This is a genomic window from Demequina sp. (assembly GCF_049841215.1).
Lineage (GTDB): Bacteria > Actinomycetota > Actinomycetes > Actinomycetales > Demequinaceae > Demequina.
This window is the reverse complement of sequence record NZ_JASGEO010000008.1, coordinates 1-53789: the sequence shown is the minus strand read 5'-3', so window position 1 is coordinate 53789 and position 53789 is coordinate 1. Positions and strand designations below refer to the sequence as shown.

At 66.6% G+C, this 53789-nt stretch carries 62 protein-coding genes; 18 read left to right on the top strand and 44 right to left on the bottom strand.

Annotated features, from left to right (window positions below; translation table 11 throughout):
- Positions 1-58: 58 nt before the first annotated feature.
- The 6 genes from QM618_RS03440 to QM618_RS03415 all read right to left on the bottom strand — a co-directional run bounded on the left by QM618_RS03440 (position 59) and on the right by QM618_RS03415 (position 4060).
- On the bottom strand, positions 59-1039 hold the full coding sequence (locus QM618_RS03440; RefSeq protein WP_428094966.1) for a hypothetical protein: 981 nt from the start codon (positions 1037-1039) through the stop codon (positions 59-61).
- 96 nt (positions 1040-1135) lie between these two features.
- Positions 1136-1513 (bottom strand): hypothetical protein, encoded by a 378-nt coding sequence (locus QM618_RS03435; protein WP_428094964.1) that lies wholly within the window; start codon positions 1511-1513, stop codon positions 1136-1138.
- A gap of 249 nt (positions 1514-1762) precedes the next feature.
- The gene (locus QM618_RS03430) at positions 1763-2377 is read right to left on the bottom strand and encodes a DUF2958 domain-containing protein (protein WP_428094962.1); all 615 of its coding nucleotides are present in this window, start codon (positions 2375-2377) and stop codon (positions 1763-1765) included.
- 65 nt (positions 2378-2442) lie between these two features.
- Positions 2443-2865, bottom strand: coding sequence for a single-stranded DNA-binding protein (locus QM618_RS03425; RefSeq protein WP_428094960.1), 423 nt, complete (start codon positions 2863-2865; stop codon positions 2443-2445).
- Positions 2866-2965: 100 nt separating this feature from the next.
- Complete coding sequence (locus QM618_RS03420; RefSeq protein WP_428094957.1) at positions 2966-3343, bottom strand: hypothetical protein; 378 nt, start codon at positions 3341-3343, stop codon at positions 2966-2968.
- 57 nt (positions 3344-3400) lie between these two features.
- Positions 3401-4060 (bottom strand): DNA-processing protein DprA, encoded by a 660-nt coding sequence (locus QM618_RS03415; protein ID WP_428094955.1) that lies wholly within the window; start codon positions 4058-4060, stop codon positions 3401-3403.
- Positions 4061-4717: 657 nt separating this feature from the next.
- Between QM618_RS03415 and QM618_RS03410 the strand changes: the two genes are divergently transcribed.
- Positions 4718-4894 carry a hypothetical protein gene (locus tag QM618_RS03410; protein ID WP_428094953.1) on the top strand — a complete coding sequence of 59 codons (177 nt, stop codon included), beginning with the start codon at positions 4718-4720 and terminating at the stop codon, positions 4892-4894.
- An 83-nt stretch (positions 4895-4977) separates the two neighbouring features.
- Here QM618_RS03410 and QM618_RS03405 read toward each other — a convergent pair whose 3' ends face one another.
- From QM618_RS03405 to QM618_RS03380, 6 genes are all read right to left on the bottom strand, one after another.
- The gene (locus QM618_RS03405; RefSeq protein WP_428094951.1) at positions 4978-5817 is read right to left on the bottom strand and encodes a hypothetical protein; all 840 of its coding nucleotides are present in this window, start codon (positions 5815-5817) and stop codon (positions 4978-4980) included.
- Positions 5818-5890: 73 nt separating this feature from the next.
- Entirely contained in the window at positions 5891-7228 is a 1338-nt protein-coding gene (locus QM618_RS03400; RefSeq protein WP_428094949.1) for a ParB/RepB/Spo0J family partition protein, read from the bottom strand.
- A gap of 63 nt (positions 7229-7291) precedes the next feature.
- Positions 7292-7564, bottom strand: a complete 273-nt coding sequence (locus QM618_RS03395) for a hypothetical protein (RefSeq protein ID WP_428094947.1) — start codon at positions 7562-7564, stop codon at positions 7292-7294.
- 242 nt (positions 7565-7806) lie between these two features.
- The gene (locus tag QM618_RS03390; protein WP_428094945.1) at positions 7807-7995 is read right to left on the bottom strand and encodes a hypothetical protein; all 189 of its coding nucleotides are present in this window, start codon (positions 7993-7995) and stop codon (positions 7807-7809) included.
- A gap of 735 nt (positions 7996-8730) precedes the next feature.
- Positions 8731-9219, bottom strand: a complete 489-nt coding sequence (locus QM618_RS03385; protein ID WP_428094943.1) for a hypothetical protein — start codon at positions 9217-9219, stop codon at positions 8731-8733.
- Positions 9216-9749 (bottom strand): hypothetical protein, encoded by a 534-nt coding sequence (locus tag QM618_RS03380; RefSeq protein ID WP_428094941.1) that lies wholly within the window; start codon positions 9747-9749, stop codon positions 9216-9218. Before QM618_RS03380 ends, QM618_RS03385 begins: the two co-directional genes overlap by 4 nt.
- Before the next feature lie 451 nt (positions 9750-10200).
- Here QM618_RS03380 and QM618_RS03375 point away from each other — a divergent pair, with 451 nt between their 5' ends.
- Positions 10201-10437, top strand: a complete 237-nt coding sequence (locus QM618_RS03375) for a hypothetical protein (protein ID WP_428094939.1) — start codon at positions 10201-10203, stop codon at positions 10435-10437.
- Positions 10438-10680: 243 nt separating this feature from the next.
- Here the strand turns inward: QM618_RS03375 and QM618_RS03370 are convergent, their stop codons facing one another.
- Positions 10681-10932, bottom strand: a complete 252-nt coding sequence (locus QM618_RS03370; protein ID WP_428094937.1) for a hypothetical protein — start codon at positions 10930-10932, stop codon at positions 10681-10683.
- A 150-nt stretch (positions 10933-11082) separates the two neighbouring features.
- Between QM618_RS03370 and QM618_RS03365 the strand changes: the two genes are divergently transcribed.
- The 3 genes from QM618_RS03365 to QM618_RS03355 all read left to right on the top strand — a co-directional run bounded on the left by QM618_RS03365 (position 11083) and on the right by QM618_RS03355 (position 12838).
- Positions 11083-11358 carry a hypothetical protein gene (locus QM618_RS03365; protein ID WP_428094935.1) on the top strand — a complete coding sequence of 92 codons (276 nt, stop codon included), beginning with the start codon at positions 11083-11085 and terminating at the stop codon, positions 11356-11358.
- Positions 11359-11445: 87 nt separating this feature from the next.
- Positions 11446-12201, top strand: coding sequence for an HNH endonuclease family protein (locus tag QM618_RS03360; protein WP_428094933.1), 756 nt, complete (start codon positions 11446-11448; stop codon positions 12199-12201).
- Positions 12202-12412: 211 nt separating this feature from the next.
- Complete coding sequence (locus tag QM618_RS03355; protein ID WP_428094931.1) at positions 12413-12838, top strand: hypothetical protein; 426 nt, start codon at positions 12413-12415, stop codon at positions 12836-12838.
- A gap of 182 nt (positions 12839-13020) precedes the next feature.
- Here the strand turns inward: QM618_RS03355 and QM618_RS03350 are convergent, their stop codons facing one another.
- The 15 genes from QM618_RS03350 to QM618_RS03280 all read right to left on the bottom strand — a co-directional run bounded on the left by QM618_RS03350 (position 13021) and on the right by QM618_RS03280 (position 24452).
- Entirely contained in the window at positions 13021-13785 is a 765-nt protein-coding gene (locus QM618_RS03350) for a Fic/DOC family protein (protein WP_428094929.1), read from the bottom strand.
- 3 nt (positions 13786-13788) lie between these two features.
- Positions 13789-14484 (bottom strand): hypothetical protein, encoded by a 696-nt coding sequence (locus QM618_RS03345; RefSeq protein WP_428094927.1) that lies wholly within the window; start codon positions 14482-14484, stop codon positions 13789-13791.
- Positions 14485-14627: 143 nt separating this feature from the next.
- Positions 14628-15197 carry a hypothetical protein gene (locus tag QM618_RS03340; RefSeq protein ID WP_428094925.1) on the bottom strand — a complete coding sequence of 190 codons (570 nt, stop codon included), beginning with the start codon at positions 15195-15197 and terminating at the stop codon, positions 14628-14630.
- On the bottom strand, positions 15194-15403 hold the full coding sequence (locus QM618_RS03335; RefSeq protein ID WP_428094923.1) for a hypothetical protein: 210 nt from the start codon (positions 15401-15403) through the stop codon (positions 15194-15196). Before QM618_RS03335 ends, QM618_RS03340 begins: the two co-directional genes overlap by 4 nt.
- A 245-nt stretch (positions 15404-15648) precedes the next feature.
- On the bottom strand, positions 15649-16863 hold the full coding sequence (locus QM618_RS03330) for a glycosyltransferase (RefSeq protein ID WP_428094921.1): 1215 nt from the start codon (positions 16861-16863) through the stop codon (positions 15649-15651).
- On the bottom strand, positions 16860-18287 hold the full coding sequence (locus QM618_RS03325) for an Ig-like domain-containing protein (protein ID WP_428094918.1): 1428 nt from the start codon (positions 18285-18287) through the stop codon (positions 16860-16862). Before QM618_RS03325 ends, QM618_RS03330 begins: the two co-directional genes overlap by 4 nt.
- A gap of 286 nt (positions 18288-18573) precedes the next feature.
- Complete coding sequence (locus QM618_RS03320) at positions 18574-19002, bottom strand: hypothetical protein (protein WP_428094916.1); 429 nt, start codon at positions 19000-19002, stop codon at positions 18574-18576.
- The gene (locus tag QM618_RS03315) at positions 18999-19367 is read right to left on the bottom strand and encodes a hypothetical protein (protein ID WP_428094914.1); all 369 of its coding nucleotides are present in this window, start codon (positions 19365-19367) and stop codon (positions 18999-19001) included. Before QM618_RS03315 ends, QM618_RS03320 begins: the two co-directional genes overlap by 4 nt.
- The gene (locus tag QM618_RS03310; RefSeq protein WP_428094912.1) at positions 19364-19912 is read right to left on the bottom strand and encodes a hypothetical protein; all 549 of its coding nucleotides are present in this window, start codon (positions 19910-19912) and stop codon (positions 19364-19366) included. Before QM618_RS03310 ends, QM618_RS03315 begins: the two co-directional genes overlap by 4 nt.
- Entirely contained in the window at positions 19909-20781 is an 873-nt protein-coding gene (locus QM618_RS03305; RefSeq protein ID WP_428094910.1) for a ParA family protein, read from the bottom strand. Before QM618_RS03305 ends, QM618_RS03310 begins: the two co-directional genes overlap by 4 nt.
- Before the next feature lie 122 nt (positions 20782-20903).
- A complete protein-coding gene (locus tag QM618_RS03300) occupies positions 20904-21098 on the bottom strand; it encodes a hypothetical protein (protein WP_428094908.1) in 195 nt (64 codons plus the stop codon).
- Positions 21095-23020 (bottom strand): hypothetical protein, encoded by a 1926-nt coding sequence (locus QM618_RS03295; RefSeq protein ID WP_428094906.1) that lies wholly within the window; start codon positions 23018-23020, stop codon positions 21095-21097. Before QM618_RS03295 ends, QM618_RS03300 begins: the two co-directional genes overlap by 4 nt.
- A 167-nt stretch (positions 23021-23187) precedes the next feature.
- Positions 23188-23418 (bottom strand): hypothetical protein, encoded by a 231-nt coding sequence (locus QM618_RS03290; RefSeq protein ID WP_428094904.1) that lies wholly within the window; start codon positions 23416-23418, stop codon positions 23188-23190.
- A gap of 64 nt (positions 23419-23482) precedes the next feature.
- Complete coding sequence (locus QM618_RS03285) at positions 23483-24079, bottom strand: GmrSD restriction endonuclease domain-containing protein (protein ID WP_428094902.1); 597 nt, start codon at positions 24077-24079, stop codon at positions 23483-23485.
- Positions 24080-24176: 97 nt separating this feature from the next.
- A complete protein-coding gene (locus tag QM618_RS03280) occupies positions 24177-24452 on the bottom strand; it encodes a helix-turn-helix domain-containing protein (RefSeq protein ID WP_428094900.1) in 276 nt (91 codons plus the stop codon).
- 300 nt (positions 24453-24752) lie between these two features.
- Between QM618_RS03280 and QM618_RS03275 the strand changes: the two genes are divergently transcribed.
- A complete protein-coding gene (locus tag QM618_RS03275; RefSeq protein ID WP_428094898.1) occupies positions 24753-27800 on the top strand; it encodes a hypothetical protein in 3048 nt (1015 codons plus the stop codon).
- A 199-nt stretch (positions 27801-27999) separates the two neighbouring features.
- On the top strand, positions 28000-28707 hold the full coding sequence (locus QM618_RS03270) for a CAP domain-containing protein (RefSeq protein WP_428094896.1): 708 nt from the start codon (positions 28000-28002) through the stop codon (positions 28705-28707).
- 255 nt (positions 28708-28962) lie between these two features.
- Here the strand turns inward: QM618_RS03270 and QM618_RS03265 are convergent, their stop codons facing one another.
- From QM618_RS03265 to QM618_RS03255, 3 genes are read right to left on the bottom strand one after another with little or no spacing between them, the layout of a single operon-like run.
- On the bottom strand, positions 28963-29175 hold the full coding sequence (locus tag QM618_RS03265; RefSeq protein ID WP_428094894.1) for a helix-turn-helix domain-containing protein: 213 nt from the start codon (positions 29173-29175) through the stop codon (positions 28963-28965).
- A gap of 8 nt (positions 29176-29183) precedes the next feature.
- Positions 29184-30008 (bottom strand): hypothetical protein, encoded by an 825-nt coding sequence (locus QM618_RS03260; protein ID WP_428094892.1) that lies wholly within the window; start codon positions 30006-30008, stop codon positions 29184-29186.
- A gap of 2 nt (positions 30009-30010) precedes the next feature.
- The gene (locus tag QM618_RS03255) at positions 30011-30271 is read right to left on the bottom strand and encodes a helix-turn-helix domain-containing protein (protein WP_428094890.1); all 261 of its coding nucleotides are present in this window, start codon (positions 30269-30271) and stop codon (positions 30011-30013) included.
- 113 nt (positions 30272-30384) lie between these two features.
- Here QM618_RS03255 and QM618_RS03250 point away from each other — a divergent pair, with 113 nt between their 5' ends.
- The 9 genes from QM618_RS03250 (at position 30385) to QM618_RS03210 (ending at position 39923) form a co-directional block, all read left to right on the top strand.
- Positions 30385-31500: a hypothetical protein gene (locus tag QM618_RS03250; RefSeq protein ID WP_428094888.1), complete on the top strand. Its 1116-nt coding sequence runs from the start codon at positions 30385-30387 to the stop codon at positions 31498-31500.
- Positions 31501-31549: 49 nt separating this feature from the next.
- Positions 31550-31852 carry a hypothetical protein gene (locus tag QM618_RS03245; RefSeq protein ID WP_428094886.1) on the top strand — a complete coding sequence of 101 codons (303 nt, stop codon included), beginning with the start codon at positions 31550-31552 and terminating at the stop codon, positions 31850-31852.
- A gap of 14 nt (positions 31853-31866) precedes the next feature.
- Positions 31867-33204, top strand: a complete 1338-nt coding sequence (locus QM618_RS03240) for a hypothetical protein (RefSeq protein ID WP_428094884.1) — start codon at positions 31867-31869, stop codon at positions 33202-33204.
- The gene (locus tag QM618_RS03235; RefSeq protein ID WP_428094882.1) at positions 33204-34835 is read left to right on the top strand and encodes an SCO6880 family protein; all 1632 of its coding nucleotides are present in this window, start codon (positions 33204-33206) and stop codon (positions 34833-34835) included. The genes QM618_RS03240 and QM618_RS03235 overlap by 1 nt, the downstream gene beginning before the upstream one ends.
- A 332-nt stretch (positions 34836-35167) precedes the next feature.
- Positions 35168-36169 carry a hypothetical protein gene (locus QM618_RS03230; protein WP_428094880.1) on the top strand — a complete coding sequence of 334 codons (1002 nt, stop codon included), beginning with the start codon at positions 35168-35170 and terminating at the stop codon, positions 36167-36169.
- A complete protein-coding gene (locus QM618_RS03225) occupies positions 36166-37824 on the top strand; it encodes a type IV secretory system conjugative DNA transfer family protein (protein WP_428094878.1) in 1659 nt (552 codons plus the stop codon). The genes QM618_RS03230 and QM618_RS03225 overlap by 4 nt, the downstream gene beginning before the upstream one ends.
- Positions 37821-38564 (top strand): DUF4913 domain-containing protein, encoded by a 744-nt coding sequence (locus QM618_RS03220; RefSeq protein WP_428094876.1) that lies wholly within the window; start codon positions 37821-37823, stop codon positions 38562-38564. The genes QM618_RS03225 and QM618_RS03220 overlap by 4 nt, the downstream gene beginning before the upstream one ends.
- Positions 38533-38943, top strand: coding sequence for a hypothetical protein (locus QM618_RS03215; protein WP_428094874.1), 411 nt, complete (start codon positions 38533-38535; stop codon positions 38941-38943). The genes QM618_RS03220 and QM618_RS03215 overlap by 32 nt, the downstream gene beginning before the upstream one ends.
- Positions 38940-39923, top strand: a complete 984-nt coding sequence (locus QM618_RS03210; protein WP_428094872.1) for a M23 family metallopeptidase — start codon at positions 38940-38942, stop codon at positions 39921-39923. The genes QM618_RS03215 and QM618_RS03210 overlap by 4 nt, the downstream gene beginning before the upstream one ends.
- Here QM618_RS03210 and QM618_RS03205 read toward each other — a convergent pair.
- Positions 39920-40684 (bottom strand): helix-turn-helix domain-containing protein, encoded by a 765-nt coding sequence (locus tag QM618_RS03205; RefSeq protein WP_428094870.1) that lies wholly within the window; start codon positions 40682-40684, stop codon positions 39920-39922. The two genes, QM618_RS03210 and QM618_RS03205, sit on opposite strands and share 4 nt — an antisense overlap.
- 86 nt (positions 40685-40770) lie before the next feature.
- Here QM618_RS03205 and QM618_RS03200 point away from each other — a divergent pair, with 86 nt between their 5' ends.
- On the top strand, positions 40771-41061 hold the full coding sequence (locus QM618_RS03200; RefSeq protein ID WP_428094868.1) for a hypothetical protein: 291 nt from the start codon (positions 40771-40773) through the stop codon (positions 41059-41061).
- On the opposite strand, the gene QM618_RS03195 is transcribed toward QM618_RS03200, so the two are convergent.
- The gene (locus QM618_RS03195) at positions 41058-41813 is read right to left on the bottom strand and encodes a hypothetical protein (RefSeq protein ID WP_428094866.1); all 756 of its coding nucleotides are present in this window, start codon (positions 41811-41813) and stop codon (positions 41058-41060) included. The two genes, QM618_RS03200 and QM618_RS03195, sit on opposite strands and share 4 nt — an antisense overlap.
- A 9-nt stretch (positions 41814-41822) precedes the next feature.
- The gene (mobF, locus tag QM618_RS03190) at positions 41823-45644 is read right to left on the bottom strand and encodes a MobF family relaxase (RefSeq protein ID WP_428094864.1); all 3822 of its coding nucleotides are present in this window, start codon (positions 45642-45644) and stop codon (positions 41823-41825) included.
- A gap of 200 nt (positions 45645-45844) precedes the next feature.
- Between mobF and QM618_RS03185 the strand changes: the two genes are divergently transcribed.
- Positions 45845-46243, top strand: coding sequence for a hypothetical protein (locus tag QM618_RS03185; RefSeq protein WP_428094862.1), 399 nt, complete (start codon positions 45845-45847; stop codon positions 46241-46243).
- Between the two features lie 150 nt (positions 46244-46393).
- On the opposite strand, the gene QM618_RS03180 is transcribed toward QM618_RS03185, so the two are convergent.
- From QM618_RS03180 to QM618_RS03135, 10 genes are all read right to left on the bottom strand, one after another.
- Positions 46394-46708, bottom strand: a complete 315-nt coding sequence (locus QM618_RS03180) for a hypothetical protein (protein WP_428094860.1) — start codon at positions 46706-46708, stop codon at positions 46394-46396.
- A gap of 352 nt (positions 46709-47060) precedes the next feature.
- Positions 47061-47537 carry a hypothetical protein gene (locus tag QM618_RS03175; protein WP_428094857.1) on the bottom strand — a complete coding sequence of 159 codons (477 nt, stop codon included), beginning with the start codon at positions 47535-47537 and terminating at the stop codon, positions 47061-47063.
- Between the two features lie 415 nt (positions 47538-47952).
- Entirely contained in the window at positions 47953-48597 is a 645-nt protein-coding gene (locus QM618_RS03170) for a recombinase family protein (RefSeq protein WP_428094855.1), read from the bottom strand.
- An 80-nt stretch (positions 48598-48677) separates the two neighbouring features.
- The gene (locus QM618_RS03165) at positions 48678-49433 is read right to left on the bottom strand and encodes a hypothetical protein (protein WP_428094854.1); all 756 of its coding nucleotides are present in this window, start codon (positions 49431-49433) and stop codon (positions 48678-48680) included.
- Positions 49430-49996: a hypothetical protein gene (locus tag QM618_RS03160; protein WP_428094853.1), complete on the bottom strand. Its 567-nt coding sequence runs from the start codon at positions 49994-49996 to the stop codon at positions 49430-49432. Before QM618_RS03160 ends, QM618_RS03165 begins: the two co-directional genes overlap by 4 nt.
- Positions 49997-50048: 52 nt before the next feature.
- Positions 50049-50600: a hypothetical protein gene (locus tag QM618_RS03155; RefSeq protein WP_428094851.1), complete on the bottom strand. Its 552-nt coding sequence runs from the start codon at positions 50598-50600 to the stop codon at positions 50049-50051.
- Positions 50601-50609: 9 nt separating this feature from the next.
- Positions 50610-51074: a hypothetical protein gene (locus QM618_RS03150; RefSeq protein ID WP_428094849.1), complete on the bottom strand. Its 465-nt coding sequence runs from the start codon at positions 51072-51074 to the stop codon at positions 50610-50612.
- Between the two features lie 51 nt (positions 51075-51125).
- A complete protein-coding gene (locus QM618_RS03145; RefSeq protein ID WP_428094847.1) occupies positions 51126-51743 on the bottom strand; it encodes a hypothetical protein in 618 nt (205 codons plus the stop codon).
- A 90-nt stretch (positions 51744-51833) separates the two neighbouring features.
- Positions 51834-52202, bottom strand: a complete 369-nt coding sequence (locus QM618_RS03140; RefSeq protein WP_428094845.1) for a single-stranded DNA-binding protein — start codon at positions 52200-52202, stop codon at positions 51834-51836.
- 466 nt (positions 52203-52668) lie between these two features.
- Positions 52669-53145, bottom strand: coding sequence for a hypothetical protein (locus QM618_RS03135; RefSeq protein ID WP_428094843.1), 477 nt, complete (start codon positions 53143-53145; stop codon positions 52669-52671).
- Between the last annotated feature and the right edge of the window lie 644 nt (positions 53146-53789).

Sequence of the window (53789 nt, the reverse complement as noted above, 5' to 3'; positions counted from 1 at the left end):
GGCGCGGGTCGCGGCGCCGGCGCCTGGCCCGCCGGCGGGGGCGGGCCAGGCCGGGTGGCTATCGGTCGGCCCAGCCGGGGCGCATGCCTCGGTCGACGGCGAACGCGAGGATGCCGAGCAGGTTGATGGCTCGTGCGTGTTCGCCTTCGTAGTCGAGGCGGTACTCGATGGCGATGCGTTCGGTGGTCGTGACTTCGTCCACCGTGAATGCGAGGTGTGCCAGGGCGGTCGCCAGGCCGATGCGGGCGGGCACGTCGGTTGTGAGGGCGAGTGCCTGCCACAGCATGGCCGCGTGTCGGCGTGCGCGCTCGGTGTCGGGGCGTGGGGCGTTGGGATCGAGAATCGCCTCGAGGATTCGGGCCGCAGCCTGTGTGGCGGTGGGGTGGTTGGTCGCGACCGCGCGGATGGCTGGGTCGTTGCTGTTGTCCGTGGTGAGAGACAGCAGGAGGGCGTCGCGGCCGTGGAGGGTGCTGGCGAGTCGGGCTAGGTTGGCGGCTGTCTGCGCGGTGACCGTCACGTCGTCGCCGTTGAGGACGGCGGCGGTGACGTCGGCGAGGGTGGCCAGTCCGTCGTCTTGGGTGGCGGTGGTGTAGAGGCGAGTCGCGCGAGTCACGGTGTGGGCCGCCGGTGCACTGTGGGGTTGGGTTGCGTCGATGATGGCGCCGGGTAGCGCGCGGACGTTGAGGCCGTCGAGGTCGGTGGCGATGCCTCCTGCAACGATGAGGCGGGCGTCGATGGGGACTGCGCGCGCGATGCTCGCGAGGGCGTCCTCGACGATGGGGGCGAACACGGCGTGTGGCAGTCCGGTGTACGTGATGGCGATGGTGCTCGTGGTGTCGCTGGGCAGGTCGCGGATGACGCGCTCGATGTAGCGGTCGCGCTGCGTGGGGTCTGCGAGGGCGTCGAGTGCCACGATGCTGGCTCCGGCGACGTGTGCGGTGTCGGTGACGTGGACAATAGCGAGTTGGTGGCGGGGGCGGTGCTTGATGAGGGTGGGCAGGAGTGTTGCGAGTTCTTCGATGCTGACGGTGGTAGCCATCTGTGTTCCCTTCGGGTTCGAGCCTGGGGCTCTGCTCGGCGTTGTGCCGATGGGTCAATTCTACTGCGGGGGTGTGACATGACCCCTGGTAGGTCGCTAAAGGTCGAGGTCGGCGCGGAGGTCTGCGAGCACGTCGGGGGGTAGGTCGTCGCCGCTGGCGGTACTCGTGGGATGGTCGCCTGGCGTGGGGCGGTCTGCGGTCCATGTGAAGGTCTCAGCGAGCACATGGGTGGCGTCGATGATGGCGTAGCGGTAGCAGGCGAGGATGCCCTCGCGCGCATCGGCGAGGGTCTCTGGATCGGTGATGTCGTCGGCGGGGTTGGCGTTGGTGAGCGCGTCGATGTGGAGCGTCCAGCCGTTGGTGACCAGTTGCTCGTCGAGGCGCCGCGTAGCGGCTTCGTGGGCGGCCACTTGGTCACGGATCCATTGAGCTGCGCGGGCGACGCGCTGCTCTTCGGTGAGGTCCTCGCTCATGGGGCAAGTGTGGCAGGTGGCGGTGACGTCGCAGCTGGGAGCGGGTTGCGGGGGGCCGACGCGTGCGGCATGGCCGCGCGCTCGAGGGGCAGGTCGTACGCTCGTCGACGGCCTGCCCCTCGAGTGGGTGGACGGGCCGCAGTGGTTGTGCGCCTTGCGCGCCGTGTCCGGTTGGGTTGGGTGCGCCGGCTAGGCGCACGCCGCATTCGTGGTGCCCGGCCCGCCTTCCGCGGCGGGCCGGGCGCGTGCTCAGTGCAGGTCGGCGAAGCGGGTTGCGGTGAATTCGACGTCCCGTTCGATCGGCAGGCCGTGGGTGGTGAGCAGGGCTTCCAATTCGGTGAGGTCGAGGTGGCCCCATTCCCCGCCGCCGGGGATGAGTTCGGCCCAGCCGAACGCGGCGCCGGTGGCGGGGTCTACTTCGGCGATGAGCCATTCGGCGGTGCCCAGGGTGTAGCGCAGGTAGATGATCTTGTCCTCGACGGGGGTGTCCTCGGTGCTGCGCAGCTGCGGGACGTAGACGCCTTCGGGGTAGAAGGGGGCTTCGCGTTCCCAGTCGTTGACGCTGTGCGGCCACGTGGTCGTGAAGTCGTGGTCGTAGGTGAGGCCTTGCTCGTCGGCCACGGCACGCCAGTAGGCGAGGGCGGCGTCTGCGCGCAGGCCTTCGCCTGCCTCGACGGGTGGGGCGCCGGCCTCGGTGACGATGCCGGTGACCATGTTGGCGATCTCCTCGAGGTAGTCGGCTGCGCTGCGCCACCGGGAGTTGGAGCCGAGAAGCGCGGCCATGTGAACGATGGTGGGGATCGCGTTGGCCACGTCGGCCTCGATGGTGTTGATGAGGTGGTCGGAGAGCGGTTGGTCGTTCATGGGGTTCCGTTTCGAGTCGGGAGGTAGGCAGGCCCCGGACCTGTGGAGGTCCGGGGCCGTGCGGGTTAGTGGGTGTCGGCGGGGACGTCCGGGATGTCGGCGGCGGTGATGGGGGCCTCGTCTGGGTCGCTGATGGCGCGCAGGAAGGTGGCGGTGCCGCGGGTGAGGTCGTGGCCGATGGTTGCCGCGTCGATCACGAGGTCGGTGCGCTGCCCGCTGTCGGTGTGCCACTCGTTGCTGTGGAGGCGACCCACGACGATGACGGGCTGGCCCTTCGCGATCGATTCGGCGATGTGTTGGGCGGCGCGGCGGAACGTGCGGACGGTGAACCATTCGGTGTCGCGGTCGATCCACCGGCCTTGTGCGCGGTCGTAGTAGCGGGAGGTGCTGGCGAGTCGGAACGTGGTCTGGATCTCGCCGGAGGTGCCGGTGTGCTGCTTGGGGTCGGTAGCGACCCATCCGGTGACGGTGACGTTGAGGTCGTTCATGGTGGTGCCTTTCGGGTTCGAGCCTGGGGCTCTGGTCGGCGGTTTGCCGATGGGTCAATTCTACTGCGGGGGTGTGACATGGCCCCTGGTAGGGGGCGGGTTACTGCCAGTTGGTGAGGCGGGCGGTGAGGGCGGGCAGGTCGGCGTAGTCGCTGCTCCAGCGTGCGGTGTGGACGTGGGCTTGGACGCCGAGTGTGGCGATGGCCCATGCGAGGTGGTTGAGGTCCATGTGGTCGGTGAACTCGTCGAACTCGAACCGTTGCAGGGGGCAGTCGTCGTTGTCGTTGTGGTTGCATGCGGCGCCTGCGTACGCGAGGTGCTCGCCTTGGTCCGATGGTTCAAGGTAGAGGCGCGTGAGGGTGGGGCACGCTTTGTGCGCTTCGGCCAGGGTGAGGGCTAGCGCCACGGTCCACTCTTTGCGGATCGCGTCGATGGTGGCCTCTGTGGCCTGGTCGAGTTGTTGGGGGAGGTCGTTCATGGTGCTGCCTTTCTGGGCTGGGTGCCCGGACCCCTGGCGGGGTCCGGGCGGGGCGGGCTAGGCGGTGAGTGCGACCAGGTCGTCTCGGTTGGTGATGATGCGGGCGCCGTGGCGGATGAGGTTGTGTGTGCCGACGGATGAGGTGGAGGTGACGGGGCCTGGCACGGCGCCGATGGGTCGGCCTAGGCGTCCTGCGGTGGTGGCGACGGTGAGCGCGCCTGAGCGGGAGGCTGCTTCGATGACGATGGTCGCGCGGGCGGTGGCGAGGTAGTCGTGGCGGGCGAGGAAGCGGTCGCGGCTCGGGGCGGCGCCGTCGGCGTGCGCGGAGACGAGCGCTCCGCCGGTGGTGAGGACCTGGTGCAGGAGGTCGGTGTTCCCTGCGGGGTACAGGCGGTCGAGGCCGCTGGCGAGCATCACGATCTGTGGGGTGGGCAGGTGGCCGCGGATCGCGGCCGCGTCGGTGCCGTAGGCGCCTCCGGTGATGAGGGGGATGTCTAGGTCGGCGAGGTCTGCGGCCAGTTCGCTGGCGACGTGTTGGCCGTATGCGGTGCAGGCGCGGGCGCCGGTGAGGCAGTAGGCGTCTGCCCAGCGGGCGAGGGTGTCGGGGTTGCCGCGCACGTAGAGCGCTTTGGGGGTGTCGGCGCCGAGGTCGTTGAGGGGCGCGGGCCAGGCGGGGTGCTCGGGGGTGATGCAGGTGGTGGTTGTGGCGAGCGTCATGGTGGTGCCTTTCGGTAGCGGTGGCAGTGCGGGTTGTTCCATGCCGTTCCCCCCTCGGCCCGGACGGAACGCAGTTCCTTGGCGGGTTCTGGCTGGGTCAAGTCGCGCGGCGTGAGACGCGCGAGGCCCGTAGCGGTCTCGGAGCCGTAGGCGTAGGGACCGCGTGGATCGGGCCGCATTTGACCTGGGCAGGTTCCGCCGACAATCACAGGTCCGGGCCGAGGGGGGAGTTGGGGGTGCCGCGTAGCGGCGGCCGACGTCGAGTGCAGCTCGACGCCACCGGCGGTGTGCCGGCGGTGTCACCGCGCGGTAGGCGCGGGGTTCGCGTGAGGGATCGTTACCCGGAGGGCCGAGACACCTGGAGGGTGGCTCGGGGAGGCCGCGGCGCGGCCGAGTAGAGCCCGGTCCCACCGTGAGGTGGGGCACGCCCAGCTTGTCGTCTTTGCGCTGCGCGTGAGCATGACCACCCTGCGCGGCCCACTCCCGCATAGACCAAGTAACCAAATCGTGACCATTCGTGACCCTGTAGGCAGGCGGAGATCTCGCCCTAGCAGTTAGCCCCAAAGCACATGCAGGGGTGAATGGCCGATGGTGAAAGAGAAGGCGTTTGAGGCGCCGTGGATACCGATGGTGTCAAAGACATGGAAGGAGCTGCACGTGAGCAGGCTCGAATACTACGTAGGAATGGTTCTGAGGCCACTGGCTGGACGCGCGAAGTTCGCGACGGTTCTCGAGGTGCGCAAGGGCAAGGCGGTCGTCCAGTTCGACGACGGTCGAACCGTGTGGCTGTCATGGAACGCTCTCGACGAGCGCTTTGTGCCGGCCGACGCGTGAGCATTGGCCGGCGGCGCTGGTCGAGGCAGTGCGCGCCGGCTAGGCGCGGTCCTTTGGCGCGCCAGCTCGTGGAGCTGGTGGCGTCAGTGGTTGGGCTTTGGGTAGGGGTCGCTCGCGTGTGTGAGCAAGAGTCGGCGGTCGTGTGTGGTGGTGGCCATGAGGTACCTGTAGCAGCCGGGGTGGTGGATGCGGCTGGCGCCAATGCCGGTGAGTGCGTCGCGGATCCATGTGGCGCCGGCGTCGCTGGTGTGTCGCGGCCGTGCGCCGAGCGCGACGAGCCGGCGGGCGACGTAGTCGGCGCCGGCCTCGTCAGCGCGGACCTTCTGGATCGCACGGTCGGACAGGGTGGTGCCGTCGGGCAGCACGGTGACGCTGCGTGCGGTCGACCGGCCTGCGAGTACTGCGTTCGATGCCTGGTAGATGATGCCGACGTGACCGGGCAGTAGGGCGTGGCCGTCGACGATGCGGGGGACTGGGTCGGAGAACGCCACGATGCCGTGGACGTCGTGTGCGGCGAGGTCAGCAAACGTGCGGGCGAGGAACCACGACTCGGCGTTGGCTGGTGCGAGGTTGGAGCCTCCGGCTGGGCCGTGCAGCACGAAGCGCGACAGTTCGAGGGACTCGCGGTAGGGCTCGAGGTGGGGGAAGGGTCCGGTCAGTACTCGTGCTTGTGCGGGGATGCCGAACACGGCGACGCCGACGAGCGTTCGGGTGTCGTCGGGGTCGTGGAACAGCCCGTAGCGTCGCGCAGCTGCTGGGTACGTGCGGGAGTAGTGGTGGGTGGTGACGTAGGTCTTGGCTGTGAGCTCGTCGATGGGTTCGACTCGGTAGCGGCTGGGGTTGAAGCCGCCGTCCGAGGTGCGGACGAACGAGTGGCGGCCGCGGTCCCAGCGTTGGCAGCTGTCGGGTGCGAGGCGGGTCATGTGGGTGCCCTTCGGTGTCGGGTGGGGGTGCGTGGCGAGGGTGCCCCGCGCTGGGCGGGGCACCCTCGTTCGGTCACGCGTCGGGCGTGGTGGTGGGGTAGTCGACGTCGCTGGTGCTCTTGTTGGCGGTGACTCGTTCGACGTACAGCGCCTCCGGTGGGGTCAGGACGTAGCCCCACTGCGACAGGAGCGTGAGGTACGCCGCGAACGTTTCGGACGACCGGCGCCAGACCTCGCGCAGGCCGTTGACGTGCTCGACGTTGTGAACCAGCGTGAGGACGAGTGCCTTGGTTGCGGTCTGGTCGTTGGGCATGGCCTCGCTGATTGAGGCGAGGTCGTGACCGGCGCCGAGGGCACTGCGCGCGGCGGCGTAGTCGGAGTGCTCTGGCACCCGTGCCGTGAGCAACGCGACGGTGGGTGCGAGGGCACCCTTGGGCATGGTCTTGCGGGTGAGGAACTGTTCGAGCCACTCGTTGCGTGCGGCGTTGGCGACGTCGAACGCCTTGTTGTTGGCGATCACGCGGCGTCGCGCCTTCCGCTCTGCTTCCTTGGCGGTCTCGACTGCCTCGTTGCTGGTCACGTCCTTGCCGTCGGCGTCCTTGCGGTGGGCGCGGGCGTTGATGCATAGGTGCTTGACCGGATTGGTGCCGTACGGGTCGTACTTGACGGCGTGGCAGTCCAGGCCGATGTGCGCCGCGATCGCGTCCTCGTCATAGAACACGTCGACGTTGCGGCCGTAGGAGTCCACGTCGGTGATGGGCACCTGGTGTGCGTCGACGTAGGCGGTGAACTCGGCCTGACGGGCCTTTGCGGTTGCGGCGTTGACGAGGCGGTCACGAACCCAGGAGGCGTTCTGGCCTTTGAGCAGTTCTGCGAGGCCAGCGTCGTACAGGTCGGGGTCGTTCTCGAACTCGGCCAGCATGAGTGCCGCGTCCAGGGTGATGGTGCCTGCGTGTACGGCGTCCTTGGTGGGTGCGGCGAGGTCGTTGGCCTTGACGAAGTCCTTGACCTTGGCCTGGCTGACGCCGAGGCCCTTGGCCACGTGGGTGACCTTGCTTCCGAGTGCGAACATCTGCTGGACGCCGCGTCCCATCTCGGCGGGGGTCAGGCCGTCGCGGTGGTGGTTCTCGTGCACCATGCCGGTGACTTGTGCGAGGGGGTCGATGCCTTCGCGGACGACGCAGTCGACGTCGGTCAGACCGGCGTCGATGGCGCTGGCGTGGCGGCGGTGACCGGCGAGGATGGTGTAGCCGCCTTCGGGGTCGGGGGTGACGATGAGGGGTTCGAGGATTCCGAGCTGCTTGATGGAGGCAGTCAGTCCGTCGCGGTCGTCGAGGTCGAGGCGGGGGTTGTCGGGGTGGGGGTGCAGTTGGTCGACGGGGATGGTGACCAGTGCGTCGGTGATAGCCATGTGGCTTCCTTTCGGGTTCGAGCCTGGGGCTCTGGTCGGCGGTTTGCCGATACCCTCATTCTACTACGGCCCACTGACATTGGGCCTGGTATCCACAGGGTTTCCGTTGGTTCGGTTGACCCATTCGGCCCATGCGTCGACGGCACCTTGGGCGCTGTTCGCGTGGATGGTCGGGGCGCTTGTGCGTTGCCAGGGCACGAGGGTGCTGACGCTCCATCGCCGGTGGCCGTCGTAGGTGGTCACCATTGCCCAGCCGATGAGGTGACCGTCAAGGAGCACTCGTGCTCTGCCCACTCGTATGGGCTCTATGCTCAGCTGGGACAGGTCGATAGGCACCGCTCGACACTAAGCCCAACCCCTGTCATGGCCATGCCCCAGCCCGTTCCTCGGGGCGCCATCCGCGTACGGGACGAAGCGCGAGCGTGCCCAGTCGAGTCAAGCCCCTTAGGGGCGGTACCTCGGCGTAGCCGGGGTTGACGCGGCGCCAGGCCGGTCGCGACGCTGGCCCGCGCGGATGCGACCGACGGTGGAGGGGGCGAGCGCCGCGCTGTGTGGCGCTCGCCCCCGATTGGTGCCCACTAGGCGAGGCCGTGGCGGGCTGCGAGATAGGCGAGCAGCAGGGTCAAGACGCCCAGGATGATCTTCCTGAGCTGCTTGGAGAGCTTGCCAAGTTGCTTGAGCAACTTGGCAAGGGCGCGGAGTTGCTCCGGCGTGAGCCGGCTCCGGAACGTGCCGCGGCCGTAACGACCGGGCATGAGGGAGGTCATATGACCCTCCGTTCCCGCGCGAGCTGCGCGATCTAGGGAAGGGACCTCAGACCACATTGGGGCGCAGGCGCAAAAAAAGCGCCTATGGCCCTCGCCAGAAAGCCTCTGGTAGACTCTTACCCGCAATCAAGCAGACAAGATCGTCGAGGACCGCAATGCCGGTCGTTGATCCCTTCTTGTCGCGGGGCCGGCACCGTGTCAGCGGTGTCGGCCCTTTGACGTCTGTACTGCAACCGCGTTTTGGCGGTTCTGCCAGGGTAACGCGCAGCGCAGGGTCGACGCAATCAAGAGGGCATGAAAAAACCCGCCCGCACGAGCTTTGGGCTCCAGTACGTTCGAGTCACGAGTGCTGGGAGGGCCTCTGGCCCCATCAAGCCACCAACGTTACGCCCGGCGACGAGATATCGCTAGTGGGAAATTACGCACGTCACACGGACGATGCCGTGCACGGGCGACGAGGGCGCGATCGTGCGCGCAGCATGCACGATCGCGCTGTGGAGCCGGTGTGCGGGAGGTCACTGTGGGTCCCGCCGTCCACGGTGGTCAGCACCGACACCCTCTCGAGGTGTCGGGCTGTCCATGGGGGGTCGGGGGGTTACGTGGTGCGTGCAGCATTGAGGAGCTGTGGGGTCGGCTACGCCGGCCCCTCGTTGCCGGTCGGCGCCGCCTTCTGGTGGTGTCGGCCGGCCGCTTCAACTGATCGGCCGATGCTCCGCGCGGGGAGCATGAGGGCGGCTACGGGCCGACCGGTTGGTCGGGCAAGGGCGCCGTGGCGTCGTCGGATTCTGCGGGCATCTTCGCGACGTGGAATCGCCTGTCTATCCGCCCGCGGCGCCATCGGAACTCGAGCGCGCCGAACGTCGCGGTCGTGGCGTCGGCGACCTGGTCTTCGGACACGTACGTCTGTGCGATCTCGCCCGGCTGCACGATGAGAGGGAAGGCTGCCGCGGTGCCTTGTGTTGCGAGCTCCGGCGGCAGCGCGGCGCGGTGCGTGTGCCCGTCGCCAGAGCGCAGGCCGGCCGAGATGATCGTTGCCGGCGCACGGCCGGTATTGGTCACGTAGATGATGTAGCCGTGCTTGTGCCACACGCCATCGCGCTTGTGAAAAGGCTTTACGCCGAAGCACCGAATCTTCGGACGCACTGAGATGAGGTGCAGGTACACGAGCGCGGCGATGAGGAACGCGCCCACCGAGCCGATCGCTTCCCACGCAGCTGCGGTCATGATCTAGACCAGAGCTCCACTGGATGGACCTCTCGGACTGTGTCGCGTGGAGGAGCGCCAAACGCGTGCTCCTCGATCGCGTCCCCACCAAGCGCGTCGTGCTCTTCGGCAGACACGACAGTGGCGCCATCGAGACGGTTTTGAGCGCGCGCGGAGACCTGGCGCCACCACCGAGCGGTGAACCCGCGGTGCGCGTGAAGTGGAAGCGCGCCGCTGAAAGCGCCGTCGTCCCTGTAGACGACGAGCAGCCTCTCGCCGCGGTGCTCGCACATATCGACGAGGTCGTCGACAGTGCGGTCCGTATATGCGCGTGCGCGACCAACAGCTGCGCGGATCCGCTCGGGGATTGGCTCACGTCCGCCTTCCCATGAGCGCACCGTGCGCTCGTTGACCTCGAGGACCTTTGCGAACGCAGCGTGAGTGAGACCTAGGTACTCGCGGGTTGAGAGCAGTTCGAGCCGCGACATGCGCGCGGGCGGGGCTTCCACCCACATGTGTGCGCCATCGTCTGACGAGACTGTCGCTGGCATCGTTCGCTCCTCTATGGAGCGTTCATTCTCGCGCTCCAGTACGCAGGGTACACCCGGAAAACGGGTGTACGCCTGGAGTCGTGTGGCCCGCCGGCGAATGACAGCGCGTCATCAATGGCGGTGTCCGCTGCGAGCGGTAGAGTTGGTGCCCTGGGGAAATATTTCCCAGTACCCGATGTTTGGGACGCCACCGGCGGCGCATTGCCGGACGGTCCGCCAGGCGCGGACTGAACGTCTCATGCGAAGTGTCGCCCGGGCGGCGACACGTTCGCTCGAGGGCCCGGGAGGTCCCGAGGCGTTGCCCAGTCCAACTCCAGCCCGTGCGTCTGCGAACCCCGCGGTTCGCGCAATGACAGCCCTGGTTGGAGAACACACCGCCTCACCCTCAACTCGATTGACCCGGGTTACCTATTCAGATCGCGCGCGGGAGCGGTCATGAATCAGGTGCATCATGGGCTTCCTTGAGGCCGCATTTGAAGCGATCTTGGAGTCGCACAGCTGGGCGACGATCGGAGCTGCGCTCATCACTCTGACGCTCGCACGCGTACGCGTACTTGTTGGCTGCGCATTGGCAGTGATCGCGCTGAGCGCCACCGTGGAGCACGACGAGCGAGCCGAGCGAGCCGAACGGTTGGCGCGCGTCCTGCTCGATGTGCCGCAGCGCCACGGGCGCCGCCCTGAGCCATGATACGAAACGCCGATAACGCATCACGCCTGGTAAATGCCGTTAATACACCTTATGTCAGGTGGGTGTTCCCCGGTCGGCCGGCGCGCCTGCGGTCGCGCCGCAACCGTGCATGCGGGCGAGGAGGATTACGGGAGATCGTCTGCGGTGACGAGTGCGACGCGGCCCTCGACGATCGCGCGGACCGCGCGCTGGACGTCGGGATCCGCTAGTGCGAGGACCTCGGCGCTGGCATGTGTCGCCACGCTAGTCTGTAAGGCCCTCGCGGCGAGGTCGGCGCCGGCCTTCCCACTTGACCCCGGGGCCGTTCTCGGCGCGTGCGCGAGCAATGCTCGCCTGGAAGTCGGGATCCGCGAGCATCGCTGCCTGACCTTCAGTCATCACGACGGCCGGCTCAAGCAGGATTGCGCCGCCGGGCCGAGGGGTGACGACGTAGGCCGGAGCGGTTGCCACCTTGCCCAAGCTCAGTCGCTTTCGGGAATCGAGTTCTGCATACATGTGTCTCACCTAGCCAGGGATACGCCTCCCCCTTGTCGAGTCCGTTCTTGCCTTTCGCGGACCGGGAGGTTGGTACTAGCCTAACGCCTATACCCACAAATGGGAAGTGCACCCCGGGGGCAAGTGGGAAAATGGGTGTACAATGGAGGTATGGCAGACGTCCGGTTGCGCGATGAAGCACTCGAGCTCATGAACGAGCTCGACGCGCGCGACCCTGACTGCGCAGACGCGATCGATGACATCCTCGAGGACCTCGCTGAAGACCCATTGAGCGTGCCACACGCCTTCTTTGCGGGGGGCGGGCGAATCACCACGCGTGCACTGCGCGGTCGCGACATCGAAGTGGGCGTCGCATGGGTGCTCGAGGGCACAACGGTGTGGATCGAGAGCGTCACTACGCGCAACCTGCCGCCGCGCCGTCGCTAAGGTCACGCGCTACCCCGATGGCCGTCAGTGGCGCCCGCTAACCTCCTGCCCAGCGCGGAACGTGCACGGAGCAAGGAGGACATGGTCGTGAGTCCAGTAACTCGAGCAGGGCGCGCGAAGCGCAGCGCAGTGGCGCTGGTGTTCGTCGCGGTCCTGGCTGGCTGCACGCCTCTCACCCAATCCCCCGCTCCCCAGGCACATGAGACGGCCACGGACCCCACGCCAGCGCTGTCCACGTGGCCCCTGTCCGACACCGTCGCGGCGGACGCGATCAGTAGCCTCGAGGTGAAGGGGCGCGCACCGAAGACTGGGTACGCCCGCGATGAGTTCGGCGACGGCTGGGTCGACGTCGACAACAACGGTTGCTTCACGCGCAGCGACGTCCTGCGCGCCCAGCTGCGCGAGATCCGCACCGAGGGTCCCTGCAAGGTGATCGCCGGCGTGCTCGACGATCCCTACACAGGCGCGGAGATCGTCTTCACGCCCGGAGACGACACCACCGTGCAGATCGACCACGTGGTCGCATTGTCAGACGCGTGGCAGAAGGGCGCCCAGCAATGGTCCTACGCGAAGCGAGTCGCGTTCGCGAACGATCCCCTGAACCTGCTCGCGGTCGATGCCGCCGCTAACCAGGCGAAGGGCGATGGGGATGCAGCGACGTGGCTGCCGCCCTACAAAGCGTTCCGTTGCGCCTATGTCGCACGCCAGGTCGCGGTGAAGCTCAAGTATGGCGCGTGGGTCACCACAGCGGAGTTTGACGCGATGCGCGACGTGCTCGGCGACTGCCCCGATGAGTTGCTCCCCTCCCCCGGCGTGCAGCCCACGCAGGCACCCAGCCCGTAGGCGGCGGCGCTGCGAGTAGATGTGCTGGTCGGCATGGTGCGGCCGTGGAATGATTGCACTACGCCCCCGTCGCGCCTCATCACCCCCCGAGAGGCCGGCGGGGGCTCCCTTGTGCCGCGAGCGTGCACGTGGTGGCACGCGAGGTAGCGTTGGGGGCGCAGATCCCGAGCACGGATCCGCGCCCATCCAACCCGAGCACGGAAGGAACGCCATGAACGACCCCACCCCCGCGGACGGCCGCGGCCGCGACGCCTTTGAGAGCCTCGTAACCCACCTTGGCGTGCCGCAGCGCCAGATCCTCAAATCCGGCGCGGCTGGCCGCGATGACCTCGAGTACGCGAACCCGTTCGACCTCGAAGAGCTCGCCACCGGAGAGATCCACCCAGTGTTCGCGTTCGTGCATCATTTCCGCGCCCACGACCTCGGAAACGGCGGCTACACCTTCAACCCGTATCGCGGAGACCACCTGTCGATCCCCTGCAACGTCGACTGGTCAGAGCTCGCCGTGATCGACGTGTCGTTTCACAAGGGCCAAACCTTCATCGAATGGGTAACCTTCGCGGTGCCGAGCGATGAGCCGACAAAGGCGCTCTACGGCGCCGCCGTGGAGCTGCTGCGCCGCTACGAGACGCGGTAGCGAGGGCGACCCCTCGCCCCCCGTGGACAGCCCGACACTTCTAGGGGTGTCGGTGCTGACCACCGTGGACGACGGGACCCCGGGTGACCACTCCCCCACCGCCGACACAGCGAGACCGCAGGCGCAGTTGCGCGCGGCTCGCCCACGTCGCCCGTGGAGGACCTGGTGAATTGGTGGTCGAGTTAGTTGATGCTCGGGCCGTAGTAGCCGGCAGCGCGCCGCAGCGTTGGCGCAATCTGTGGCGCCGCTTCCACTCGTAGCCTCGCTACGCGTTCGGCCAGCAGCGGTGGCGCCGGCCTTTCGAGCTGTGACGGCAGCGGGGCGATCCGCGATCGCCAAATTGCCTCGAGGGCGCTGGGCTGGTTGTCGTCGGCGAGGATCACCGCCCGGATGTAGGACTTCTTGTCTGGCAAGGGACCGCGAATGTCGTAGCCGGCATGGTCAGCGACGGCCTCCACGAACAGCCGGGTGACGCGGCCGTTGCCCTCGCGGAACGGGTGCGCCATGTTGACGTGGGAGTGGACGTCGGCCAGTTTGCTCGCCATCTGGTCGGCGTCGAGGTGGTGCCAGTCCGTGGCATCGATCATGTCCGTGAGGAAGTTCAGGGCTTGCGGCATGTTCTGGTGGTGAACGAAGTGCCCGACTTCCTTCACGTTGGGATCGGCCCACATGTCGCGTGGCTTCTCGTTGACTATGTTGACCGTGCGGAACTCGCCCGCCCACTCGTAGACGTCTTGCAGGAGGTAGCGGTGCAGCGCCTGGAGGTGCTCACCGTCGAGGGTGGCGGGGATCTTCGCGATGCCGAGCTCGATCTGCTGTTGGCGCAGCAGGCTCTTCGCGTACTCGTAGTCGTAAAGCTGATCGGAGTCGGTAAGGCCGGGCAGGTTCTTGAGCACTCCCGTGCCAGGGATGAAGTAGTCGTCCCATTCGTAAACCCGCCCGGCCACCGCTCACTCCCCTGCTGCTCGAGCGGCGGCCGCGCGGCGCGCCAAGTCGCTCATGCCGAGCCGCTCGAGGTACTCCGCCTCGGAGATCTCGCCGAGGGTGTAGTCCACGAGGGCAGCAGTGTGCTCTCGGGTTGGCTCCATGTCCTCGATCGCGTGCGACGTGAGGGTGTACTCGAGGCCACGGCGCAGGTCCGCCGGCAGCTTGTCCAGCAGGTCGGCGTCTCGCTCGAGGAAGTGCTGCTCGGTCATGGTGGTGCCTCCTTCTTGGAGTGTAGGGATGAGCTCTGACGGGACGGAAGACGATGTGAGGTCCTCGACGCGGATCGTGCTGCCGATCGCAGCGGCGACAACCAGTCCGCCAAGGAACGCCCACCGGTAGGTGAGCAAGGCGTCCAGCAGATCACCTCGAGCGGTGGCGATCGCCACAGCGGCTACCAAGGCCAGTGCGATCCCCGCCGGCACAGCTGCAGCACGAGGTCGCGCGTGCCGCACGAGCACCACGGCGCGCGTCGCGGCCGAGATCCACGCCGCTTGGGCGACGAGCACCAACAGCGGCTCGTCGACGCTGGTTGACGCGTAGTTGCTGACGAGCATGCACCACGGTGCGATCGCGCCAGCGAAAGCCGTCCACACGGCTGCCTCGAGCAGCTGCTCAACGACGCTGGGGGAAGCGAGAGGTCTCGCGGGAATGACAGTCATGATGGTCCCTTCGGGTTCGAGCCTGAGGCTCTGGTCGGCGCTGTGCCGATGGGACCATTTTACCAGGTAGGTCTGACAATCTGCGGTTGAAGGGTGCCTCGTTGCGCCCAGTTCTGTGCCGGGCGCAACGAGGCAAGGTGGAACTACGAGTGGACTGTCTCGCAGGGCTTGCCGGCGATGCTGACCCAGGAGTTGCACAGAATGGTGCCGTTGAGGAAGTCCATCGGCATGTTCGCCTTGGTCGCCAGGTAGGTCGTATGTTCTGGACCACAGATCTCTGGGGTGGTGGCCAAGATGGTGGTGTTACGCCAGAACGTCGCGAAGGTGCAAACGGGAGGAGACGAGGCGCCCGTCGACTGCCACTTCGTAATGTGGAGCCCGCTCCCGGTGACCATAATGCACACCTGCTTGTTGCAACCGGTCGCACTCTGAGGCTGCACCACAGGAGTGGGCTGCGCGATGACGCTTGCACCGCCCGCATTGTTCATGTTGGGTACGACGCCAAGTTTGGCGAGCTCGGCAACCGTGAGCTTGTCGAAGTCTTTGGGTAGGACGACGGCTTTGCCCGAAGGCAGGTAGATAGTGCTGCCGGACGTGAGGCTCGGCGCCGCGGCTGCGGACGGGTTCGGGGATGCCGCAGCGACGGTAAGGGCCGCGCCGAGTGCGACGACGGCCACTGTGGCGAGGACGCGTAGATGTCGAGTGGTGTTCATGGAGTCTCTTTTCGTGGTGACCCGTCCTGCGGGTCTCGCGAGATCATCGCGATGAGGTCTTCACCACCAAGCCCCGGCTTGATGCCGAGCGCGGCCAACTCTTCGATGGTGTATTCAGAGAACGGACGGTCGAGCGTCACGCTGGTGCCGTCGGGTAGATGCACGACGGAATCTTTGGCGTGGGCTGGCTTCCGATGGTTGCGCATACTGCCCCCTTCGAGGTTCGAGAGTTCGGCTCGGCCGGGCTGGGTGCCCGGGAGAGAACTCACCGCACATCAGGGCATCACCGCGTAGATCTCATGCACTGGGATTGCGCTGGCGGCGGCCGCGTCGGCGAGCGTCGTGGTGGTACCCCTCGATATTCAGATACGGCCCAAGGGTCGCGCTTCGAGAGTAGCCCTCGACCTGTGATTGCGCACGGGGAACGCCGAGACGTGTCCCGAGTTGCTAACTACGCCGGCTGCAGGAGAGCGCTCAGTCCTTCGCTGCGGGTCTGCCAGATGGCAGCAAGCGGGGCGTCGAGGTGCCTTGGGTTGACCAAGCGCATCGCCGCCGTGGCTGTGATGGCGTCACCCACCGTTAGCGCGGCGCCGGCTACCTCGAGGGCGAGAGCGGGATAGGCGTTGGGGTAGACCTCGAACGTGTCGTAGAGGCGGTGTGGGCGGTGCAGGAAGCGGTCGCCAACTACTGCTGCACGGACCTCTTGGCCATCGCGGCGCAACAGCCGCACAGCCTCGAAAGCGGCCTCGTAACGGCCAAGGCGACGCTTCGCGGCGGTGAGATAGGCGTCGGTGGCCGTGGCCGTGTCGCCTTGCTGCAGGTGGGTCCAAGCGGTCAGCGTCAACGCGACGTAGGCGAGCTCGTCGCTAACGGTTTGCTCAGCGACGATGGCGAGGTGCTCGCGCGCCTCGGCGAACCGGGCAGCGACAGTATCGCCGGGATTTTGCTGCGCGAGGGATGCGAGTGTGGCGCCGAGGTAGTAGCGGGTGCGGATCTCGTCTGGGCGCGCGTCGACGGCTCCCGTGACCGGGTCAATGCCCGACTCTGGCGCCGGACTGGCAGTTGACAGGGCGTCGTCGAGGTCTGCGCGTAGGAACGCTTCGTCGCGCTCGAGCCTGCCGGTGCGCGCTCCGCCGTCGCTGTGGTGGGTGATGGTGGCCAGGGAGCGGGGTTGCGCGGCGACCGTGTGGGATCCGCCGATGGTGGGCAGGCACAGCACCTCGTGGGTCCGGCCACGCCAACGGCCGACGCCGGTTCGCACTAGACGTGGCGTCCAGTAGCTCGGTTGTCCGATGGTGTGTACGAGCAAACCGGGGACGTTGGGTTCGGCTGCGGAGATCTCGTCGTAGAGGCACTGGGCGGCGACGACTTCCTGGTCGGCGTCCATGTACAGCACCCAGTCGGTCCTCTCCCCCGCCGGCAGCGAGTCGGCGAGCTCGAGCAATTCGTTGCGGTTGTGCCCGAAGTCTCGCCAGGTGCGCTCGACGAGAAGGCCGGGCCAGTCGTGCTCGGCCGCGAACGACTTGATGACGTCTTGGGTGCCGTCAGTCGACCCGGTGTCGATGATGAGCCACCGGTCGCACACGTCGACCACGGAGGCAAGTGCTCGTTCGATCACCTTGGCCTCGTCCTTGACGATGAGGCACGCGGTGAGGGTGGCTCTCATGCGAGAGCCTTTGCACGCCTGCGACGTCGCCAGGCAGGAACCCCAACGAGAGCCAGGCCGGCGCTCAGCAGGCCGGCAGCGGCCCACACAGAGCCTGCGACGCCCGTTGCACCGGTGCTGGACAAAGCCTCGGGCAGCGGATCGTCAACGACCACCGGAGGGTCGACGACGGGATCAGGTTCGCTGGGTGGCGCCACGGCGGCCGCGGCGACTGTGACGTCGAGGCGTGCGGTGCCCGTTTGGCCGAACGTGTCATGCACCGTGTAGGTGCAGGCGTCGACGCCGGCGAAGTTGGAGCCGGCCGTATAGGTCACCACTCCCCCGCTGCTGATGGTCGCGGTACCCGTAGGGCAGGTGACGCCCGTGGCGGTCACAGCGGTTCCGGGCAGGTAGGTGTCGTTGGCGAGGACGTCGATCTCGACACCGCTGGCGCCATGCGCGACGGATGCAGCATCGTCAGCTGGTGCCGGCGCCGACGGGGCGAGGGTGCGTAACGTTGCTGTGGCCGAGAACGTACGGGTTTCTCCCAGGTTCGCTCCCAGGGGCAGCCCCGGCAGCGCGTCGTCCCACTCGCCCTCGACGATCTCTGTGAGCTCGACGGTGTAGTCGATCGTCTCGGTCCCCACCCATCCCTCGTCGGGCAGGTAGGTGACTACCCCGTCCTGGTCGATGCTGAGCGTTCCGTGCGCGGCGCTGTCGGCGGCTATCGATCCGCGGATCATCGACGGGTCGATCGTGTCGTTGTCGAGAACGTTGAGGGTTCGCTCGGTCATGTAGTCGGTGGTGAGGGTGTCGTCGACGAGACCGGGGTCGATGAAGGTGGGACGGGTCACGTCGACGAACGCGCTGGCGGCTGAGCGATCGCCTTCGGCGTCTTCGACCACGTAGTTGAACCACACGCCGGCTTTGAAGTGGTCGGTGGGGATCGGGGGCAGCAGCAGCTGGATCTGACCGTCCTCGAGGCGGGCGTCGAGAGGCATGTATTCGGTGAAGTTGTAGTCGTCGGCTGGCACGTAGCTCAGGCCGCCTCCGATGTTGCCGAACCCCACCACGGTGAGAGGTCGGTCACCGCCGGCCATCTGCTCGACCGGGGAGGGCTGGTCGACGTCGTTGGCCAGGACGTCGATGGTGACCCACTGGTTGTCTGGGCTGGCGACGTAGTCGTAATTCGCGATCGGGTGGTCGACGCATGCCACGCCGGAGGTGACGCAGGCGTTGTAGATGCTGATGTCGCCGACGGGTTCCTGCGCCATCGCGGCAGCCGGGACGAGGACGACGCTGGCGGCGGCGAGACCGAATGCGGTCAGTCCCGCTCGAGCTTTCGGGCCGCTGAGGTGTCTGCGGATTAGGGGGGTGTGGGTTGGTGCGGTCATGCGGGTGAATCCTGGGCAAGCGCGCTGCGCCTGCTCCCTCAGCTTGCTCATGTAGTTGTCCTCTAGTCCTTGCGGGCTCCCCCGCTAGTGAGACACCCCCGGGAGGCATCTATGACGCGGCTTACTGTATGCGTGACGTATACAGGATTGCCAGCCAATGTGACACATCACACCCACTCCCCTGGCGGCCGCCCGATAGGGGACCGAAGGGCGGGTCGACCAGGCGTGTCACACCCGCAGGGTGGGCACCCCGGCGTGCCGGGGTTGACGCGCCGCCAGGCGGCCCGTGACGCTGGACCCCCGGGCTGCTGGCAGGGTCCGGCAGCGCAGCTGCCGTCTACTCCCCCGCTGCCTTTGCGTACTCCACGCGGGCTCCAGTGGCCTTGGACACGCGGAGCATGAGCGCCCAGTGGTACTGCACGGGCAACTGGCCGAATGTCTCGGGAACCGCGTCGTATAGCGCGTTGGTGCTTCGGTAGGTGACGAGTGGTGGGGCGTCGGCGCCGGCGGCGCGTCGCGCTTCAATGAGCCGCTGAGCGTTCGCCTCGAACAATGCGTGAGCCTCGGCCACGATGGTCCACACCGGGACGGGCACAGCGTGGAGTCCTTCGCGCCATCGCGAGACGGTGCGCTCGGCGTCCTTCTGAGGGCCGGGCACTCCGATCAGTCGTGCGGCTTGTTGATTGTGCAGGCCCATGTCAAACAGCATGAGGTGGAACGTCGCCGCGTCGGCGATGTCCCGCTTGGGCATGTCGACGTACTTCACGAGTCGCTCGTCTTGTAGCCCTGTTCGGCTATCGCCGACTGCGCCTGGTCGAGCAACTGCCCGATCTGGCTTGCGAGATCCGCGGCACGGTTGATGAAGTCCGCGGCCGCCACAGCGTTCGCCTGGGGGTCCCCCGCGGCGTCGGTGACGTCGTAGGCGTCGAGGGAGCGCACAAGCCCGGTCGCGATGTGAGTCAGTAGCTCCTTCGCGGTGTAGCCGACAGAGTTCTTCAAGTCGGCCACCAGTTCGTACACGATGGGCGCCGGCAGGACTGGCGCCGCACCGTGGGCGAGCTCCCGGGCGACCTCGCGGGTCAGCTCGTAGTGCTCGTTCGCTCGAGCTAGCAGCTCGGTCTTGGTGGTCATGCTGTCTCCTGAGCTGCGTGATGGTTGATGTACGTCATGAGCGCATCGCCGGCGAACTTCCGCAGCGACTTGTAGCCGGCCGCAGCGCGCTGGTCGTTGATGTACTCGTACTGCGCGGGTGTGACACGGACCTGGTAGTCGTGAATGTGACTCACTGCCCGCGGCGTGCTCAGTGGAAGCGCCTGGTCGACGTCGGCCCGCGGCGTGCCGGTCGGTTCGTCGCCCCCTGCGAAGTGGTGAATGGCCAGAACAACGAGGTCACCGACGGTTCGCCGTTCGGAGGCCGCGAGGATGGGTGCGGCGTCGCGTGTGGGCTGGTCGATGCCGATGAAGACGTAGCGCGTGGTCGGTGCAGGCCGAGAGCGCTGCTTGTCGACAACTGGTGCTGTTGTTCGCGGCTTCTGTGCGGCCGGCTTCGAGGGCTTGCGCTTCTCGGCGGGCCGGGTTGCTGCCGGCGTGAGCGGTATCGCGTCGGTGAATGGGAGGTCTGCGTCGGCGTCCCAATTGATGGCGTTGAATCGCGGGGTCACGGGCTCGGTCATCATGCGACCTTCGTGGGCAGTGTCATGGTTCGCCCGACTTCGTCGGCCAACGCCTGGAAGTCGGCAGCCAGGCCAGGCGCGTTGCTGGGAAGGGATTCTGCAGTACGGCCTTCGCGCAGCGCCACGAACCGCTCCCGGGTGGCTTCGGCTGCGTCGTCGACGATCTCCGTGGCCAGTCGGCCGTTGGTGCGGGCGTAGACGGCGGCGCCGTTCGCTTCGCGGATCCGAGTCGTCAGCACCGGCGCTCCCCCGGCTAGTGTCGCCTCGAGCTGTTCACGAATACGGCGCTCGATCCGGCGGGACCCGGCGCCGATGCCGAAGAGGACGACGCCGGCGAACTGAACGTCAGGGTTCATGCGGCGAACCGACATGTACCGCTGGGCCAACTGGATCGTGCCGAGCAAGGATGCGTCGTCCGCTCGAGCTGGTGCGACCACGTGGCTGCCGATGACCATTGCCGCTTGGCCGGCTTGCACGTCCCCTGGTGGGGTGTCGATCACGACGACGTCGTACTCCCCTGCCTGCTCGATCGCGTCGACGAGCTGGCTTGCCATCGCCTCGATGACATTGGGCTCGCCCATGAGTGAGGCCGCGAAGCGGGCCAACGCCGGGCCGGAGGGAATCACGTCGAGGTTGGGGCGCACGGCGCGAAGGACAGGCGGCGGTCCGCCTGACGCGAGGGCCTGGAACAAGGCCTTGCCATCTTGGGGTTCGTAACCAAGGTCGAGAGCGCAATTGCCTTGAGGATCGAAGTCAAACAGCAGGACGCGCAAGCCCTGCGCCGCCCAAATGCCGGCCAAGTTCGTGGCGATCGTGGTCTTGCCCACGCCCCCCTTTGCTTGTGCCACTACAACGCAGTTCCGAAGTGCCATAGCCGATCCTTTCGCGAATCCTTACCCGTGAGGTAGGGCTGTAACCATGTGCGTAACCTTACACGGACGCCTTACAGCAGCACCATACAACACACTAGTGACACGTAAGGACGCGCGTAAGGTTACCCGTAAGGATACGCCGGGTAGGGCACATAGCGGCGACCGCGGGGATCGACGTCGAGACCAATCGTGGCCACGAGCGCCTCTACACGGCCCGTGAGGCCCTCAAGACGCCCTCGACCGCACCGGAAGGTCACTCGGGCCGTCTCAGGCCCGGAGAAGCCGATTTTCTGAGCCAACGCCGTCCCACGAGTCATGCGCTGCGGCACTCCTCGACACGTGCGATCGCCAGACGCCAAGACGGCCGGCCCGTCGCGTCGCGGGGGTATGGCGCCAGCTGCAGCGCCGTCGTGCTCGGTGTCGACGCCACTCGAGGTCTCTGCGCGCGTACAAGCCAGTTCTCGGTAAGTTGCGCGCGTTCCGCGAGCCAGTAGCTCCAGGTGAGTTGCTCGAGTCTGTACCGGTGCCGGCGTGCATCGAGGGTGCCGGCGACGCCATGCAGCGCCGCCGCTCGGTCTAGGGCATGCACTCCGCGAACCTCCCAACGCTTCTCACGCCGGCGGACCACGCCGGCGGCCTGCAAAGCCTCCAGGGCGGCAAGGGCGTCAGTAGGGCTCATCCCCGCGCATTCCAATGCCGATGAGGTGGGGGAGACGGCCATGTGTGCGTAAAGCCGACCTGCTTGAGCTCCAAGGCCGTGGGCAGTGAACAGATCGTGGGTGGCCGCAGACCGCTTGGAATCCAGGGAAGCAAGCAGCGCGGCGCGGTTGGCCCGGATGTGCTCACTCGAAAGGGGGGCTTTGCCCCCTCGTGACCACGCATCGAACGCTCTGCTGTGGAAAACGCCTCGCGGGTCGATCGACCAGGTGGAGGCCTGCGCGTCATGGGCGCTCTCGACGAGGGCTATCCATCCGTCGGTGGCGAGCCGGTGGAGCGCCTGGCGCACGCTTTCGCGCCCCACAGTGAGCTGGAGGGCGAGGGTGCGGACGGAGGACGAGATCTCGGCGCTGAGGCCGTCCAGGGCACGGCGGTGGAGCTCGTCGAGCACCAGGCGGTCGGTGACGCGCTTGGAGTCCCGGCGTGCGTTCGGATCGAGGGGGTTAATCGACCAGCGTCCGGGGCTTGCGTCGGCGTGTGCGATCGCGGACGCGACGATCGTCGTCGTGATGGCCACGCGCTCGTCGAGGTCGCTGGTGTCGCTGCGCGCCTTCTCGAGAGTGGTCGACGCTGCGTAGGACACGGCGCGGTCCCAGTGCCGAGCCAGGACCGTGCGGGCCTCGTCTGTGCTGCGTGGTCGGCGGCCGCCGGCAACACGTTGGGTGCGCGCGTGTTCGAGCCCGGGCGCGGTGGGCAGAAGGGCGAGAACGTCGTCGTAACGCCAGCGGGCGCGGGCGGCGCCGAGAAGGACCTGCCACAGGGCATGTGAGGCGTCCGTTGAGGGCGTGTGAGGTGTGCTCAGAGCGCCTTGTGCGGTGGCTCCGAGTTTGACGCGGCCGCCGGTGAGGTAGCGGCGGCCGTCGTCGTCCAGGGGAGTGATGGCGGTGGAGTGTTCTGCCGGTACGTCGGCGGCGCCACCCGGTGCGAGCTCCTGCAGAGCGCGCAGGAGCTCATAGATCGAAGCGAGCTCGGCGGACGGCTGCTGGAGGTCCGCGAGGTCGCCCAGTAGCACCGTGGACACGGATCCGTTGCGGTGCGGGCTGCCTGGAGGCCTTAGGGCGCCAGTGCGGGGGTTCGACAGCGGGGCTTTGTCGAGCGTGGGGTAGACGCGCTTGGCGAGATCCGCGATCTCCTTGACTGTCGCTGCCGGCAGGGGAGCAGAGGGTCGCAGCCACACGTGCCGGCCGCCGCTCGAGGATGATTCGCACAGCACAAAGGGCAGGTGGCCGGTCCGCTCGAGGAGCGCCACGAACGCCCATGCGTCGGCGGCGGCCGCCGCGGCGTCTCCGCGCGCGTCGAAGTCGAATCCGAGCAGCGCGTACTCGAGGTCAGCGTTTGCCAGGAAGACTGTCCAGGGCACGTCCGGCGCCGGCGAGGCCAGCCGGCGGGCGCGCGGGTACGCGTTGTCGGGCGCGACTGCGCCCGACTCGTCACGCTCCGCGATGCGTACGCTGGGCCGCGGTGAGAGCAACCGTGTGTACATCCAGGCGCCGTCGAACGACGCACTCGACAAACCGGACACGCCGGTATCAGGGTGCACTTGACCGAGACCCCTGAGGGGCTCTACCATTTTGTTAACAGTTTTGGAACCCCGCTCAGGATTGCAGTCCTTATGAGCGGGGTTCTTGCTTTCTCCGACTGGTTCAGCGTCGGCCTGTGCAAGCCCGCGTGGCTTAGGTAGTTCTCAAATCAGCTGGCCTTTAGCCTCAGTTCCTCTTGAAACTCGAGAGCCGAACGAGGCTGGGCGACAGGGGGAAGGCCGTACTTCTCTGCGAAGGCGTTGAGGATCACCTCGCCGAGGTCCAGACCCTCTTCTTCCGCAACCGCGGTGAGCACCGCGTCGTACTCAGCAGGGAAGCGGGCCGCACGAAAAATGCGTGCGCCCTTGGACTTGCGCCCCCCGTTGGTGCTGTGCCTCATGGGCTCAACGTAGAACCTGAAACAGTTTCATCGCGGGAAGGCGCGCGGCGTGTCGCTGTAATTTTCACGTATGCAGGACTGATGCCAGGTATGAGCGGTCGGTTTCGTGGATCTCGAGCTGGTACTTGCTCTTGACCGCGATGACGCGCTGCACGAATGCCCGCTCGAGGTGAGTGGGGGAGGGGTGCCACCTGGCTGCGTTCTTGGCGCCCTTGTCCTTGTTGACTGAGTAGACGGTTGCGACGAGGTTTGCGGGGTCGTTGGCGAACAGCCGGCGCTCTGCCGGGGTCCATGACCATGCGCCGGTTGCCCAGGCTTCCCAGAGTGAGATCACGTGATCGACTACCACAGGGTCTTCTTCGTCACGGCCGCGCTGGTACTCAAGGGTTGCGCCGGTGTAAGCGTCGGTGAGAGTGCCGCTATAGACGTTCAGGTCCTCGAGGAGCTGCACGTCCGCGAGGTGCTCAGCGAGGACGTCGTCTCGGGTGCCGCGCCCGTTCTCGTCGACGTCGGCCCACTCGTCACCGAAGAAGACGCGTTGATACGGGTAGGGCTGGACGTAGTAGGGGTGGGCGTGGGTTGGCAGTTGCGAGAGCTGTTCGAGGACCTCGCCGGCTGCGCCGCGGCGTCGTAGAGCGCGCGTGCGCAGCCAGCTGGTCACTTGATGAGCCAGAGCATCGCCTTGATGATGCGGAAGATAACCATGGCCGACTCCTTTCGCTAGGTGTGGAGCATCCTTGCGGACGCCTCTGACACCCCTAGCGGCCCTGGACCCAGTCGCGTAGTTCGTTGACCGCTGCGTCGACTCTGTCGGCCCTGAGGACGAAGCGTGTGGCCGTTCCAGCCTGCCTCTCGCCCTTCGGCGGCGTTCCTGTGACAAATCCGACAGCCTCAAGTTCGGTAAGAACTCGGAGAGCCCACGCACGCGTGGCGTCGAGCCTGTCAGCTAGGTCATTTGCGGTCAAACCGGACGCGCCTGCCTGTGCTACCAGGCGAAGTACGTCAGGACGCGCTCTTTGGGTGAGCGCGTTCATGCGCTCACTCGTGCGTTTGGGCTTGCGAAGCCCACTAACGTTCCTGACCACAAGACGACTTTAGCCATCTTGTCCCCTTTCCTTCGGACTGTATATTACACGTATACAGGAAGTTACGTCATACCTGGGTGTGTCCGAACACCCTCCTAGGGTGGCGGCGCAATGTGGGCCCACTACGAAAGGTTGAGGATGTCCAAGCTGAGGGGGGCGGCGACCGCGCCGACCCGAGACGAACGCCGCGTACCGCGGCTCAAGCGCGCTACGGCGCGCGTCCTACTGGTTTTGCTCGTCGGATCCAGCGTGACGGTGGCGGCAACTGAGGCCGCTTACGCCGGCAGCAAGGGCGCCGGCATCAACGCCTCACTGACCGTGGGCACCACCTGGTACGGCAACTACATGGTCGGCGGTTCTCGCGTGTACTGCGCAGCGCAGACCGGGGCCGATGCACCCGATGAGTTCTCCGACAGTGTCTTTGGCTCCACCGTGTGGCTCAACGGCTCTACCGGTGGCTCGTGGACGTCCACGTGGGATCTCGGCACGCCGAACACTTTGTGGACCGGATCGGGCATTGTGGCGGCGAAGCAGTCGGGCACGAATCTTGACCAGTCGAACACCTCGAGCCGGGTGCAGGACGGGCGCACGCTCACCGGACGCAACCTCAACCGCATCGGTTACGTTCTCGCGCGTTACGGCAACACCACGTCGAACACCACGGCGTCGCGGGTGGCCATGCTCATTAAGGAGAAGTTCGACGTCCTGCACTCGACCGTGTGGGAGAACTACCTCAACACCAACTCCGGTGCCGAAGCTGCCAACCGCGCGGCGATCGACACGATGTGGGACAACGCGATCGACTTCGCTGGGCCGTACGACACGGCACCTGGGCTAACGGTCACGGTAAATGGCGCGGGCGATGGCGGCACCGTGACGGGCATCGGCCTCTATTCAGACACCAACAACCTAGTGCCGGGAGTGAGCTGGACGGCCCAGATTCTGAGCACCAATGCCGTGTGGAACTCCACCGGAACCCGGACCCGCACCGGCACGTCCACAACGGCGCTGCAGAGTGCCGGATTCACGGCTACGGGATCTGGCAACGTGCGGGTGCAGATCACCTACACCGGTGTCCCCGACTGGCGAGTCGGAGTACGCCGCAACTCCCAGGCCGCCGGCCAGGACATCTTCCTCGGTAGGACTTTGTCGCTGAGCGCAATCGAGCAGTCGGATCAGCCTGTCCAGGACTTTTTCACGATCTCTGTTGAAACTCAGACGTCCGCTGCAATCGCGACTCCTGGCGAGGAACTCACGGATGACATGACCGTCAGTCTCATCGCCAACGCTTGGACTCCTGCGAACCACCCGATCGTGATTACCTCGACGCTGTACGGGCCGTTCGCCACGCAGCCAACTGAGCAGGACTCAGTGCCTCCTGGTGCACCTGTCGTGGGCTCGGTGACGACGACGGTCACCGAGCCTGGTACTTACACGACTCCTGGGCTAACGGTGACTGCGCCCGGCTATTACGTTTGGCATGAGACGTCGCCCGCTGACGAGTTCGTGGGCGCCTGGTCAGGTCGCTTCGCGGTTGCCTCGGAGACCTCGTTGGTGGCCTGGACGCCGGCCGTCTCGACCACGATCAGCTCTGGGGTGTTCCGGCCCGGTGACGCAGTGTCGGACTCTGTGAACCTCACTGGCGCGCAGCCGGGTTCGACGGTGACGGTGAACGGCACCCTGTTCTACGCCCCGGGTGCTGAGGCCCCGATCGAGGCTGCCGAGATCCCGGCCGACGCCGTAGTCGCCGGTACGTCATCGACAACTATCACGGCAGATGGTTCCGGCAACGGCACGGGAACGTTGCCTGCGGTCACCATCCCGAGTGACGCGCTTCCGGGCTACTACACCTGGGTTGTGTCGACCGTGGCGTCTGACGCAAACCTCGCCTACACGTCGAACTTCGCAGTGGCGGAAGAGACGGGCCTGTTCCCGTGGCAGCCACAGATCGCCACGACGATCAGCTCGAGCACCCTCGAGGTGGGGACCGACGTCTCTGACAATGTCTCAGTCGTCGGTGGTCGGCCGGGGGAGACCATCACCGTGACGGGCACCCTTTACCGGGACGCGGGCGCCTCGGCGCCCTCACAGTCCGCAGCGGTGCCGGGGGACGCTACTGCGGTTGGGACCACGACGGTCGATGTGACGTTTGACGGTGACGGCAACGCGTCCGCGGTGCTGCCTGCTGTCGACCACGGGGACGTGCCGGGCTACTACACGTGGGTAGTGTCCACGCCGGCGACGGCCACGATGGACGCTTACACCTCCGACTACGGGATCCCAGCCGAGACAGGGATGCTCGCTTGGCGACCGGAGATCTCGACGACGATCAGCTCGTCGACGTTCTCGACGGGCACGCCTGTCAGTGACTCTGTGAACATCACCGGCGGTCGGCCGGGGGAGACCGTCACAGTGACGGGCACGCTGTACCGAGACGCAGGCACTTCGGCGCCCACGCAGTCCGGCACGGTGCCGGTTGACGCAACCGAGGTTGGGACCACCACGGTGGATGTGACGCTCGACAGCGCTGGCAGTGGCAGCGCCGACTTGCCAGGCGTCGACCACGGGGACGTGCCCGGCTACTACACGTGGGTAGTGTCAACGCCGGCGTCAGCCACGATGGAGGCATACACCTCCGACTACGGGATCCCCGGTGAGTCGGGCATGTTTGGCTGGAACGGCTTCGCGATCACGCGTGCGGCCCACGTCGAGACGCTCGTGACTGGATTCGACCCAGACTCCGGCCTGCCAGCGGGAACAATGACACTGTCCGACGAGGTCATGGTCGACGGGTTACCGGCTGACTTTGGCGCGCAGCCCGGTGAGTCGACGCCCATCACCGTGGATCTGTACTTCGTGCACCACTCGGAGGTGTCGAGCCTGTCTCAATTGGACACGATGTGCACGGCTGACAACCTGATGGCGTCCACCACTGTCGACACGCTCAACGGCACGCATACGGCCGCCTCGAGCGACTTCGAGGTGCCCATCCAGATGACCGACGACAACGACGGTTACTACATGTTCGTGCACCACTACCCGGGGTCCACTCGGGTCGGTGCATTCCAGGGCACCTGTGCCGAGGGAGCAGAGACCTTGTACCTCACGCCATCTGCGATGGTGGAAGTACCGGTCAAGTTGTCTCACACGGGACCCGATGATTCTTGGCGAACGCTGGTCGCACTGTCCGGCCTGCTAATCGCCGGGGGCGTGGCCCTTGCTGGGTTCACGCGATATGGAGTGGGTCACAGCGGGGCACGCCATGTTCGTGGTCGTCGCACTACTGCGGCACACTAAGAGGAACTGCAGAAAGGGGACAGTTGTGAAGAAAGTAGTACTGCTGGCGTTGGGAGCCCTCACTCTCAGCGCGTGCAGCCCTGCGGCTGCACTCCCTGACCCTGCACCGTCCGGGTCGGCGCCGGAAAACGTCACGGCAACCCCCTCAGCTGTGACGGTCCCGGCCGTGCCATTGCAAACCGATCCTGCAATGCTGCCCGTGGGCCCACCAGCCGACCCGGACATCCTCGCCATCGTTGAGAGCGTGGTGGCCGAAATCAAGGCCGCAGAGGACGCCAAAGCGAACGACGACAAGGGGACTGACACCAAGGACGACGACTCAAAGGGCTCCCACTCGAGCGGAGGCTCCAAGAGCTCCGGTGCGAAGGACGGCAGCTCGTCCGGCGGCTCCAAGAGCTCCGGCGGCTCGAAGGGGTCCGGTGGCACGAAGGGCGGCGGGTCCTCGGGCGGTTCATCCGGTGGCTCGTCTGGCGGCTCGTCGGGTGGCTCGTCGGGTGGTGGCTCCAAGGACGACGACTTCAAGCCCTGGACCAAGACGAAGGTCTACGCCGCAGACACAGGCGCGTTCTGTTCAGGACTCAACAACGCGCGCAACGACAATGGACGACCGGACTTTGCCTCCTGTGGTCAGTCGTCGAGCCTCATGGCCCACGCGAAGGAAATGGCCCAGGCGGACTCGGTGTGGCACTCAGGTTCCGACAACATCGTGGGCGGCGGGAAGTCGATTCCCGCTCTCGTGTCGAAGTTCATGGCTTCGAGTGGTCACCGCGCCCAGATTCTCGGTTCTTTCGACACCGAGTACGCCACCGTTGGGTGCTACTGGCGCGAGGACTCGGGGCAAACGGATGCCGACTCCGATCCGTACGTCTTCAAGACCGTCTACTGCGCGGGAGCATTCACGCACTAGCCCGTTCCTCGGGCGGGGCCGGCGCATTGGCGTAATGCGCGGGGCTCGGTCGTGGCGGTGCAACCCGTAGGGCGTTGCCGGAGGAAGGTTGCTAGCAACCTCGCCGGACGGCCGCCGCGGAGTGAGCCGCGGTTGCGCTGGTAGAGCGCGCACCGATCATGGAGCGTGCCGGGCTTGACGAGGAAGGCCCCAGGTCTGATGACCTGGGGCCTTCGCCGTTCGCGGGCGCCCTACGCGGCCGCGGCGCTGTGCTCGCTAGCGAGCGGGACTGTAGCTGCGTTCGACGAACGCGATCGCGTCGGTCTTGAGGATCCGATACGCACGGCCCGGCTGCAGGGCTGGGAGCTCGCCTGAGCGGATCAGCTTCTTGATTGACTCGGGCGTGAAGCGCAGCAGGTCGGCGAGCTCGTCGACGGTGAGGACGTCCGCCTCGATTCGGGCGAATAGCTCGGTGACGGGGGTGGTCATCGGCGCTCCTAGAAGACGGGCACTTGCTTGGAGGTGGAAAGGCCACCGCCGGCGGAGACGGTGATCGTGTAGGTCCCTGAGTCGAGGCCGTCCATGCGGCCGGTGAAGGTGTCCCAGCCGTCGACGGTCTTGGTGTCGAGGGTGATGGTGCCGTTCGGTCCCGTCGCGGTGACAGTGACTTTCACCGAGCCGGTGGTGTGGACGTTTGCGCTGATGTCGATGTAGCCGGCGCCGGAGGTCCCGGTCCAGGTCATCCGGTCCGCGTACGCTGCGGCTGGTTCGGAGGTCTTCGTGGGCTTGGGCTTGGGCTTGGGCTTTGTCGTGGTGGTCGACCCGCCGCTCGAGGTGGAGCCACCGGTCTTCGAGCCTCCCGACGACGTCGTGCCCTTGGTGCCGCCGCTCGAGGTGCCCTTCGCGGGCTTCTCAGTGGTCGCCGTAGGGCTTGGGGTCGCCGAGGGCTGCACTGGCGGCGTGATCGCGGCCGCGCCCTCTGCCTCTGGGTAGGAGTGCATCCAGACGGTCACCTGTGGGCTTGGCGTGTTCGTGGGGCTGGCCTGGTCCTTCGCGTTCATGGCCATGTAGCTGAATCCAAGCGCCGCGAGGGTGCCGATCGAGAACATGGTGGTGACGGCGACGGTGGTGTGGCGACGCGGCGCCGGCGCCGACTTGGGCTTGGCGATCAGCTCCGGCACGGCGTCGGACATCATGCGGCGCGCCTGTGCGAGAGGGGAGTCGTCGTCGGGGTTCGTGGAGAGCCGAGACCGCAGCGCGTCGACCTGCGCGGCGTGGAGCTCAGCTTCCGCCCGCTGGCGCTCCTTCTCTGCTTTCCCCATGTCTAGTCCTCAGCTGCAGTAGGACGACGCTGTTCGCGGTACTGGGCGTCGTTGAACTTGCTGGCCAGGTCCTCGATCAGTTCTTCCTTGACGAGGCGCCACCGACCACCGAGCTGGAAGCCGCGGATCTCGCCGTCATTGATGTAGTTAATGATCGTCTGATTCGAGTAGCCGAGCACTTTTGCGACGTCCGCTGTGGTCAATATCTCACCGTGGTCAGCGAACAGCTGACGCAGGCGAGCGGTGCGGTCATCCTCAGTCATGGAAGCGATACTAGCAAGTTTTTGCGGAACTGGTCACAGTTTGCGATAACCGCGAGTTTTTGCGATATGCTCGCCTCACACGGGTCCACGGATGGAAGCGATGAGGCAGGGACATGACTGAGGGTGACGAGCTCTTTCCAGGCGCAAGCAAGGCTGACGGCTACAACGAGAGTGTGCCGCCCGCGCATCTGCGCGCGGTGCCGGAGCTGCCTGCAGAGCCGCTAGGGGAGCGAGTCACACCTGGAGCGGGACCTAGCGAGCCGACCGTGACCGCCACGCGCGGTCAGTCGAGCGAGAGCCTCAGCGCTTCCTTCCGTGCGGACCTCGAGGGCCTGCAGAACCCCAAGCCGGAGCCGCCGAAGAAGCGCCTCGTGGGCGGCAAGAAGGCGCAGCGCGCCTACGAGGCCGAAGTCGAGGCGTGGGAACGAGCAAACAGGATTGCTTCGATGCGCCGCCGGTTGGGCGGCGGCCGCACTGTGCTGGTGTCGAACCAGAAGGGTGGCGTAGCCAAGACGCCAACCGTGATCTGCCTGGCGAATGCTCTGGCCGAGGCGCGCCAGGACGGCTCGATCGCGGCGTGGGAGGCAGCGGAAGAGCGTGGAACGCTGCTCAACCGCGTATCGGGCGAGCCTGGCTACGGACTCGTGAGGTTGCTGCGCAACGCGCGCGAGCTCAGCCAGTCGCGATCTGTGACCGAGTTGCGCGGCTACGGCGCCCGGCTCGAGACCGGCGCCTACGTGTTCGGATCCCCCGAGGACCGCGACGTGTTCAGCGGACCCGACGTCGAGACCATCCACGGACTCATTCAGCCCGCATTCGATATGACCATCGTCGACTCGGCCAACATGGTGCGCTCCGAGGCATTCCGCACGGCGCTCGAGCTGGCTGACGCCGTGGTGATCCCCATGACGGTGAACGTCGACGCGGTAATGAAACTGTTCGACACGCTCAACCTGTTCACGGAGCCCGACCCGTTGCGCAAGGTGCCGTTCCGACGCGACCTGTACAAGCGCGTCACGGTGGTCATCAGCCACGACAGCGAGGACGAGCCCGAGGGCATCGTCGACAAGACCAAGGCCGCGCTCGAGGTGGCGAAGGTGCCGTTCGTCGAGATCCCATTCGACAAGCACATCCGCCAGGGACTCGCGATCGAGTGGTCGAAGTTGCAAGAGCCCACCCGCGAGGCATACCGCCGACTGGGGGCACGAGTAATGGAGTCCGTCGCCTAGACGACTCCTTGGGGTACCGCTACGGCGGTCAGCTGAGAAAGAGAGAACCATGAGCATCTTCAAGTTTGACGGAGACAACCCGTTCGACGGGATCCACCCTGACGCCGGCGTACTCGGCGGCGCCTTCAACACCAAGGCCGGCGTAATCCTCGCGGCGGTCTGGGGTGTGGCGTTCCTCATCGTGGCCGTCATGTGGATCATTGCGCTGGTGAAGTACGGCACTGCTAGCCGCGAGGGGCAGGCGCATGGCGTGGTTGAGGCCACCTCCGGGATCAAGCGGGTGATCGGAGCGACGATCGGCTTGGCGCTCGCCGGCGTGCTGTTCGGCGCCATCGTCAGGCTCGCATCCTGAGTTAGCGATCGACCATGATGCATGTCGTCCCGTTCTTCAACCCTCTGAATCCGGTCGGATCATGGCTCGAAGACCTCGGCAAGCAGATCGCCGACGCTGTCGGCTGGATGTTCTCCTCGGTGATGACATGGATGCTCAACCAAGGTCAGATCGACTTCGCCTCCGGGTACTTCGTACACACCTACAAGTACACGATTTCGCTTGCGTTCTTCGTCGGGTTGCCCTTCGTGCTGATTCAGCACTTTGTGAACGTCAGCCGCTCACGCGAGGGCCACTCGGACCTTTGGCAGGCGCTACTTGTGCGGCTGCCGAAGTTCATCATGCTGTCAATCTTCGGTGCCACGTTGGGTGTGCTGGCTGAGCAGACGATCGCCAGGCTCAATGTGTCGATCATCCACTGGACTATTGGCCAGACTCCTGATGAGTTTGCGGACACCTTCTCAAACCTCGTCACGACGACGTTACTGGGGTCGGGGCTACCGATCATCGTGAGCATCATCATGGGGCTCATCGTGCTGTTGTCGGTCACGATGCTGTTCGTCTCTGCGTTGGTCTTGTCGGTGGCAGCGCAGGTATTGGGCATATTCTTTCCCTTCGCCGCTCTCGCGGACGTGACACGTGGCTACCGGGGCCTTGCGCGGAAGTTCTACTCGCTGTTCGCCGTGGTGATGCTTGCGATGCCCGCACAGCTGCTGCTCATGGGCTTCTTCTACCAAATGTTGGGTGAGAATCTCGACGCGGTCACCGTCGGCGGGGTCGTGCAGGAGGAAGGCTCCGGCGGCTCTGCGCTTGGGTCGCTGGGGCTGTTGGTGATGGCGTCTCTAGCGTTCATCATCCCGATCATGGCGCCGCTAGCCATGCTGCGCATGGCGGGCAACTTCGTCCCTTCCGGCGGTGTCGGCGGGGGTGAGTCGCAGTCGACGTCCTCCACGCAGATTCAGTCGGCACAGGATGCCGCTCTGCAGTCGACCAAAGCCGACGCCACCAGTGGCGCGCCGTCGACTTTCGGGCCGGCTGCTCAGATGGGCGGACCGGCCTCCAGCAGCATCGGGTCCGCGCAAGCCGCCGGAGCCGGCAGTAGTGGCGCGGCACCAGCTGCAGGGGCCGCCGCCGGTGAAGCAGCGGGTAGCGGTGTAGCAGCTGGAGGTGCGGCAGCGGGGAGCGCCGGCACCGCAGCGGCCGCGGCCGGCGCCGGCGCCGCAACGGGCGGTGTGGGTGCCGCTGTTGTGGCGGGCGCCGTGATGGTCGGCAACACGGCCGCTGGCATGAGCGCTTCATTGCAAGGTACCGCGTCCCAAACGGCGCAAGCAGCCTCGATGGCCACCACGCACCTCGAGCACGGAGAAGAGTAATGACAACGCTGCGCACGGCCTTCCTGGCCGGAACGGCTGGTTACCGGACGATGCTCGGCGAAGGCCCTCAGCGCCGGAGCCGTCTAGGCCAAATTGTCGCGGTGGCCGTGGCGATGCTGGGTGCAGTCGTTGCCCAGCTGCCGGGCCTCCTTGTCGGCGGCGCCATAGGGCTCGTCGTCATGCTGCTGACGAACCCGTCACTCAATGGAGACCTAATCGGCAAGGCGATCAATTGGTGGCGATGGCGCACACGCACCAAGGCCGGCATGGACCAATATGTGCCGTTCACGGAAGACGCCGAGAGGTCCGCCATGAACACGGCAGGAGCGCGCGCACGCCGAAGGGCGCTGGGAGCAGTGCGCCAGATGCCGGACGGTGCAGCGGGCATGGGGTGGCTCCAAAACGGGGCCGGGGTGACTGGGATCGCATGGCACCAGCCCCCCAACGGCGAGGCAGAGTACTTGTCCGTGGCCTATGAGGTCGAAGGGCGCATGCGGGGCTTCGAGTCCCGCGACAACCTCAACCGCGGCTCCGAACAGTGGGGAGCCTTCCTGGCGTCGCTTGGCGCGGACTTCTCATTGTGCAAGCAGGTGCAGGTACTAACGCGAGTATTGCCACCACGCGCTGTGCTTCATGAGCGCTGGGCTGCCGATCACATCGACCCGGCGCTGCGCGCAACGCGGTTCGGAATGGACCTCCTCAGCTCCTACAGCGAAGTCCTCGCCAATGCTGAGGCCATCGGTACCGTGCAACGCCACTACGTCGTCGTGCGATTCGACGTGGACAGGGACTTTCGCGCCCGTGCGCGCAGAGTCGGACCCGACGTTGAAGGCTGGCGCCGATTGATGGTCACAGAGATCGCCGCAATGACTCGCCGCCTCGAACTAGCCGGAGTGGGCCGCGTGCGACCACTGTCGGCACGCCAAGTTGCTGCCATGATCCGCCACTGCCAACAGCCGAGCAAAGATCCCGACTACGTGGCGGACATAGACCCCTGTAACTTCGGCGTCGCGTCACACGACAGCCGCTCGGTGTACGTCACCGAGGACCCCGGAGTCGACGGAAACTACCGCTACACCGCCACAGCACGGATTGAAGCGCCCAACGTCGACGCCTCCGCGAAGAACATGTTCTGGATCCATGAGTGGCTAACGAACATGCCTGAGCCGATTATCCGTTCCATCAGCTTTCACGTAAGGGTCATCCCCGCGCGCATCGCGCTGCCAGCCGCCCGGAAGGACGAGACGCGCGACACCGCCGATGTGGCGGCGCGCATCAAGGCAGGAGCTCTCGCTGCCGACGACGCGGAAGCGAAGCGAGTCGCTGCAACGATCCGCGCGAACGAACTCCGGCCAGGTACAGGCCATCACGGAGTCGAGTGGATCGGATTCGTGACCCTCACGGCACGGTCGCTGGAGGACCTCGAGCGGCAGTCGCGGATCCTGACCGAGAAGGCCGCAACGGGTCTGGGTGTTCGACGGCTCGAGTGGTGTCGCGAGTACCAGTCCGCGGCCGCCGGCTACACCTGGCCGATCGCAAGGGGCCTCGTGCCACACCGCGGCAAAGGACTGGGCGGCCGCGTTGAGTCCGCGATCTCGCGCGTAGACCAGCCGAAGGAGACTCTCGGATGACCGACAGCGTTGATGGGCTCATGCGCCCAAACCAAGCGCGCGGCGCACGCTACGCCCCAAGTGCGCGCGCCGGCAAATTCCTCACTCCACACCAAAAGGGTGCGCCGAACACGACACGCGCGGCGGAGCTGCTGACAACAGCGATCGCCGGCGCACCTACCTCTGCCGACGGCATTGTCGTAGGCCGCGACCAACTGTCGCACTCGATCGTGGCCCATGACCCCGTCACCGCGTATGCATCCGGCCAAGTGACATCACCGCTAGTTTTGGCCATCGGCGACGTAGGCCGGGGGAAGTCGAGCCTGCTAAAGAGTGTCTACGTAACGCGTGCAATGGCACTTAAGGGGCGCCGCTGCGTGGTGCTGGACAAGAAGGACGAACAGGGCGAAGGCGAGTACGCGGCGCTGACGCGCCGAGCGGGCTCCGAACCCATCCGTATGCGGCTCGACGGCGCCGGATCGATTCTCAACCCCATTGATCCTCTGATCGCCGGGCCTGAGGCCGCTGCCCCCGAGCAGACCCTGCAGGCGCTCGTGGAGAACGTCGCGGGCGTCGACCTCAACGTGTGGCAGCGGAAGGCCCTGCGTGTGGCGCTGAGGGACGTCAGAGTGGCTGTGGCCGACCGTGCAGCGACTCTCGCCGATGTCGCGAGAACACTCGGTGGCGTGCGCCTCGAGGACGCACGTGTAGCCGGCGTCGCCGCAGACCAATTCGAGGAGGCTGCGCTATTCGTGCGGTTCACGATCGAGGAACTGCTCGAGACGTACGGGACGATGTTTGACGGGGAGACCAGCGAGGACGTGCGCTTGGGCGACAAGCTGACTACGTTCGACATCAGCCAACTGCCGGGCCACGGCCCAGCGGTACCGGCAGTTGTGGGCGTTGCCCACGGATGGCTGATGGGCCGCCTACGCCGCGAACGGGGCCTGGTTACGCACTTCATTGCGGAGGAGGGCTGGCACCTCCTGAATGGACCGAACGCGCGCACGATCGCCGAGAACGTAAAGCTGGCCCGCGGCTTGGGGCTAGTGATGGTTATTGCGCTGCACAAGCCGGCAGACATTGAGCTGAACGCTGCGGCGGCACCCGTGTTGCAGGAGGCGCAGACCGTGCACATCTTCGGCAATGCCCGGCGCCAGGACGCCGAGCGTGTCGTCGAGCTGTTTGACCTCGACGCGGACTCGGTGGACCTCATCATGCAGTTGCCTCGTGGCCACCATCTGCTGAAGATCGGCACACGGCCGGAGATCCACGTGCAGCACGTGCGCTCCGAACTCGAGCAGATGCTCACCAACACGGACGCGGCGATGCTCGCCGGGGTGGCAGTGTCATGAGCAGCGTTCAGTCGCAGCAATTCTTTAGCCCGAGCGAGAAACTTGGCTGGACTGCGGCCGGAGTCGCGATCTCGGCGGTAGGGCTGTGGCATGTGGCGCTGGCCGTGGCCACCCCGGGCCACGGGCTCGGAGATCTGGGAGCGACCATCGGCGCCGCGCTTGCCGGCCACCCACTAGCTCCCGACGGGGCGACCGGACCTACCAACATCGCGGTCCTAGTGACCGTGCTTGTAGTGGCGATCGCCGCGCTTGCCGTCGGCATGAGTTGGTGGGCGTCGCGGCGTCGTGGACGTGCGCGTGAGGGCCTTGCTGCCGGGTCGCGCATTACCGCGACTGTCAGGGCGAAGGACGCCCACGCGCAGCTGATCGGGTACGACGGCAAGCGACCCGTGCGGGTACGCGCGGAAGACGCCGGCTTGATGATCGCTCCACCTCGAGCGGGCAAGACCACCACCCGGGTGATTGCGGCAGTGATCGAGGCGCCCGGTGCGTGCGTGGCGACGTCGACCAAGGGTGAGGTCCTCCACCTGACCCACGCGCTGCGCGCGACGAAGGGCGCGATCCACGTGTTCGACCCCGAGGGCGCATCGAACTGGCCGGAGTTGACCACGTGGAACGTGGTCGACGGCTGCGACGACCCGGTGGAAGCCACCGAGCGGGCGCGAGCAATGGTGAAGGCCGTCACCCAAGGCGAGGGCGGCAATATCGAGTTCTTCGTGCAGGCTGCCCAAACGGTGCTGTCGTGCTACCTGCACGCGGCGGCGCTCGAGGGATACACCATCGACAAAGTCGTGTCGTGGGCCAAGAACACGCGTAATCAGGAGCCGTACGAGATCCTGGCGGACAACTCAAGGGCCGCCGCCAACTGGCACGAGGAACTGACCACCTACACGCGCGGTGATGCAGGTCCCACCATCCAGTCCGTGACTATGACGATCAGCAACGTGCTCGCCTGCCTTCGGACCGGCCCGGCGATCGCCGCCGTGCGTCCGTCGCGGCGCGAGTTCAACGTCGACGCATTCCTGGCGTCCTCTGACACGCTCTACCTGATGAGCAACGGCGGAGAGGGGTCAGCGGCGCCGCTTACGACGGCGCTGGTGGCCACGATCGAGCGCCGGGCCCGTGTGTTGTCGCAGCGCCACGGCGCCGGCAGATTCACCGTTCCCGTCACGCTGGTCCTCGACGAGGCGCCGAATATTGCCGCGCTGCCCAACCTGCCGGGCCTCATTACAGACTCGGGAGGCCGCGGAATGATCGTGTGGTGCTTCTCCCAGTCGTACGCGCAGCTGGAGGGTCGTTGGGGGCACACCGGCGCCGAGACGATGCTCAACGGCGCCGCGGTGCTCATGGTGCTGGGCGGAATCAAAGAAGTGGAGCTGCTCGAGCGCCTCGCGAAACTGTCCGGTGAACGCCGAGTGGAGCGCCGCACCCGTTCCGAGTCTCGCGACGGGTCGTCATCGTCGACGTCGACCGAGTGGGAGCAGAACCTTCGCCTCGACAACATTCGGAGGCTGCCGCAGGGCCGCGCACTCGTGTGGTACCTGAACCATCCGCCAGCGGAAGTGACGCTCATGCCGTTCTGGCGCCGACCTGACGCAAAACTCATCGAACAATCCCGCGCGGAAGCTGAGCGCCTTGAGGGAATCCGCTCATGAGCGAAGCACAGGAGACGCTCGAGGAAGCCCCGTGGGATCGGGTTGAATGGAATCGCTGGCGCGAGAGCGTCAACAAGGAACTGAGTGAGCAAGGAGACGCGCTCGACGCGGTGCTGGAGATCCTCGAGAGCGTCGGCCTCGGCGGTCCGCTGCACTGGGAGACGCTGTCAGCGCCAGCTCGAGGTGAACTGCTTGCGAAGGTCGCAGACTTCGTGGCGTTCCTCGAGCGGACCTATCTACGCGAGTACAGCTACGGAGAACTCAAGCCGTGCTGGTGGCGCCACCCGGCAGTGGTGTGGCAACTCACGGCGCTGCTGGCCTCATTCATGCTGGTTTACAACCCCAAGGCAAAGCCGTCCGCAGATCAGTCGATGTGGCACGAACACCACTTGTTCCCCACGCTGGACCGGATCCGCAAGAACGATTCACTGAGGGCGTGCGTCCAGGGCAAACACACGCCCATCAAGGCCGCCCGGAGCATGATCGACGGCGACCTCACCTCGTGGATCGACAACTGGAAGGAAGCCAACGATGAATCGCTCCTGGATGCCGACAGCGACGTTGCTGTCGCTGCTGTGCGTGACCGCATTGGCCGGATGCACCTCAGCGCCGACACCGACAACGAGCCACACGGCGATGCCATCCCCGGCGCCGACGGGCCCGACGATGCCGACGAGTTCACCGACCCCGACGACGGAGTGGACCATCGTGCCGACCGCGGCACCGTCGATCGCGACTGACGACCTGGACTCGGGCCAGGACCTCGGGACCGCACACCACTCCACCAGCTCCGACGCCGCAGCACTCGAGGTGGCCACCACGTTCATTCGTACCCTGGGCGACACGGCGATGGCGAACGACGAGTGGAATGCCACGCTCAAGTCCGTCGCGACCAACGACTTCTACACGGGCGCCTCAGCGGACGTGGCGGGCCCGGTGCCGTTCCACCGTCACATCGGCACCGTGACGGGCGACGGCTGGGTGGAGCGGACGTACGCGGGAGAGCTCATCATGGTGCACTTCAACACGTCGAATGGGCCCGTGACGGTGTACCTGACCCGCGACAACGACGCGCACCCATGGCTGGCAGCGCGAATCAAGTACGAGAAGGGGCAATGAAGGTACTCGCCGTCATCGCCGGCGGGGTAGTGCTCGCCGTGGGTGGGATTTTGGCGGTCATGGGCGCGACCCTAAACACCCCAAGCGTGGTGTGCGAGATACAACAAGCCACCCAGGCGCCAATCATCGCCCCCGAGCTCGACACCTATACAGACGCACAGTGGGATCTCGCCCAGGCGCTCGTCGACGCAGCGCCCGACTCGGACTGGCGCCTCATGGCGGTAGGCGTCGCCGCGTCGCTGTACGGAACGGATCTGGCCGCTGAGACGTCCACGGGTCAGATCGACCCGTTCACAGGTGAGGCGCGCACATCAACTCTCAAAGTGGCGATCGCCAACTTCTACTCCAAACTCGTTGATAGCGACTCGTGGACACAGATGACGCCGGCGGCCCTCATCGGCAACGCGCTGGGAGACCCCAAGGCCGACGTGGACGAGTCGTACAGCCAGGCAGCGGTGATCGTCGGGAAGCTCGCAAACGCTAACGTCGACTACCTGCTGCGCCAGGCCGTCATCGATCCCACCTGCGAGTACGACTCGGTTTCGCTCGAGGTGGGCGAGACGGTCACGGTGGGAAACGTGATCTGGCCCGTGCCGGGGCACTACGACATCACCTCGAGGTTCGGGATGCGAACCAACCCCGTCACAGGGATCTACACCCTGCATGCCGGCGTGGACATCGGGGCTCCGTGCGGATCCCCGATCGTCGCCGTCAGAGACGGGATAGTGACCGCCAAGGACGAAAACGCGCCCGGCTACGGCACCTACATTCAGATCACCAACCCGGACGGGTTCAAGGAGCGATACGCGCACATGTACCCGGGAACGCTCTACGTCGAAGTGGGCGACCAGGTGCACGCCGGCGACGTCATCACCCGCGTAGGCTCCACTGGCCGGTCAACGGGGTGCCACCTGCACATTGAGATCTACAACCCGCAGGGCCAGGTCCTCGACGCCGGCAAGGTCTTTGCCTGGTACTAGGAGTCGACGGCTGCCGCGTTCGCACCTGTGAGGCCCGCCTCATGCTTCCAGCGCTGAACCGTGTTGGTAGACACGCCAGCCTCTGCGGCGACTGCTCGAACGGAACCGCCGGCGCGCAATGCGGCGAGGACCGCAGCGCGACGTGAACGGGACCCCCTAGCTGTGCGCCGCAGCTGTTGAGCTTGGGTCGCCGGTACTTCACGGCGCCGTGTCGACGTCGTGCCGGGGTTGGAGTAGTTCGCCGCCGCGGTGGCCACGGCACCCGAGCCAGGGAAGGCGTCGACCAGTTCGTCGACGTCCGGGTTGAACCCGAGCATCGCCAGAACCCAGTGCGTCCACGCTGCCGGCTTGCGGCCCGCGAACCCGCCGGCGGTGAGGCCGGCAGACAGCGCGTCGTCGACGGCCACGCCCGTTCCGTGGGCGGTGCGGCCCTGTGGAACCCGGATGAGCACGGGCTCCCACACGGGCCGGATCCTCGAGCCTGAGGGGATGGCGTTCTCCTTGAGCCACACAGCGACGCGCACGCCGGCGGGAGCGTGCTCGAGGTACAGGGGCAGAGAAGCAGGCGTCGCGGCGATCGCCCATCCATCCGCCTCGGCCTCGAGTCGATCTACGAGTGCGATGTGCGCTTCGGGGCGGTCCCACTCGCGCGCTTCGGGGTGGTCGTCAGCGCGGCCGCGACCGTCGCTGTGGCCTCGTCCGTCGCCGTACCAGCGGTTCGCGCGCCCCAAGTAGGGCGGGTCGGCGACGATCAGCAGCATGCCCCAAGTGTAGCGATACCGCTACATACGCGAACGTGGTGTCGGGATCCGCGCGGTTCGGGCGGATCGCCCCGTACAGTGGCGTCATGACGACACGTGAGGAGCTGGGACCGCGCGAGTTGGGGCTGACGTCGACGCCACGTCAGACATGGGTGTGGGCGGCAGATGCCGAGCAGTGCGCGGAGGTGCGCGCTGTGATCGACGGCGCTGGTGGTCTGGCCACGTGGCGCCAGGCGACCCGCTACGGAATGGACGTAGAGCACGTGTCCGACATTGACATCGGCGTCGACGCGCTCGAGTCGAAAGAGGCCCTCAAAGCGGCGGGATTCACGCTGGTGCGGATCGAGGACCCCGATCGCGCACCCACCTGGTACTAGAGGCCGCGCGTAGGGCCGCTGTAGCCCGCCTGAGGGCCTTGCAGGCTCGGCGGTGGGGAGTTGAGTGGCGTTGGCGCACTCGGGCGCTTGGACGGCAGATTTTCGAGCTGCTTGGACCACTTCTCAAAGCGCTGCGACATGACCATTTGGTCCCGGTTGGTCAGCCCCATCGCCTCGAGGTCCTCGCGGGGAATGACGTGGACCTGGTGCAGACGCTCGGCCAGTAGCCGCGGGTCGATCGCTTCACGGCGCGCGCGGGCGGCGTGCTGCGCGAGCTTGTCGATCGGGAAGCGGCCGCTACCAACCAGTGCGTCGACGTCGACGTAGTCGCGGGCATTGACGCCGCCGTAGAGCGAACTGAGCCGCTCGGCCGCGACGTCGTCGATGTGGGTCACGGCCCCGATGTCCAGGGGGCTGGGGGAGTGCCGGCGGTGGACGTCGCTCTCCAAAGACAGCGTCGCGATGAGGTCCGCTCCGTCACGCACCTCGAGCTCGGCCCACAGCGCTCCGGGAGCGGCGAGGCTGTTGCTCTGCGTCACCGTGAACGCTTCTGTCTCGAGGGCAGCCGCGACCGCGGCCTTCATGCGGGCGAACAGCGCCGGATCCGTCGTCGGGGTGGTGATGTTGAAGTAGTCCAAGGGCCGCTCCGGATACCCGTACTCGTACAGTGCAGCGGATCCAGCGAGCGCCCCCGTGTAGGGGAGCGAAGCGGTCAGCGCTTCGCGCACCACGTGACGTTGCAAGGTGTCCATGTTCGTCTCCTACAGCTCGGGGCCGTCGCGCCGCTCGAGTTCGCGGGCGGCGTCGAGGGCACGTTGGGCGGCCTGCGTGAGGCCCTTGGCGGGGTCTTGTGGTGCGAGGCGCTTGACGCGCTCCGCGCGGGAGGGCGCAGGCTCGGTGCCAGCGGGTGCAGGCGCCTGGGCGTCGCGAAGGCGTGCTGCTCGCTGGGCGCGCGTGAGTTGGTCGTCGACGCCAGCGGGGACGGCGACGTCGTCGACGACCGTGGCCGGGGTCTCTGCGGCGGTCTTGTTGCGAGCGAGCCACTGCGCCATTGGGTCCGGTGGCGCCGGCATGGCATTGGGCGGTTCGGCCACGTGGGTGACGTTCCACGCTGCGCGAAGCGAGCCCAAGTCGCGCCCGTGCGGCAACTCGCCGGGCTCTAGCGGTGTCGAGAGTTTGCTGTGGATCCGCTGCTCAACCTGCTCGAGGTACGTGTCGATCGCCGCGTCGCCTGTGCGACGTCCGGGCCCAACTTCGCCAAGGCGCTCAACCACGAGCCGACCCGGTGCGGGGTCGGTCGACAGGTCGTAGGTGGACACGCTCAGCTGGAGGTGGCGGACGACGTCGCCCGTGGCGCGGTCGTGGTCGCTGATTGCTCGCGCCACCTGGGTCCATGAAGTGTTGTCGTCACGGACATAGAACGACGCGTCGCCGAAGGCCGACTGCAGGACGTCACGCACCCGCTCGTGGTCGATCGGAGGCGCGAACTCGCGCTGCGTGTACTCGTACTCCTTGAGCCACTCGTGCAGCGAGTCGGCGCGTACCAGCGCCGCCTCGTAAGTGGCCGATGCGGTGACCTCTGCACCGTCGTTGGTGATGACCTTTTCGATGACTGCGCGGGGCGCGATCGGAAGCCCTGTGGGGTGTTCGGCGTCGTAGCTGAACGACGTTTCGGTGACCGCGTAGATGTGGTTTTCGCTGCGCCCACGTGACATGGCCACGTAAGCGTCTTGGCGGGTGACCTTGTCGTCCCACAGCGCGCGCGACACGTCGACAGTGCGGCCTTGCACCCGCATGATGGTTGAGGCGTACGCCAGGTCGACGTGGTAGCGGACGTATTCGGCGGGAAGGGTGACGGTGGCGCCGTGGACGTCGACGTACTGGCGTCGACCCTCGAGAACGAGTTGCTGTCGCTCGACGCGCTGCACATCGAGGGCACCGTCGCGCTCGGCCAGGACGATCCAGCTGGCGCCGTTGCTGACAGGATGGCCAGCGCTGTCGGTGAGATCGCGGCGGACTTCGCGGGTGACGATGCGGTCCCCAATGCCAACGTAGTTGACGACCTCCGCGTTCTCGCCGGCGTCGAGTGCCACGTCGGTGAGCTCCACTTCACCGCGCTCGACCCGGTACTGCTGGGCGCGTCCGGCAAGGCGCCGGACGTCTTCATTGGACTGCGCGATCATCACGGAGTCTCGGCCTGTCGCAGTGTCGCTCTGCCAATCGTCGTAGAGCTCGTCGAGTAGTTCGTCCCGGGTGCCGGCATGCACCCGCCCGTTCTCGATGTAGAACTCGGCGACGTCCGTGTCGCCGGCACGCAGCGCGAGGGTCGCGTCGCGTTCTGCAGTGTCGTCAAAGCGCAGCACTTCGTGGAGCTCGGCGGCGCCGACCTTGTCATGGAAGTAGCGCAGGAACCCGCCAGCTCCGGGCGACGACAGTTGCTCGGGATCACCGATGCCGCGCACCGCGGCGCCGTGCTCGGTGGCGATCGCGAGGACCTCGGCCAGGTGGGGCGTGGAGGCCATGCCGACCTCGTCAATCAGAATGAACGTGTCCGGCCCGACCGCAAGGCGACCACTGTTGCGGCCGCGACGGTGGGAGGCCAGGAACATCTGGATCGACTCTGCGGGGGCGCCGATCTCGTCGCCAAGGACCGCGGCCGCCGCCAGCGTCGGTGACAGCGCAATGACGCGCGCACCGCCCATCTGGGCGCCTTCCACGAACGCCTTCATGGTGGTGGTCTTGCCGGTGCCGGCAGGGCCGACCGCGAAGTCCAGGGCAGCACCGGAGGCGAGGAACCGACGGGCGACGGCCTCCTGTGACGGCAGCAACTCGTGCTTGCCGAGCTTGCTGACAAGCGTTGCGTTGTGCGGGTCGATCATGGGGCCGAGGGCCTTAGTGCCGGCCGCAAGGAGTGTCTGTTCGGCGTCGTACATCGCCACCGACGTGTGCCATTCCTCTTGGTGCGAGCGCATGACCGGCTCGCCGTTTGCGCGCTTGAGCGCGGCGGGCCGTTCGATCAGTTCGGGGGCGGATACCGAAATGGTGAGATCCTGGTGCACGATCGCCGCGACGACGTCTGCCTCGCCTTCACGGTTCAACAGTTGGTCTGCGGTGAGGTGCTCGGGGATGCCGTGGGCTTGCCGAAGTTCGCGGCCGGCGGGTGAGTCGGCAAGGATCCGTGCGACCTGTCGGTTGGCTTCTGCGTCAACGTGAGCGAACGTCCAACGGGCTCGCTTCTCGCCAAGGCGCGCGACCGTGAACTGCGCGATGACGGCGCGCTGCTCGTGGGTGAGGATCTGTTCGGCGCCGGCACGCTGCGGCAACGTAGAGGCGTCAAGGTAGTGCTCGCCAGTGCGGCCAAGGACCTGCGCAGCGCGCTGGCGCCACTCGGGAAGCAACTGCGCAAGTGTCTTGGAGTCGTCCTTCTCAGGCCTCGTCGACAGCGTCGCCGCCTGGGCCAGACGGCGCCGCGTGGCCGGCGACGGGTCGTGACCGTGAACTGCCCGGTACTCCGCCTCGAGCTCTGCGAGCTCGGCCTTGACGGCTGCGCGCCGCTGCGAGAATCCCTCGTTGAGTTCTTGTGGCACGCCGGCGATCTCGTACACCGGCTCCGCGTTGCGGCGGGTGTGTCGCGCCACCGTGGTGACGCCTAGTTCCCGGTTCAGGTGACCCATGATCGACGCGTTGTATCGCTCTGATCCGGCCACCGCGTACTGGAAAAGAACCTGCGCGTCGACAGCGAGGATCTTGCCGGTGGCGGTGCGACCACGGTTGGCGATCACCGCATGGGTGTGCAGATTCGGGTCACCGGTGCGCGACGTGGAGTGGTCGAACGCCGCGACCACGAACCCTTCGAGATCCACCTGAGCGATGGAGTGTGCACCCTGCCGTCCGACGGCGCAGTGCTGCTCGAGGAACGCAATGGATTGCGCGACCGCCTCGTGATGTGCCTTCTCAATGATCTGCCGGGTGGGCTGGTCAGACAGCGCCCACAGTGTCGATACGGACTTCGGGGGAGTGAACACCAGGTCATATCCCGATACCGGGTGGCGCTCCTTTGAACCACGCTCGGCGAGGAACAACCGCACCTTCCGGTCCGCAACATCCGTCTCGCCCGTGATCAGCATGAGGTAGTTGCGTGTCGCCTCGAACCGGACCTCGCGCTGCTCTTCACCACGCCGAGGAGTGCGCCCGTGGTCCTTCTGGAATGTCACGAATGACTGCTCGATGTACTTGTCGTAGTCGTCCGGCTCGTTCTTGAACGTCGGCATCGCACGCCCCAGCTGCGTCGCCTTGAGCGCTTCCTCAACCGTCGCACCGTTGGCGATCATCTGCGCCTCGATACGGTCGGCGTCCGGGTGCCGGCACTCACCGTAAAGCGCAGCCATCTGCGACTCGGTCACGACACCTTCGAGTCCAACGAAGTCCCTGCCAGACCCCATCCACACGCCCGGAGGGTTGCCCGACTCGGCGTAGTAGTCCACGAGACCTTGGCCCTTTTCGCGCACAACATCGGCCGACGCAACCTGGTTTGTCAGGTACGCGTAGCCGTCGCCCGCACTCAGGACCTTCACGGTCATCATGCGCACAGGGTAGCACCCGCTCAAATTGAGCAAGAGGTGTGTAGTAAAGAGAAACTGGAATCGGTGAGGGGTGAGGCAGGTGGGAGGGGTGACCACAGCGGAGGGGGATGTGAGGTTGTGGACAGTCGGTAGGAGTTGGGTGAGGCAACAGATAGAGTGCGGACAGGATCGGAACGAAACCCAAGGAAAGGGGAGTGAAGATGGCCCGCACAAGTGACGCCGTGAACGCACGCAAGGTGGCACGCGAGAGGATGGCTGAACTACGCAAGAGCCAGGCGGACCGTGAGGCGAGGATCGAGGCCGGCGTGCTCGCGGTGCTGAGCGCGCAGGGCGCCGTTGACGAGGCCGACGAACGCCGTAGCGCCGCGGAGGAGGCATGGTCGAAGGCCGTGCAGGAGCACGAGCGCAAGTTGGACCAGGCAGTGGCAGCGTTCCGCGGCGAAGAACTCGGCAACGCCTCCATCGCCAGCCTGTTGGGGATGGACGAGAAGGCAGTCGCCAAGCTTGGCAAGAGCCGGCCGAAGGCCGCACGGCCAAGCCAGGCGTCGACGCCAACCCAGCCCAGCTCTGCGGAGCAAGAACGGAGCGACAACGCGTAGCGACAGCACCACACGTACAGCGACCCCGCCCGAGTATCGGAGCGGGGTCGCGTGCGGTCTGGCCAGCGAGTGCCGCGCAAGAACGGAACGGTAAGGCCGCGAAAGCACGGAAGAACCCGCCCCCGCGCGAGGCGGGGGCGGGCCTACCGGCTAGCACTGAGCGAGCGCCTGCGCCCACCAGGTCTTTCCCAGAACGAGCGTTCCCAGGCCGTGCTCAACGATGAACGTGTGCGCAGCCCAGAACGTGTCGCCATCCGCTGCAGGGTCAATGACCCAGTACGCGGCCTCGAGGTCGAGCGCGGGAATCGTCGAGCGGATCTCGATGAGCCCCGGGCAGGTGCACTTCGCGTCGTCGTGCTTCTCAACGAACACGCCCCACGCGCACACCGGGTGCAGCTCGTAGTGGTTGCTCGCGTCGGTCGCGTCGAGAACGGGCAGCGGAGCGAGATCAATGTCGGTAGCCATGATGTTGTGCCTCTCTGTCGCCGGACCGTCCGGCGACGGGGGCACCGGCAGCCTGGCGTGTTCAGTGAGGTCAAGGTGGAGACGCGGCGTGGCCAAAGGACACGCCCGGCGCGTAGAGCTGCGCAGCTGCTCGTGGACGCGCCGCTCGGCGTACGACCTTGACGGAGCGGCGGCCGCCTGCGGCCGCGAACCGCCGGGCTACGGTGTGTGCCCCGTCGGACGTCCAAACCCAACCCCAGGGCGACAGCGTCGCCGCGGCCGCGGTGACATCGCCGGCGGTGCCGGCGGCCGAAGGGAACACGACAAAGCCCGCCCCCGCGCGAAGCGGAAGCGGGCCAGTCGTATTGAGCGCCTAGTACTCGGCGTGCTGGATCTCGTATCCCTCGAGGTCTCCGATCTCGTCGTCGTAGTTGGAAGGGTTGCCAGCCCAGTCATCGCGGAGGTGCTGGCCGAACGCGTTGTACCAAGCGCCGCATCCCCCGCAGCGCTTGTCTCCGTCACCGCGCCACCACACCAACTCGGCGCCGCAGTTGCACTTGGCCGTGAGTCGCGGCTCCGGCTCGGGCAGCAGGTCGAACACCGGAGTGACACCTCCTGCCTCGACAAGCTCGACCATCGGATCGCGCGTCACAGGCGCAGCGAGGACCTCGACGAACGCCTGAGCCTGGGCCTCGGTTGCGAAGTCCTGATAGACCAGCGCCGAAGCGAGGTTGTCGCCGAAGTGAGCGGCGATGAGCTCGTGGAGGAGAAGACGGGACTCTTCCTCGTTAGCGCCTCGAGCAACGCGGCGCGCGATCAGAGTCTCGGAAGTGGGAACGGTGGTAGCCATGTGTGCCTCTCTGTCGCTGGACCGTCCGGCGACAGGGCACACCGGATCAGCCTGCGGCGTTCAGGACTGTCAAGGTGGAGACGCGGCACGGCGCCCGAAGGGTGACGGGACCGGCGCGTAGAAGTTGCCAGCCGCCAGGCGCAGCAACTTCGTGGACGCGCCGCTCGGCGTTCTACCTTGACTGGCCGGCCCGCGCAGCGGGTGAACCCGCGGGCTACGGTGGGTGCCCGTCGGACGTCCAAACCCAACCCCGCGGCGGCAGCTCGAGCGCGCTAGTGCTCGACAAGGCCGGCAGTGCCGGCCGACCGCGCTAACTAGTCAACAAAACCGGCGGATCCATGCAGGTTTCGGCCTCTACGTCGATCCTGGCGAACCGTAGGGTGCCGACCCTGCGGAAAATCGCGCTGCAGTTGCGTCAGCGCGATTCTGAGCGACGTGAGGGTGGAAGCTCGCCCGCGTCACGCAGCTGCTTGATGCCGCGACTGACGGAGGCGCCAGAGATCCGAAGCGTCCGCGCAAGAGTGGCGCTCGTGGTCGATGGGGCGCGCTCGAGGGTGGATCGGATGGTCTCGAGGACGTCAGCTGTAAGGACAGTCGGTCGCCCGCCGACGGCGCCGCGCGCAGCGGCAGCGGCGAGGCCGGCCTTGGTGCGGCGCGAGATCATGTCGCGCTCGAGCTCAGCGAAGGCGCCCATGACGTTGAGGAAGAAACGGCCTTCGGCCGTCGTGGTGTCGATCGGCTGCGTGAGCGACCGGAAGTCGACGCCACGCGCTCCGAGGTCGGCGAGCAGATTGACCAGCTGCAGGACGGAGCGGCTGAGGCGGTCGATGGCCCAGACGACGAGGACGTCACCGGCGCGCAGGTAGTCCAAAGCCGCGTCGAGCTCGAGGCGGTCGACACGGGTACCGGACGCGTGCTCCGAGAAGATCCGTTCGCAGCCTGCGGACTCGAGGGCGGAGATCTGCGCCGCGAGGTCTTGATCGTCAGTGGAGACTCGGGCGTATCCGATGAGGGCGATGACAGGCTCCAAGGTTCTGAGGTGAGTTTTGCGTGAACCCATTTTGACAGAGGGTTCTGACTGACCTGCCCGTGCGGGACGACGTCGCCGTGGGCGGACGCATCACAATCGAGCGTTTCTGACTACTCGCCTTTGCAGGCCGTGTCCTCGATCACGGAGCAGCTCGTGATCGACACGACGGGACCCGGGAGAAGGTGCACGTGAACGCGCCCGTCGCTCGATGTGCGCAGGATCCAGGCGCGTTGGTCTTCAACGGCGATCAGCTGCACGGGCGCCAGGGTGCGGCTGCCCGAGTCGGTTGGGTATGTGACGCTGACCGTCGGGAACGCCGGCGTGGCGAAGGCGCTGCCGACGTAGCCAGCAACGACAAGGACGGCGCCGATACCAAAGGTGGCCTCGTGGCGGGTGACCGTGCGGCGCACGGCGACGAAGACGAGAGTGGCGCCGGCGCAGACAGCGAGGGTGCACAAGAAGAGCCAGAACCTCCCGGTCATGAGTCCAAGCAGCGCGGCCGCGAGACCCGTGGCGATCGCTAGTGCCCAGCGGGTGAGCCGACGCCAGAAGGTAGTCGCCTCGCGAGCCTCCCGAAGGGCGCCCAGGAGACCCAGCGACAGCAGCATGGCCAATAGGACCGCGGGGAGAGCGTCTTCCAGGAGATCGTAGAGACGGACGTGCTGCCCGATCGCGATGGCGGTGTTCAGGTCCCAGCTGGCGGCGCCGAGGATCCACATGGCAGGTATGGCGAGAACGGCGACCGCGGCGAGAGGCCAGAAGGCGATCGCCTCGATCCACCTCGAGGTGGTGACACCGGGCCGTGCTGCAGCGGCACTAGCGCTCTTGCCGGCGGTCGGACGCACGCCGGCGACGCGGCGCGTCATGGTGCTGCTCGAGGTACAGGGCGCCCGTTGGCGTCAACGTGGATGAAGTGCAGACCGAGGTCGAGGATCGCGGCACTGGCGTGCTGCGCGACGACGCCGCGGTCAATCTGGACGCAGTGCTCGAGGCTCTCGCCGCGGTGGGTCGCCGTGGGGGTGGGGATGGCGTTCTCGTTGAGGGTCACGGTGACGAGTTCGTGTCTCTCGTCGTCGAACGTCCACAGCCATAGGTGGGTGCCGAGTGGCCAGAGACCCACTTCGCCTGGCGCGGGCTCAAAGAGTGCGGTCGCGGGGTCCAAGTGCGGGTCCCATAGGCCTTTCACGCAGCCGTGCTCGTAGATCTTCGAGTCCATGTTCGCGGATGCGTGCATGAGGACGTCGTCGGAGATCCTGTCGAGGCCGGCGGTGAGCTCGACTCGGATGTTCTCGAGCTCGAGGTCCTGCAGGTGATGGATCCGCTCGAGTTCGAGGGTGAGCTCGTTGATGTACAGCGCCGGGCGGCGCCGCCGGAGCTCGAGCAGCGCGAGGGCGGTGGGGTAGAGGGTGGTCGAGTTCGGGTCGATCACGCCGGCCTCCGTGGTGGCAGCGCGTCGACAGCGAGCAGGAACGCCCTAACCACTAGATCCCGCTGGGCCAGGGGGGTAGTTCGCGGTATGCGAGGTGGCGGGCGTTGACGGCATCTGCGAGAGCGCGCATGTTCTCGGGGCTGCTGTCGGCGGCCGCGGCGGCCAGGGCGGCTTCTTGGGCGTCCTCAGCTTGGCGCCAGCGGGCGACTGCGGCGTCGGATGGAGCCTCCTGCATCGTGATGACCACGTAGCAGCGGTCGCGGGTTTCGAGCCACTGCCGGCAGACGTCGACCCGGTTGTCGAGGGTGTCATCGTCGACGCGTCCGGATCCGGACACGATGATCTTGCCGGCCGGCGCTTCGACGAAGCGCATGGAGCCATCGTCGAACCAGATGAAGGCGCCCGAGCGACCGGTCAGCTGCGGGATCCCGCTGGCGATCGCGTCGTCATCGGAGAAGACGTGGGGCTCGACGAAGGGGTGTTGCGCGCGGCGATCATCCGCGATCGCGCATACGCGGGTGACGAAGCCGGCGTGGTCGGGTACGGACCACTCAGTGTCGTTGGAATCCTCGCGGGAGTTGATGAGGACCTGGAGGGGTGCCATTGCTCTCTCCTAGCTCTCGACCGCGACGTGTTGGAGGTCACGATACGCCTGGTGGATCATCGATTGGCCGCGTGGCGTGTACGCCCATACCTGGTATCGGCGGTCGAACTGCCACGGTTGAGGGTTGCGGTAGTAGGTCGCGGTGGCTGCGTCGATCAGCGCCGCGTGACGTTCGCGGACGGCGACTGCCTCGCGAGGGGAGTAGCGGGAGAACGCGAGAATGACCGCGTAGGCGTCGCGGTTCGCGATCGCCAGGCCGGGAACGGCGGTGGATCCGCAGGCGGGGCATTGTGTCAAGCCGGCCTCGAGGTCGAACTGGATCTGCACACACAGGGGGCAGAACCGGGGTTCGGCGACAGTGAAGCCGTCGACGTGCAGGATGGTGTGTTCGCGTGCGAACCCTTGGACGTCGGCGTGGTCGACGTCGGGCAGGCGGATCTCCTGCAGAGTGATGAGGAGGTCTGTGGAGCTCATGGGTCGGTCCCTTCGGGTTCGGGCCTGAGGCCCTGTCGTGAGATGAGCGTGTTACGCGGCCGCGCGCAAGCCGTGGCGGCCGGAACGTTTCTCGACGTTGGTCTGTGTCATGTGCAGCCGCTCGGCGACCTGCCGTGAGCTGAGGCCCTGGCTGTACCCATAGGTGATCGCAGCGTCGATCTCGGCCCGAGTGAGGCGTGCAAACCCGCCGCCGTCGATGACTCGGCGGACGGCGACCATGTCGACGTCGACGATGTCGTCTGGGGTGATCTCTGCCGGGTGCCCCTCGGGGTCGTCGAGGTCCTCGTCGTCCCAGGCCAGGGGAGGCACCCAGCCGGCCGCTCTGGCCAGGCGGACCGCAACGGTCTTGTGCCGGCTCTCGGGCGGGATCTTCATGCTGAGCTCGTCGTAGAGCTCGACAACGCGGGCCCGTGTCGCGAGGGTGACGTCCGGGCACAGCTCGGGGTGGCGCACGAGCAACCACACGGTCCGTGAGGACATGCCGGCGCGGACGGCTAGCCCGGCCTGGCTCCAGCCCAAGGCGATGAGTGCGCGCAGCCGTCGGACGGTACCGATCGAGTTCACCGTCTCAACGCGTGCGCAGGTGGACGTCGGCGCAGCGGACTTCTGCCCGCGATCGCGCTCTATGTTCTGAATCTGACTGGCCATGATGGGGCTCCTCTCTTCGCCAAGAGCAGCGCCCCGTCCTCGAGGGGGGATGGAGGACGGGGCGCGCTCATTCGCAGCGGGCTACCGGCGCTACGAAGCCTTGGGGTTCTTGGTGATGGACACCGTCGCGTACCGAAGCGACGGGCTGATGGAGCTCACGACGATGCGCGAGCTCTCGATGTCGTTGCCGTCGCCGTCGACGTAGTCGTTGGGCTCGAGCTCGCCGGTGACGATGACGCGGTCACCCTTGGACAGCGACTCGGCCGCGTTCTCGGCGATCTTGCCGAAGAGGGTGAAGTTGTAGCCGATGCCGCGCTTGTCTTCCCAGTCGCCGGCAGCGTTCTTCTGGCGGTGGTTCTCGACCAGGCGGCCGCGGGCGTAGGCGGTGCTCTTCTCGTTCTGGGCGAAGCTCAGAGACAGGTCATCGGTGAGGTTTCCCTCGACGGTGATAGTAGCCATTTCAGTACTCCTTCTTGCTGTTGATGGGGGCCTTCCCCGTACCTCTAATTATCCAGGTATTGGCCTCATTTGGCAATCAGAAACGGGGGGTTTGTGATACGCGCAGGATTTCTTGTAATTCGCTGCGCCGACCCAGCTGCGGAGTTTGGAATCGAGACGCATTTCCCCGCATATCCCGATATCGGCGAGGTCGTTCGCCGCCGCGGGATTGTCAACCCGTGAGGGCGGGGCGAGGAAACTCGCCGGACCGCGTAGCGGGAGGAAGTTTTCGAGGCCCGGTGCAGCTGCGCTGCACTTGACAACTCGACGACCCCTGCAAGGGGTCGGTCCTGTCGCGGCGTAGACACTTGGCCGTCGGGATGGGTGGGGGCGCGAGCTGTGCGAGCTCGTACCTCGAGCGGGCTCGAGGCGGTCGGCGTGAGCGCCGGCCTCAGGGGCCGGCCGGGTTGTGGCCGGCCCCTGGTGGTTAGTGGCGTTGGATGCTGGTGAGGTAGTTCTCGCGCAGCGCGGCGTAGTTGTCGGCGTCGAGGGTCCACGGGCCCTCGTCGTATCCGGGCAGGGCCTTGATGGCGCAGCGCTCGAGAGCGTCGAGGAACGCGGCGCCGAGAGTGGTGTCCCATCCGTCGAACTCTGCGCACTGGTAGCGCAGGCCCGCGATCAGGCTGAGGATCGTGACGGGGGAGAGGGCGCCGACGTCGAGTCGCTCGAAGGCGTACGGCTCGGGGGCGATGTCTTCGCGGTACCTGGTGTTCACTGCCCGGTTGTTGAGGTCGGTGAGTGCGGCGCCGAGCTCGTTGATGCCCATGCCGCTGACCTTGTATTGGATCTCGCGGTGCGTGAAGGTCATGCAGCCGCCGTGGCCGCCGGGGTCGGTGAAGGACAGGCTTGTCGCTGCGGTGAGCAGCGCGTCAATGTGGATCTTCGCAACTCGGTATGCGCTCATGTCGTGGTCTCCGATCTGTTGGAGGGTGGTAGCCCCACCGTTGTTCGCCCCTTCCGGGCAGAAGCGAATGCGGCGCCAGTGGGGCCTCGCCGCACAACCCGAAGGGCGGACGCGGAGGAAGGTCGCTTGCGACCTCGCCGCACAAGGCCGCCGCGGCGCAGCCGCGGTTGCGCGGTGGGGTGTCTGGCGCAAAATGGAGCGCCCCGGAAGGGGTGGACGGGTTCTGCGCGGCCGCGGCCGCGACCTACGTCGCCTTTGGGGCGGCGCCGATCGTGCCCGCGTGGGCGCGATCGTCACGGCGCGTGCGCCGGGCTTAAGGGCGGGTGGCGTTCGATGCGCCGGCAGTCCTTTGCGGCGGGCACCTCCGTGGGCCCGCACGCTGGGGAGGTCGTGCCCGGGTGACGTGGGCGAGCCGCGCGCGTGAGCGCTTGCGAGATCGCTGTGTCGCCTGGGTGCGACCGGAGGTTTGGGTCCCGCGCGTCCACGGTGGGCAAGACGACACCTAGCGGGGTGTCGGGTTGTCCACGGTGGTCGGGGGGCTGGGGAGCTGCCGGGTGCGCGACAGCGGGCTGGGGGCAGCCTCGATGGCTGCCGCCGGCCGTTGCGCCGTGGGCCGCGCTGGCGCGGGTCGCGGCGCCGGCGCC

What these genes read in the sequence shown, in the direction of transcription:
- QM618_RS03440 (WP_428094966.1), bottom strand. Translation starts at nt 1,039, where the DNA reads ATGGCTACCACCGTCAGCATCGAAGAACTCGCAACACTCCTGCCCACC.
- QM618_RS03435 (WP_428094964.1), bottom strand. Translation starts at nt 1,513, where the DNA reads ATGAGCGAGGACCTCACCGAAGAGCAGCGCGTCGCCCGCGCAGCTCAA.
- QM618_RS03430 (WP_428094962.1), bottom strand. Translation starts at nt 2,377, where the DNA reads ATGAACGACCAACCGCTCTCCGACCACCTCATCAACACCATCGAGGCC.
- QM618_RS03425 (WP_428094960.1), bottom strand. Translation starts at nt 2,865, where the DNA reads ATGAACGACCTCAACGTCACCGTCACCGGATGGGTCGCTACCGACCCC.
- QM618_RS03420 (WP_428094957.1), bottom strand. Translation starts at nt 3,343, where the DNA reads ATGAACGACCTCCCCCAACAACTCGACCAGGCCACAGAGGCCACCATC.
- QM618_RS03415 (WP_428094955.1), bottom strand. Translation starts at nt 4,060, where the DNA reads ATGACGCTCGCCACAACCACCACCTGCATCACCCCCGAGCACCCCGCC.
- QM618_RS03405 (WP_428094951.1), bottom strand. Translation starts at nt 5,817, where the DNA reads ATGACCCGCCTCGCACCCGACAGCTGCCAACGCTGGGACCGCGGCCGC.
- QM618_RS03400 (WP_428094949.1), bottom strand. Translation starts at nt 7,228, where the DNA reads ATGGCTATCACCGACGCACTGGTCACCATCCCCGTCGACCAACTGCAC.
- QM618_RS03390 (WP_428094945.1), bottom strand. Translation starts at nt 7,995, where the DNA reads ATGACCTCCCTCATGCCCGGTCGTTACGGCCGCGGCACGTTCCGGAGC.
- QM618_RS03385 (WP_428094943.1), bottom strand. Translation starts at nt 9,219, where the DNA reads ATGACCGCAGCTGCGTGGGAAGCGATCGGCTCGGTGGGCGCGTTCCTC.
- QM618_RS03380 (WP_428094941.1), bottom strand. Translation starts at nt 9,749, where the DNA reads ATGCCAGCGACAGTCTCGTCAGACGATGGCGCACACATGTGGGTGGAA.
- QM618_RS03375 (WP_428094939.1), top strand. Translation starts at nt 10,201, where the DNA reads ATGGGCTTCCTTGAGGCCGCATTTGAAGCGATCTTGGAGTCGCACAGC.
- QM618_RS03370 (WP_428094937.1), bottom strand. Translation starts at nt 10,932, where the DNA reads ATGTATGCAGAACTCGATTCCCGAAAGCGACTGAGCTTGGGCAAGGTG.
- QM618_RS03365 (WP_428094935.1), top strand. Translation starts at nt 11,083, where the DNA reads ATGGCAGACGTCCGGTTGCGCGATGAAGCACTCGAGCTCATGAACGAG.
- QM618_RS03355 (WP_428094931.1), top strand. Translation starts at nt 12,413, where the DNA reads ATGAACGACCCCACCCCCGCGGACGGCCGCGGCCGCGACGCCTTTGAG.
- QM618_RS03345 (WP_428094927.1), bottom strand. Translation starts at nt 14,484, where the DNA reads ATGACTGTCATTCCCGCGAGACCTCTCGCTTCCCCCAGCGTCGTTGAG.
- QM618_RS03340 (WP_428094925.1), bottom strand. Translation starts at nt 15,197, where the DNA reads ATGAACACCACTCGACATCTACGCGTCCTCGCCACAGTGGCCGTCGTC.
- QM618_RS03335 (WP_428094923.1), bottom strand. Translation starts at nt 15,403, where the DNA reads ATGCGCAACCATCGGAAGCCAGCCCACGCCAAAGATTCCGTCGTGCAT.
- QM618_RS03330 (WP_428094921.1), bottom strand. Translation starts at nt 16,863, where the DNA reads ATGAGAGCCACCCTCACCGCGTGCCTCATCGTCAAGGACGAGGCCAAG.
- QM618_RS03325 (WP_428094918.1), bottom strand. Translation starts at nt 18,287, where the DNA reads ATGAGCAAGCTGAGGGAGCAGGCGCAGCGCGCTTGCCCAGGATTCACC.
- QM618_RS03315 (WP_428094914.1), bottom strand. Translation starts at nt 19,367, where the DNA reads ATGACCACCAAGACCGAGCTGCTAGCTCGAGCGAACGAGCACTACGAG.
- QM618_RS03310 (WP_428094912.1), bottom strand. Translation starts at nt 19,912, where the DNA reads ATGATGACCGAGCCCGTGACCCCGCGATTCAACGCCATCAATTGGGAC.
- QM618_RS03305 (WP_428094910.1), bottom strand. Translation starts at nt 20,781, where the DNA reads ATGGCACTTCGGAACTGCGTTGTAGTGGCACAAGCAAAGGGGGGCGTG.
- QM618_RS03300 (WP_428094908.1), bottom strand. Translation starts at nt 21,098, where the DNA reads ATGACTCGTGGGACGGCGTTGGCTCAGAAAATCGGCTTCTCCGGGCCT.
- QM618_RS03290 (WP_428094904.1), bottom strand. Translation starts at nt 23,418, where the DNA reads ATGAGGCACAGCACCAACGGGGGGCGCAAGTCCAAGGGCGCACGCATT.
- QM618_RS03280 (WP_428094900.1), bottom strand. Translation starts at nt 24,452, where the DNA reads ATGAACGCGCTCACCCAAAGAGCGCGTCCTGACGTACTTCGCCTGGTA.
- QM618_RS03265 (WP_428094894.1), bottom strand. Translation starts at nt 29,175, where the DNA reads ATGACCACCCCCGTCACCGAGCTATTCGCCCGAATCGAGGCGGACGTC.
- QM618_RS03260 (WP_428094892.1), bottom strand. Translation starts at nt 30,008, where the DNA reads ATGGGGAAAGCAGAGAAGGAGCGCCAGCGGGCGGAAGCTGAGCTCCAC.
- QM618_RS03255 (WP_428094890.1), bottom strand. Translation starts at nt 30,271, where the DNA reads ATGACTGAGGATGACCGCACCGCTCGCCTGCGTCAGCTGTTCGCTGAC.
- QM618_RS03250 (WP_428094888.1), top strand. Translation starts at nt 30,385, where the DNA reads ATGACTGAGGGTGACGAGCTCTTTCCAGGCGCAAGCAAGGCTGACGGC.
- QM618_RS03245 (WP_428094886.1), top strand. Translation starts at nt 31,550, where the DNA reads ATGAGCATCTTCAAGTTTGACGGAGACAACCCGTTCGACGGGATCCAC.
- QM618_RS03240 (WP_428094884.1), top strand. Translation starts at nt 31,867, where the DNA reads ATGATGCATGTCGTCCCGTTCTTCAACCCTCTGAATCCGGTCGGATCA.
- QM618_RS03235 (WP_428094882.1), top strand. Translation starts at nt 33,204, where the DNA reads ATGACAACGCTGCGCACGGCCTTCCTGGCCGGAACGGCTGGTTACCGG.
- QM618_RS03230 (WP_428094880.1), top strand. Translation starts at nt 35,168, where the DNA reads ATGGCACTTAAGGGGCGCCGCTGCGTGGTGCTGGACAAGAAGGACGAA.
- QM618_RS03225 (WP_428094878.1), top strand. Translation starts at nt 36,166, where the DNA reads ATGAGCAGCGTTCAGTCGCAGCAATTCTTTAGCCCGAGCGAGAAACTT.
- QM618_RS03220 (WP_428094876.1), top strand. Translation starts at nt 37,821, where the DNA reads ATGAGCGAAGCACAGGAGACGCTCGAGGAAGCCCCGTGGGATCGGGTT.
- QM618_RS03210 (WP_428094872.1), top strand. Translation starts at nt 38,940, where the DNA reads ATGAAGGTACTCGCCGTCATCGCCGGCGGGGTAGTGCTCGCCGTGGGT.
- QM618_RS03205 (WP_428094870.1), bottom strand. Translation starts at nt 40,684, where the DNA reads ATGCTGCTGATCGTCGCCGACCCGCCCTACTTGGGGCGCGCGAACCGC.
- QM618_RS03200 (WP_428094868.1), top strand. Translation starts at nt 40,771, where the DNA reads ATGACGACACGTGAGGAGCTGGGACCGCGCGAGTTGGGGCTGACGTCG.
- QM618_RS03195 (WP_428094866.1), bottom strand. Translation starts at nt 41,813, where the DNA reads ATGGACACCTTGCAACGTCACGTGGTGCGCGAAGCGCTGACCGCTTCG.
- mobF (WP_428094864.1), bottom strand. Translation starts at nt 45,644, where the DNA reads ATGATGACCGTGAAGGTCCTGAGTGCGGGCGACGGCTACGCGTACCTG.
- QM618_RS03185 (WP_428094862.1), top strand. Translation starts at nt 45,845, where the DNA reads ATGGCCCGCACAAGTGACGCCGTGAACGCACGCAAGGTGGCACGCGAG.
- QM618_RS03180 (WP_428094860.1), bottom strand. Translation starts at nt 46,708, where the DNA reads ATGGCTACCGACATTGATCTCGCTCCGCTGCCCGTTCTCGACGCGACC.
- QM618_RS03175 (WP_428094857.1), bottom strand. Translation starts at nt 47,537, where the DNA reads ATGGCTACCACCGTTCCCACTTCCGAGACTCTGATCGCGCGCCGCGTT.
- QM618_RS03170 (WP_428094855.1), bottom strand. Translation starts at nt 48,597, where the DNA reads ATGGGTTCACGCAAAACTCACCTCAGAACCTTGGAGCCTGTCATCGCC.
- QM618_RS03165 (WP_428094854.1), bottom strand. Translation starts at nt 49,433, where the DNA reads ATGACGCGCCGCGTCGCCGGCGTGCGTCCGACCGCCGGCAAGAGCGCT.
- QM618_RS03155 (WP_428094851.1), bottom strand. Translation starts at nt 50,600, where the DNA reads ATGGCACCCCTCCAGGTCCTCATCAACTCCCGCGAGGATTCCAACGAC.
- QM618_RS03150 (WP_428094849.1), bottom strand. Translation starts at nt 51,074, where the DNA reads ATGAGCTCCACAGACCTCCTCATCACTCTGCAGGAGATCCGCCTGCCC.
- QM618_RS03145 (WP_428094847.1), bottom strand. Translation starts at nt 51,743, where the DNA reads ATGGCCAGTCAGATTCAGAACATAGAGCGCGATCGCGGGCAGAAGTCC.
- QM618_RS03140 (WP_428094845.1), bottom strand. Translation starts at nt 52,202, where the DNA reads ATGGCTACTATCACCGTCGAGGGAAACCTCACCGATGACCTGTCTCTG.
- QM618_RS03135 (WP_428094843.1), bottom strand. Translation starts at nt 53,145, where the DNA reads ATGAGCGCATACCGAGTTGCGAAGATCCACATTGACGCGCTGCTCACC.